Genomic DNA, 57,671 nt, shown 5'->3' on the forward strand with positions numbered 1-57,671 from the left:
CACTCCCGGACCGGTCACACCATACGAATCAGCGACCCGCGAAGTACGGGTCTAGGTCACCGTAGCGGGCCGGCAAGGGGGCGGAGCCTGGATCAACCGATCCGGAGCGACAACCTTCTCGACGGCATCCAGCTCGGCGGGACGCAGGCCCGTGAGGATCTGGATGGCGGCCTCAGGGAGGGCACGTGCAGCAGCTCCGCTGAAACTCCGGAGGAACGATGAGCATCAGGCCCGAGACGGGACCGGAGCTGGCCGACACCGTCCGCACCCCCGTCGACCGCAACCGCTGCGCTTTGTTTGGGGTTGGACCGGCATGAGCAACGACACCAGCACCACCGCCAGGCGTTGTGGCCGGTGGCGGGACCATCGGCAGGTGATCGACGGGATTCTGCACCGGGTGCGGACCGGTGTACCGGCGTGACCCGCCAGAGCGGTTCGGGCCGTGGAAGACGGTCTACGAATGCCACCGGCGGTGGTCGGCCGACGGGACCTGGCAGCGCCTGCTCCAGCGGGTCCCGGCGGAAGCGGATGCTGTCAGCGACATCGACTGGGACATCTCGGTCGACTCCACGATCGTGCGGGCCCACCAGCACGCGGCTGGCGCTCGTACCGACCCGCCACCGGCCCTCGGCCCCAAGGGGACGGGCCAGGAGAACACCAGGACGAGACGCCCTGGCAGAGCCTCGGCGCCCGCCTGGCGGAGGTGGTGCTGGAGGCGAGGGCCTGGGCCGATCGCGCGGCGGCTTCACCACAAGGGTCCACCTGAGCGCGGACGGCCGCTGCCGCCCGCTGCCCCTGATCGTCACCGCCAGGGGCAGCGGGCCGACTGCACCCAGTTCGAGCCCGTCCTAGTGCCGCATCAGGCAACGTTCGCCCTGTTTGAGCGGTGAACGGGCAAGGTGGTTCACGTTGGTTGGCCAGGGACATCTGCTTCTATCCTCTGGTGTGGCCGATGACACGGAGATAGAGACATACCGTCATGAGACGGTCGAGATGACCGTCGGGCAACTACGCGACGCCCTCAACGGATTGCCCGACGAGGCGCCGTTGCGTGTTGACGTGCCACGGCGCCCGAGATCGGGGGAAATGCGTGAGTCGCTCGACTCGGGGGCCAGCCACTTCGTCCTAAGCGGAGTTGTGCTTCATGACGCCGACTACCTTGTGCGGGATGAAGTGGTCCTTCAGGCTGATTTCTGCTCCGAGTGGTACGTACGTCCCGTCGGTTCGAGTGACGAAGGGTGACCTGGGTATCGCCGAAAGGCAGCTCAGGCGACGTTCGCCCTGCTGACGACCTCGCGTAGGCGCTCGCCCTGGGCGTGCTTGTTCCGCCAGATGACGTAGCGGCGGATCATGCTGCCCTGGGCCTTGTGGCTGGCGTGGTCGGTGCCGTCGAGGGCGAAGTAGCGCAGGGCGGTGAACTGGGCCTCGATTCGGTTGAGCCAGGAGCTGTTGGTCGGGGTGTAGGCGATCTCGACATTGTTCGCCGCCGCCCACGTCCCGACCCGCCGGCACCGCTTCGTCGTCAGGTGCGGCGAGTAGTTGTCGCAGATGATCGCGATGCGCACGTCCGCCGGGTGAAGAGAGCGCAGGTAGCGGCAGAACTCCAGGAACTTGGACCGGTTCTTGGTCTTCTTGATGTGGCCGTAGAGCTGGTCCTTGGCGAGGTCGTAGGCGGCGAACAGGTGCCTGACACCGTGCGGGCGGGTGTAGGGCCGGGGTCCGCGGTCGGGGTCCTTGCCCTTGCCGCCGCGCTCCGCCCACTGCCGGCCGGGGTGGGGTTGGAGGTTGAGTGGCCCGAACCCGTCCATGCAGAAGACGACTTCGGGCTCACCTTCCTCGGGTATGACCTCGCCGTCGGCGATCGCGTAGAGGTGTTCGACGCGGGCCTTCTTGGTGGCGTAGTCGGGGTCGCGGGCGGTCTTCCAGGTCTTCACGCGTTGAAACGAAACGCCCTCCTCGCGGAGCAGGACCCGAAGGCCCTCGTGGCTGATGTCGTCGACCACCTCCTCGGCGACCAGGAAGTCGGCCGGCTTGGCCAGGCTCCAGGTCGAGAAGGGCAGGCCGTGTTCGGCCGGCCTTGACTTGGCGATCTTCTTGATCTCCCGGCGCTCGGGCAGCGTGAAGGTCCTCGGCCGGCCGCCCTTGTACTTGGGGTAGAGCGAGTCGAAGCCGTCGGCGTTGAAGTTGTGGATCACGTCCCGGACCCGGTCCGCGCTGGTGAACGTGACCTCGGCGATCCTCGCCACCGGCATGCGTTGGGCGGAGAGCAACACCATCTGGGCACGCCGCCAGGTCACCACCGACCCGGTGCCCCGGCGGATGATCCGCAGCAGCCGTCTGCCCTCATCGTCATCGATCCCACGGACCTGCACGCGTTCAGCCACGTGATCATTCTGACCGTCCGATGCCGCCCGGCACAGCAACCGGGCGGCACGTCGTGACGGGGCGAACGTTGTCTGATACGGCACTAGAGAAGATCCGCATCCCGCGGATCGGATCTGGCCGCCCCCGAAAAACGCCCGCCAGCGTGGCCACCGACAGGGCCTACAACAACGGGCCGTGCCGCGACTACCTGCGCAGGCGCGGCATCCGGCACACCATCCCCGAGAAGACCGACAGCCAGGCCGCCCGCCTACGCAAAGGCTCGCGCGGCGGGCGGCCACCCGGTTTCGACGAGGACCGGTACAAGAATCGCAACACCGTCGAACGGGCCATCAACAAACTCAGACACGCCCGAGCCGTCGCAACCCGTTACGACAAACGCGGATACGTCTATCTCGGCACCGTGACCGCGGCAACCCTCGTCATCTGACTCCGCTCGTGATCGGCCGGACAGCTCCAGGTGCTACGGCGTCAGGTGCAGTGGATCTTGCCGCAGTTCGGCGTGGAGATGCGGTGCTGGGTGCCCACCCCCCACTCCCGGCGCGGGATCATGTTGGCAATCGTGATCACCAGGTCCAGCACGCTGCCCCCGAGGCCCGCCCCGGGGCGGCCGGCCCGTGCCCGGGCGCTCTGGAACTCGTTGTCGTCGACCCACCAGATCGTCAGCGTGCCACTGCGGTTGATCTCCAGCCAGGCGTTCTGGTAGCCGTTCGTGCCGGAGGACCAGCAGCTCCGGTTGCCGTCGCCGTAGACGACGAAGTTGCCGTCCGTCTGCATGGTGGCCATGCGTCCGCACCCGGCGCTGCCGGGGGCGGTCCAGCTGACGTTCGAGACCGGCCGGCCGGTGGTCTCGCTGAACCAGCTGTAGACGAGTTCGAGCGCGCCGTCGTCCCGCATCCGCAGGGTGGTCGTCTGCTCGGTGTCGCCCGTGGAGATCTCGGTGCCGCGGCAGATGCTCCAGCCCTTCCAGATCCAGCCGCCCCGGTGTTCGGCCGTCGGCTCCTGGAACCCGCAGCCACCCGGCTCCGAGCCGTTGCCGCCGCCGCTTCCTCCGCCGCCGATGCCGCCGTCCCAGCCGCCACCGCCACCGCCACCGCCGCCGGTGTTACCGCCGCCGGAACCGGCGCCCGGGGTCGGGCCGGTCTGGACGTTGTCCAGGCGCCAGCGCTGTTTGTCGGAGCCGTCGCAGCGCCAGACGCCGAGCTGCTCGCCCGCGTTGTTCGCGGTCAGGCAGCCGCCGTCGGTGCCGCTGACGAGCCAGTACCAACCGTTCCCGGCATCACGGAACGACCACCGCTGGTTGGCGTTGCCGGACTGGTTCTGGGTCAGGTGGGTCCGGTGCGGGCCCGGGTTGTGGTCCATCACCATGCCCTGGCCCGGGGCGGCCTTGCCGTCCGTGAGCAGGGTCTCGACGATCCAGTTGCCGTTGCCGGCGTCCCAGAACGCCCACCGCTGGGCGGGGTTGCCGTTGCCGCCGAGCGCCTTGATCGAGGTGCCGGAGGCGGTGCTGCCTCCGTCGAGGTCGGCGACCAGGCCGTTGTTGTTCGACCGCAGGGTCGCGACCTGGCTGTTGCCCACGGCCGGCCGGACGACCGGACCGGAGCCACCTGAGCCGCCGCCACCCGGCTGGGGCTGCTGCGGGGCCGCCGGCCCGTCCGCGACGTTGTCCAACCGCCACTTCTGCCGGTCGCTGCCGTCACAGGCGGAGACGGCCAGCGCCTCACCCGGGTTGTTGGCCGTCAGGCAGTTGTTGTCGGTGTCACTGGTGATCCAGAACCAGCCGCCGCCCGCGTCCCGGAAGGCCCAGTGCTGATTGGCGTTGCCGTCCATGGTGCGGATCAGGTGGGTGCGGTGGTTGCCGGGGTCGTGATCCATCACCATGCCCTGACCCGCCGCCGCCTTCCCGTCCGTGAGCAGCGTCTCCAGGATCCACCGGCCGTTGCCGGCGTCCCAGAACGCCCACTTCTGCGCGTCGTTGCCGTTGGCGCCGAGCGCCTTGATCGACGTGCCGGAGTTGGTCGTCCCACCGTCGAGGTCGGCGACCATGCCGTTGTTCGCGGAGCGCAGCGTGGCGACACGGTTGTTCGCCACCCCGGGGTTGACGACCGCGCCGGTGGCCGGGTTCGGCGGGTTCGGGCCCTGGGTCAGGCCGTCGAGCCGCCACTTCTGGCGGTCGGTGCCGTCGCAGGCGGAGACGGCGAGCGCCTCGCCCGGGTTGTTGGCCGTCAGGCAGCCGTTGTCGGTGTCACTGGTCACCCAGAACCAGCCGCCACCCGCGTCCCGGAACGCCCAGTGCTGATTGGCGTTCCCGTCCATGGTGCGGATCAGGTGCGTCCGGTGGTTGCCGGGGTCGTGGTCCATGACCATGCCCTGACCGGCCGCCGCCTTCCCGTCGGTCAGCAGCGTCTCCAGGATCCACCGGCCGTTGCCGGCGTCCCAGAACGCCCACTTCTGCGCGTCGCCGCCGTTCGGAGCGAGCGCCTTGATCGAGGTGCCGGAGGCGGTACTCGACCGGTCCAGGTCCGCCACCATCCCGTTGTTGGCCGAACGCAACACCGCCACCTGGTTGTTGCGGACGCCGCCGGGCGTGACCGCCGGGTTGGTGGCCGGGTCCGGCCGGTTCGGCTGACCGGGCTGGCCGGGCTGCGCCGGGCCGTTGGTCACGTCCCCGAGCCGCCACTTCTGGCGGTCGGTGCCGTCGCAGGCGGAGACGGCGAGCGCCTCGCCCGGGTTGCTGGCCGTCAGGCAGCCGTTGTCGGTGTCACTGGTGATCCAGAACCAGCCGCCACCCGCGTCGCGGAACGCCCAGTGCTGATTGGCGTTCCCGTCCATCGTCCGGATCAGGTGGGTGCGGTGCGGGCCCGGGTCGTGGTCCATGACCATGCCCTGGCCGGCCACCGCCTTCCCGTCCGTGAGCAGCGTCTCCAGGATCCACCGGCCGTTCGCGGTGGTCCAGAACGCCCAACGCTGCGCGTCGTTACCATTCGGAGCGAGCGCCTTGATGGACGTGCCGGAGGCGGTGCTCGACCGGTCCAGGTCCGCCACCAGCCCGTTGTTGGCGGAGACGAGGGTGGAGACCTGCGAGGTGCCGACGCCGGGGTTGACCACCGGTCCGGTGCCCGGCGGCGGGGTCGGGGTCGGGGTCACCGGCGCGCGCGGCGGGACGGTGCCCAGGCCCCAGCGCTGGGAGTCGGTGGCGTTGCAGTCCCAGATCTGCAGGACGGTCCCGTTGACGGAGACGCCGCCGGTCACGTCCAGGCACAGGCCGGAGTTCGGGTTGACCAGCGAGGAGTCCGGACCCTGCTGCCAGCGCTGGGCGGGCGAGTCGTTGCAGGCGTAGAGGCCGACCCGGGTGCCGTGCGCCGTCCCGGAGCCCGCGACGTCCAGGCACTTGCCGAACGCCTTCAGGGCGAACACACCGCTGCTCGCGGACGCCGTCCAGCGCTGGGCCTCGCCGCCGGTGCAGTCGTAGAGGTCGATCGGGGTGCGGTCGGCGGTGTTGCCGCCGGTGACGTCCGCGCACTTGCCGGGGAAGGCCGAGTACAGGGGGGCGCCGCCGGCGTTGCCGTCCCCGCCGGCCACCACGCCGTTGAGCCGCCACTTCTGACCGTCGGAGCCGTCGCAGGGGGCGACGGTCAGCGGCCGGCCCTTGGCGGCGAGCGTCAGACAGCCGTTGCCGTTGGAGACGGTCGTCCGGCCGTCACCTGCGTCGGCGAACCGCCACTGCTGCTCGGTGCGGTTGGCGGCAACGGGCTGGAGCGCGGTGCGGTGCGAGCCTGTGTCGTGGGCGAGGACGAGCCGGGCGCCCGGGTCGCCGCCGCCGTAGGTCAGCCGCGTCTCGATCAGCCAGTTGCCGTCGCCACGGTCCCAGAACGCCCACTTCTGCGAGTCGGTCCCGTTCGGCGTCCACGCCTGCACGGCCGTCCCGGCGGCGGGCACCCCGCCGGTGACGTCGGGCACCAGCTGCGGATCCGCCGCCGACACCAGACCGACACCCTGCACCGGATCGGGCTTCTGCCCGTCCGAGGGCCCACCGGGACTACTGGGCCCGCCCGGCCCGCTCCCGAACCGCCAGCCCCACGGCGGCAGCAGGGGGAGGGAGGGGAAGCTGGGCAGCCCGATCCCGGGGAGGGGAGGCACGGGCTTGCTGGGGGTACCGGTGCTGGGGTCGGTGGGGTTGGTACCCGGGTCGGTCGGGTTGGTACCGGGGTCGGTCGGGTTGGTACCCGGGTCGGTCGGCAGCTTGCAGACGGTCGGCACCGACGGCGTCCTCGGCACCTCGGGGAAGCCGGAGGCCGCGGGCCACGGCGCCCGTCCCAGATCCGGCAGCGACGGCCACGGCACATTCGGGAAGCCCGGGATCGACGGCCAGGTCCAGTTCGGGAACCCCGGCAGCGACGGCCGGTCGGTCGGCAGGGCCGGCGCGTCCGGCCACGGGACGGCGGGCATGTCCGGGTGGCCCGGCCACGGAACGTCCGGGGATCCCGGCACCGACGGCCACCGGACGTCCGGGAAGCCGGGCACGGTGGGCCACGTCAGCTCCGGATGACCGGCGACTTTCGGCGCCTCCGGCACGGGCCGACCGGGCACGACGATTCCGGTACCGGCGTCGGGACCGGTCCCGGGCACGACCGGCAGCGGCAGGATCGGCCAGGGGACGTTCTTGGTCCCCGGCATGATCGGCCAGTTCACCTCGGGGAAGCCCGGAACCTTCGGCCACGGCAGCCGCCCCGCCTGCGTCGGCCAGGACACCTTCGGCAGCGCGGGCGCGCCCGGCCAGTCGACCACCGGCAGATCGGGTCGGCCCGGCATCGGGACCTCGGGGCTGCCCGGCACCGCGGGCCACGGCACCCCGGGAGCGCCGGGCACCGAAGGCCAGGTCAGCTCCGGGTGGCCCTTGACGGTCGGCCACTTCAGCGCGGGGTACCCGGGCACCGTGCGGCCGGTCGCGGGCAGCGAGGCCGGGTCGGTCGGCACGCACGGCACGGACAGGGTCCACTTCTGGGCCGGGCCGCCGTCGCACGGCTTGACGCTCAGGCCGACGGACTCCTGCCCGGCCATCGTGAGGCACCTCTGGTCGGCGGCGCTGACCAGGCTGTACGCCCCGTCACCGGCGTCCTTGACGGTCCACTGCTGGTTGGGCGTGCCCTGCGAGCGGCCCTGGTCGTCACGCTGCAGCGGCCAGACCACGGTGTTGTGGCTGTAGAGGTCCTGCTGCAGGACCATGCCCGGGGCGAGCGCGCTCTCCAGGACGAAGCGGCCGTCCGATGCCGCGCGCAGCCGCCAGTTCTGCGAGGCGGTGCAGTTGCGCGGGTACGCCTGGACGGTCGTCCCGTTGGCGCTCACCCCGCCCCGTACGTCCAGGTTGTAGGTCGGACCGTTCGCCGACCCCGCCGCCCTGAACTGGTACATCGCCCCGTCGAACGGCGACGGCGCGGGCGGGGCGGTGGACACCGGCTCCGTCACGGCCGCCGTGGCGAGCGCGACGCTCCGCACCCCGGTCGGTGTCACCCTGGCGGTAGTGGCGGGCGGAGTACCGGGCTCACTGAGGCAGTCGTCGTCATCCCATGAGTCCTCGACCTCCTCGCACTTCGCACGATTCGCAGGGACCGGTGCGTAGATGCCCACCCGCGGCAGACTCTGCGGGTTCCAGCCGTACGCCGTGAGGTTCGGCAGCGAGGTCAGGTCCGGCTCCCGGAACCGGTCGTTGACGACCGGGTCCTCGACCGCCCGGGTCCCGTCGAGAACCGGAACTCCTCCGGCGGTGACCCGGAAGGTCGACCTCATCTTCACGGCCGATTTGATACTCGACCCAGGAATGGCACCGACCGCCGCCCACTCCTCCTCGCCGTGGGACGCCACGGGGGCGCCCGCCGCCGAATACTGATTCGGCACAAAGACGTACCGCCGGTCGGGCACGATCGTGAAGACCCAGCCCTCCTTGAAGTACGCGAAAGTAGTCTCGTCCCGGCCGGAGAAGCCCGTGTGCACCGAGGCGAAACTCTCGGCCACGGTCTCCTTCTGACTCGTGCTGACGTAGCCGGATACCGGGGTGCTGTGACCGCCGGCGCCTCCATTGACGTGGCTGGTCAGCGAGAACTCGGTCCCCCTGGCCCGGAATCCGTCCCTGAAGACCGTGGCGAGGTCGACACCCTCGGCGGGCGGCCCGATTTCCAGGCGGTTTTCGTCGTCATCGACCTCACGATTGAATCCCACTCCCCGGTAGACCAGTTGGGGGGCCCTGTCCCGAGTGTCGAAACACGGGTGCAGGTACGGCTCTGCCTCCGCCGCGTGGGCGGCGGGTGACACGGCGCCCACGAGGGGGGCCGCCATCACCGCCGCGATCATCGCGGCCACCAGGGGCCGCGGCTTGCTTCTGAGGGAATCCCGGCGCATGGGCGTCGGCTACCTCGCCTTCCTACGGAGTGTTGCGTGCCCGCCGAAACGTAGGTGGGGCGCGTACACAGCTCGTATACGCTGGCTGGACGTGGGCCGGCCCGGGGGGCCGGCGCCCCCGGGCCGGCTCCGACGCAGGAGTACCCGACCGACGACCGCGTCACCACGGAAAGCTGGTCCGCAATGATCGAGCTCGATTTCGACGACAGCGGCTTCCGCCGCAACGGCGCGCCGCACCGGATCGTCTCCGGCGCGCTGCACTACTTCCGGGTCCACCCCGATCTGTGGGACGACCGGTTGGCCCGCCTGCGCGCCCTGGGGGTCAACACCGTCGACACCTATGTCCCCTGGAACTTCCACGAGCTCCCGACCGGCGAGGTGGATTTCACCGGCTGGCGGGATGTCGCCCGGTTCGTCCGGTTGGCCGGGGAGCACGGGTTGGACGTCATTCTCCGTCCGGGGCCGTACATCTGCGCCGAGTGGGAGTTCGGCGGTCTGCCGGCCCGGCTGCTCGCCTCGGACGGGATAGGGCTGCGCAGTTCGGACCCGGCGTTCCTGGCCGAGGTGGACGGCTGGTTCGACGCCGTGGTGCCGCAGGTGCTGCCGCTGCTGGGGAGCCGGGGCGGGCCGGTGGTGGCGGTGCAGGTGGAGAACGAGTACGGCAGCTACGGCGACGACGCCGTGTACCTGGCGCATCTGCGGGACGCCCTGGTGGCGCGCGGTGTGGACTGTCTGCTGTTCACCACCGACGGGTCCGAGGACTTCATGCAGCAGTCCGGGGCGATCCCGGGCCTGCTGGCCACCGGTACGTTCGGGTCGCGGGCGCCCGAGCGCTTCGAGGTGCTGCGTCGGCAGCAGCCGAAGGGGCCGCTGGCGGCGATGGAGTTCTGGATCGGCTGGTTCGACCGGATCGGCGAGCCGCACCATGTGCGGGACGCGGAGGAGACGGCGGCCTCGCTCGACGAGTTGCTCGCCACCGGCGCCTCGGTGAACCTCTACATGGCGCACGGCGGCACCAACTTCGGTTTCTGGGCGGGCGCCAACCATTCCGGCACCGGGCCCGACACGGCCGGCTTCGAGCCGACCGTGACCAGCTACGACTACGACGCGCCGATCGGCGAGGCGGGCGAGCTGACCGAGAAGTTCCACGCCCTGCGGTCCGTGATCGGCAAGTACGTGCCGCTCCCCGAGGGCGAACTCCCGGCCCGGCCGCCGCGGTTGGATCCCCGCCGGCTGGAGCGGGCGACCGGCCGGGTGCGGCTGCTGGACTCCCTGGACGCGCTGTCGACGCCGGTCCGCCGGCCCACCACGGAGCCGATGGAGCGGCTCGGCCAGTCGCTCGGGCTGATCCACTACCGCACGCATGTCTCCGGGCCGCGCCCCGAGATGCCCCTGCGGATCGACGGCATCGGCGACCGCGCGCAGGTCTTCGTGGACGGCCGTCCGCTCGGGGTGCTGGACCGCAACGCCCCGGGCGCGACCCTGCCGCTGGCCACCGGCCCGGCCGGGGTCACGCTGGACATCCTGGTCGAGGCCCTCGGCCGCACCAACTACGGGCCGCAGCTGGACGATCGCAAGGGTATCCGGCGCGGCGTCTCGCACGAGCGCCAGCGCCTGCTCGACTGGGAGATCCGGCCACTGCCGCTCACCGACCTCTCGGCCCTCGCGTTCGCCGATTCCGCCGTGGACGCCGGCGCCGCCGACGGCGATCCGGCCTTCCACCGCTTCGAGACCGAGGTCGACGCGCCGGCCGACGCCTTCGTCGCCCTCCCGGGCTGGGGCCGGGGGCTGCTCTGGCTGAACGGCTTCCTGCTCGGCCGCTACACCGCGGAGGGCCCGCAGCGCACCCTCTACGCCCCGGCCCCGCTCTGGCAGCCGGGCCGCAACACCCTGGTCGTCCTCGAACTGGACCGCCACGCCGAGGCGTTGGAGGTCCGCGACGAGCCGGACCTCGGCCCCACCACCCGCGCGCCCAGCGCGGACTACTGACCCGAAGGCGTCGCAACACCGGTGGGGCCGGGAGGAGTTCGCCACTCCCCCCGGCCCCACCGACCGCAACGGCCCCGCCGCCACAACGGCCCCACCGACCGCAACGGCCGCCGGACTACTCGACGGTGACGCTCTTGGCGAGGTTGCGCGGCTTGTCGACGTCGCGCTTCAGAGCGACCGCCGCGTGGTAGGCGAGCAGCTGGAGCGGGATGTTGAGGAGCAGCGGGTCCAGCTCGGGCTCGCTCTTGGGCACCAGGATGGAGTGGTCGGCGAGCTTGGCCTCGGGGCGGCGGTGGGCGACGGCGAGGACGCGGCCGGAGCGGGCCTTGATCTCGCCGAGCGTGGTGAGGTTCTTGTCGAGCAGCTCGTCGTCCGGGACGAGGGCGACGGTGGGCAGCTCGGGGCTGATCAGCGCCAGCGGGCCGTGCTTCAGCTCGCTCGCCGGGTAGGCCTCGGCGTGCACGTAGGAGATCTCCTTGAGCTTCTGCGCGCCCTCGCGGGCGACGGGGTAGCCGCGGACCCGCCCGATGAACATCATGCCGTCGGCGTCCGCGTACTCGGCGGCGAGTTCGGCGATCTCGTCGCTCTGGGCGAGGATCTCGCGGATCTGGTCGGGCAGCGCCTTGAGGGCGGAGACGATCCGGCGGCCGTCGGCGGGCGAGAGGTCGTGGATCCGGCCGAAGTGCAGGGCGATCAGCGCGAAGGCGACGACCGTGGAGGTGAACGCCTTGGTGGAGGCGACCGAGATCTCCGGTCCGGCGTGCAGGTAGATGCCGCCGTCGCACTCGCGCGCGATGGCGCTGCCGACGGTGTTGACGACGCCGAGCACCCGGCCGCCCTTGCGCTTGACCTCCTGGACGGCGGCGAGCGTGTCGTAGGTCTCGCCGGACTGGCTGACCGCGATGTAGAGGGTGTCGGCCTCGATGACCGGGTTGCGGTAGCGGAACTCGGAGGCGGGCTCGCTGTGCGCGGGGATCCGGGCCAGCTCCTCGATCAGCTGGGCGCCCATCTCGCCGGCGTAGTAGGCGGAGCCGCAGCCGAGAATCTTGACCCGGCGGATCTCGCGCAGCTCGCGGGCGTCCAGGTTGAGGCCGCCGAGGTGGGCGGTGGCGAACCGCTCGTCGAGGCGGCCGCTGAGGGTGCGCTCGACCGAGCCGGGCTGCTCGTGGATCTCCTTGAGCAGGAAGTGCTCGTAGCCGCCGGTGTCGTAGGAGTCGATCTCCCAGTCGACGGTGGACGGCTGGCGGTGGGTGGTGCGGGCGTCCTCGGTGAAGGTGCGGAAGCCGTCGGCGCGGACGGTGGCCAGCTCGCCGTCCTCCAGGTGGACGACCTGGCGGGTGTAGCGGACCAGGGCGGAGACGTCGGAGGCGGCGAACATCTCCTTCTCGCCGATGCCGAGCACGATCGGGCTGCCGTTGCGGGCGACCACGATGCGGTCGGGCTGCTCGGCGTCGAGGACGGCGATGCCGTAGGTGCCGACGATCTTGCCGAGGGCGGCGCGCACGGCGTCCTCCAGCTCGACGCCCTCGGTGGCGTGGGCGGCGATGAGGTGGGCGAGCACCTCGGTGTCGGTCTCGGAGCGGAAGACGGCGCCGTCGGCGGTGAGCCGGGCGCGCAGTTCGTCGGCGTTCTCGATGATGCCGTTGTGGACGACCGCGATCCTCTCGGCGTTGTCCAGGTGCGGGTGGGCGTTGGCGTCGCTGGGGACGCCGTGGGTGGCCCAGCGGGTGTGGCCGATGCCGGTGGTGCCCTTGAAACGGGCGGGGACGGCGGCGGCGAGGTCGGCGACCCGGCCCTTGACCTTGCGGACCTTGATGCCGCCGGTGCGTCCGGCGACGGCGACGCCGGCCGAGTCGTAGCCGCGGTACTCCAGGCGGGCCAGACCCTCCAGCAGGAAGGGGGTCGCGTCCTTGGGGCCGATGTAGGCCACGATTCCGCACATGGTGGACTCCTTGTTTCCTTGGTTCCGGGGCTGACGACGACGGCCGGTCAGCCGTAGACGATCCGGCGCAGCTGACGGGCCGAGAGCTCGGGGGCCGCGACGCGGCGGGCCGGCAGCTCCTCGGCGAGCCGGGCGAAGATCTTCTCGTTGGTCAGGCCGCGCGTCTGCAGCTCGCCGTGGCGGCGGCGGACGTACTCCTCGGTGGTCTCGGAGAAGTACGCCAGCACCTCCGCCACCACGCGCGCCGCCTCGCGGGGCCCGAGCGGGCTGGTCCGGGCGAGGTGGGCGATGAGGTCTTCGTGAGGGTGCGAGGGGCCTGTCGAGCTGGACACAAGGGGGGAGCCTAGGCGGCCCGTACGGCAAAGATCAAAGATCCTGCCCGAAATCGGGCAGGATCATGCGGCATTCGAGGTAAGAACCGGGGGGTCTTGTAGGCGCTCGGGCCACCACGTAGCGTGATGACTTGCTCACACACCGGGGGGAACGGGCTGGGGGACGGGCCGGGGAGCGACCCGGGAGCCGCCCGGGGGACCTCGGGCGGGAGCGTCGGAAGAGTGTCGGAAGAACCGGAGGCTTGCTGATGTGCGGGATCACCGGCTGGGTCGCCTACGACCGCGACCTGACCCTCGAACGTGCCGTGCTCGACGCCATGACCACCACCCAGCTCTGCCGCGGCCCGGACGACGGCGGCGTCCATCTGGAGCGGCACGCCGCCCTCGGCCACCGGCGCCTCGCCGTACTCGACCCCGAAGGCGGCGTCCAGCCGATGGCGGCCGGGCACGGCGGCCGGCCGCCGGCCGTCCTCGGCTACAACGGCGAGGTGTACAACCACCGCGAGCTGCGCGCCGAGCTGGAGGCGGCCGGCCACCGCTTCCGCACCCGCAGCGACACCGAGGTGGTCCTGCGCGGCTACCTGGAGTGGGGCGAGCAGGTGGCCGAGCGGCTCAACGGCATGTTCGCCTTCGCCGTCTGGGACACCCGCACCGAGGAGCTGCTGCTGGTCCGCGACCGGATGGGCGTCAAGCCGCTGCACTACCGCGCCACCCCGGACGGCGTGGTCTTCGGCTCCGAGCCCAAGGCCCTGCTCGCCCACCCCGCCGTACGCCCGGTGGTCGACCTGGACGGGCTGCGCGAGCTGGTCTCGATGACCCGCACCCCGGGCCTCACCCCGTACCGGGGCATCGCCGAGGTCCGGCCCGGCCACCTGGTCAGGGTGCGGCGCACGGGCGTCTCGGTCCGCCGCTACTGGGCGCTGGAGGCCCGCCGGCACACCCAGGACCTCGCCACCACGATCACCACCGTGCGGGCGCTGCTGGAGGACATCGTCCACCGCCAGCTGGAGGCGGACGTGCCGCTCTGCTCGCTGCTCTCCGGCGGCCTCGACTCCAGCGCCGTCACCGCCCTGGCCGCCCGCACCCTGCGCGCGGCGGGCGCCGGACCGGTCCGCTCCTTCGCGGTCGACTTCACCGGGCAGCGCGAGCACTTCCACCCGGACGCGGTGCGCACCACCCCGGACGGGCCGTACGCGGAGCTGCTCGCCCGGCACGTGGGCGCCGACCACCGGGTGATCGAGCTGGACAGCGCCGCCCTCAGCGGCCCGGTGCAGCGGCTCGCCACCCTGCGGGCCCGGGACCTGCCGGGCGGCGTCGGCGACATGGACACCTCGCTGCTGCTGCTCTTCCGCGGGGTGCGCGAGCACTCGACGGTCGCCCTGTCCGGCGAGTCCGCGGACGAGCTGTTCGGCGGCTACCGCTGGTTCCACGACCCGAAGGCCGTCAACGCCGACGACTTCCCGTGGGCGGCCGGCCTCAGCGGCCTGGGCGGGCAGGGCGCCGGCCCGCGCGAACAGCTGCTGGACCGGGGGCTGCTCGGCAAGCTCGACCTGCCCGGCTACCGGCACGCCCGCTACCGGGAGGCGCTCGCCGAGGTGCCGCACCTGCCGGACGCCGACCCGTTCGAACGGCGGATGCGGGAGGTGTCGTACCTCAACCTGACCCGCTTCGTCCCCCTCCTGCTGGACCGCAAGGACCGGATGAGCATGGCCAACGGGCTGGAGGTGCGGGTGCCGTTCTGCGACCACCGGCTGGTGCAGTACGTCTTCAACACGCCGTGGTCGATGAAGTCCTTCGACGGCCGGGAGAAGAGCCTGCTGCGCGCCGCCGTCCGGGACGTGCTGCCGGCCGAGATCGCCGACCGGATGAAGAGCCCCTACCCGGTGGTGCAGGACCCGCGCTACCCGGAGCTGCTCCGCCGCGAACTCGCCGAGCTGGCCGCCGACCCCGCCTCCCCGGCCCTCGCCCTGCTGGACCGGCGGTCGCTGGCCGACGCCCTCGCCCCGGGCACCGACCCGCAGACCGTCCGGCTGGCGGCCGATCTGGCCCTGGACCTCAACGCCTGGCTGACGGAGTACCAGGTGTCCCTGGAGCTTTAGGGCGTGTCTGAGCAATTCCCGCCGGTTGCGCCGCCCGGGGGACGGTGACCAGCCACCGGCCCGCCTCGTTGACCGGGCGCGGCGTGCGATAGCGTCGCCGACACCTCCCGAATGGCGGCCGAAAACGCGGAATCCGAGGCCCGTGCCGTCAGGATGGGTTGCGTCCCGTCCGTTCGATCCGCCGGGGGATCTCCGTCATGCAACCGCGAGCCTTCGCGTTTCTCACCGCTCTGCTGCTCGGGGTGCTGGGCCTGGGGTCGGTGGCCGTCACCGACTGGACGCCCGCGCCGGTCGACCGGGCGGCCGTCGGCGCGGTCACCCCCGGAGCGGCGGGCGCCACCGGCGCCGCGCCCGGCGGTACGGGACAGCCGGCCGCGGCGGCCACCGCGACCGCGGACCCGGCGGTGTGGACCCGCTCGACGCTGCGCAACAAGCTGATGGCCGAGATGGACGCCACCGACCCCGGCGTCGCCCTGGCCGACCTCGACCGGATCACCAAGCAGCTGCCGTACACCGTCCGGTTCTGCCACCCGATCGCCCATGAGCTCGGGCACGCGGCGGTCAAGCGGTTCAACGCCGACTTCCAGAAGGTCATCTCCTACCCGCACGAGACCTGCGCGGCCGGCTACCTGCACGGCGCGGTGGAGGAGATGCTCAACGCCTCCGCCCAGCCCGAGACCGACCTGGTCAAGCTCTGTGCGCCCAAGAACAGCGGCCCGTGCATCCACGGCGTCGGCCACGGCACGATGTTCGTCGCCAAGCAGGACGTCGCCAAGGCCCGCGAGCTGTGCAACAAGTTCACCACCGACCAGAACCGGATCCGCTGCTCCGAGGGCCTGTTCATGCAGCTCTTCGGCCCGGACGAGGAGGACGAGAAGGCGAAGGCCAACCTCCCCGCCGACAAGCTCGCCCAGGACCCGCTCTACCCGTGCAAGGAGCAGCCGGCGCTGTTCCAGTCCGCCTGCTTCTTCTACGCGCCGACCTTCTACCTCTCCTCGCACGACTACCCGAACCACCCCGAGGTGTACGCCGAGGCGCTCAAGTGGTGCCTCAACGGCAAGGCCTCCGGCGGGGCGGTGGACTGCAGCCGGGGCGTGGGCTCGCGCACCATGAAGTACAACCTGGACCGCGAGGACTGGGCCGCCCAGCAGTGCGCCACCGCCGCGGACGGCTGGCAGCGCAAGGCCTGCGCCGAGGGGCTGGTCAGCTACTACACGGTCAACTACACGGAGGCGGGCGCGGCCGGCCGGCTCTGCGCCAAGTTCACCGACAAGAAGATGCAGGGCTACTGCCGCTCGGCGAGCGGGCTCTCCGCCTCCCTGGACTGATCGCTGCCTCCCTGGACTGACGGCCCCGTCCCCGCACCGACCGCACCCGTCCCGGCTGTCGGGCCCGCGCCGCACGGCGCGGGCCCGTTTTCGTAGGATCACCGCGATCGGGTGCGCCGAGGACGCCGCGCCACCGGGCCCCGCACCACCTGGAGCCGCCGCATGACCGCCGCCGACGACTTCCGCAGCGCCGCGCACACCGCCGCCGACCTGGTCGCCGACCACCTCGCCGAGCTGCCCGCCCGCCCGGTCTGGCAGCCGATGGACGACGCCGCCCGCCGCACCCTGCTGGACGCCCCGCTGCCCGCCGCCGGCCGGCCGCTCGCCGAGCTGCTGGCGGCGGTCGGCCGGGACGTCCTGCCGTACCCGATGGGCAACGGCCACCCCCGCTTCTTCGGCTGGGTGAACTCCGCGCCCGCCCCGGCCGGCGTGCTCGCCACCCTGGCCGCCGCCGCGATGAACCCCAGCTCGGCCGGCGGCGACCACGCGGACGTCCACCTGGAGCGGGCCGTGGTCCGCTGGATCGCCGAGCTGGTCGGCTTCCCGCACCCGGCCGGCGGCGGGCTGCTCACCTCCGGCACCTCGATGGCGACCATCGTCTGCCTCGCCGCCGCCCGCAACCGGGCCGCGCGCGCCGCCGGGTGGGACGTCCGCGAGGACGGCCTGGCCGGGATGCCGCCGCTGGTCGGCTACGTCACCGGCGAGACCCACTCCTGCGTCCGCAAGGCCGCCGAGCTGCTGGGCCTCGGCAGCAGGCACCTGCGTACCGTGGCCACCGGCCCGGACGGGCACCTCGACCTCGCCGACCTGCGCGCCGCGATCGCCCGCGACCGGGCGGCCGGGCTGCTGCCGTTCCTGGTGGTGGCCTCGGCCGGCACGGTCGGCACCGGCGCGGTGGACGCCTTCGACCCGATCGCCGACCTCTGCGCCGAGGAGCGGCTCTGGCTGCACGTGGACGGCGCGTACGGGGCGTTCGGGGTGCTCGACCCGGTGATCGCGCACCGCTACGCCGGGCTGGGCCGCGCCGACTCGCTCGCCCTCGACCCGCACAAGTGGCTCGGCGTCCCGGTCGACTGCGGCTGCGCCCTGGTCCGCGACACGGCCGAACTGCGCGCCACCTTCAGCCTGGTCCCCTCCTACCTGCGCGACGAGGCGGCCGGCGAGCTCGGCTGGTTCTCCGAGTACGGCACCGAGCAGACCCGCCCGTTCCGCGCCCTCAAGGTGTGGGCCACCATCGCCCACCGCGGCCGTGACGGCCTCGCCGCGGACATCGCCCGGACCACCGCGCTGGCCCGCCGGCTCGGCGAACTCGTCACCGCCGACCCCGAGTTCGAGCTGCTGGCCGAGGTGCAGACCTCCATCGTGGCGTTCCGCCTGCGCCCCGCCGGCCTGACCGAGGGCGCCGTCGACGCCCTCAACCGCGACCTCCCCGCCGCCGTCCAGCGCCGCGGCCGCGCCTTCCTCACCGGCGCCCTGTTGCACGGTCACGAGATGCTCCGCGCCTGCCTCCTCAACCCCGCCACCACCGAGGCCGACCTCGCCCTGCTCCTCGCCGAGGTGAAGGCCGCCGCCCGCGAGACGGCCGGAGAACGGCCGCACTGATCCAGTCCCGGCGACATTAACCGCGGGGTCACGGAGGATTCGTGATCGTGAAACACGGACACGGCACATTGATGGCATGGAGCACCCGGAGCACCCGACGACCACGATCGATCCGACCACGACCCACTCCCGTGCCCAGCGCCGCGGTGGCCGCCTCCACCGATGGCGGCGCGACGCGGTGGAGCTCTCCGCCGTCTTCTTCTCGGTGACCGCCGCCGACCTGGTGGCCAAGCTCGTCGTGCACGGGCCGGACGGGCCGGTGCTGCTGGCCGCGTCCGCCGCCGCGCTGCTCGCCATCGCGCTGTTCCACACCTGGTGGGCACACCGCCACCAGCTGCACGGGCCACCGGTCCCCGACGCGCCCGCGCCGCCGGGAGCGGCGGCGGCGCCGGAGGCCGAGCCGCTGCGCGGGCCGCTGGACGACTTCGAGGGCAGCGCGCTGTGGCGGGTCCGCACCACCGTGCAGGACTCCCCCGGCAGCCTGGCCCGGGTCTGCGCGGCCTTCGCCGAGCGGCAGGTGAACATCGTCTCCATGCAGTCCCACCCGCTGCCGACCGGCGCCGTGGACGAGTTCTTCGTCCGCACGCCGCAGTCGCTCACCCGGGCCGACCTGACCGCGCTGGTGGCGGGGGCCGGCGGGCACGACATCTGGATCGGCCCGGCGGACGCGCACGACCTGGTGGACGTGCCCACCCACGTGCTGGCGCTCGCCACCCGGACGGCGCTGGACGCCGCCGAGCTGCCGATCGCGCTGCGGCAGCTCTTCGGGCAGTGCAGCATCCGGCAGTACCCGGGCGCGGCCGGGCGGGGCACCGCCGGGGTGGACGGCCATGTGCTGCGGCTGCCCCTGCCCTCCGGTGACCTCATCGAGCTCACCCGCCCGCAGCTGCCGTTCACCCCGACCGAGTTCGCCCGGGCGCAGGCCCTGGTCGAGCTGGACACCCTGCTCGGCCCCCGGGTGCCGGACGTCCGGGCCCGGCTGACCGTGCCGGCCGGCGCCGAGCTGACCGTGCGGCGCGCGGACGCGGACGACAAGGCGGCCGCCCTGGCGATGCACGGGCGGTGCTCCCCCGACACCCTGCGCAAGCGCTACCACGGGCCGGTCCGGGACGCCGACCGCTATCTGGACCACCTGCTGGACGCCCGGCACGGGCAGACCCTGGCGGTGGAGGCGGCCGACGGGCGGATCGTCGCCCTCGGGCACCTGATGTGGGACGACGACGGCGCCGAGGTGGCGGTGCTGGTCGAGGACGCCTGGCAGCGGCGCGGACTGGGCCTGGACCTCATGCGGCGGATGTCCGCGCTGGCCCTGGAGGCCGGGGTGAACACGGTGTACGCGGTCACCCAGTCGTCCAACTCGGGGCTGATCGCGACCATGCGCCGGCTGGCGGCGCCGCTGGACTACCTGGTGGAGGAGGGCACCCTGGTGATCACCGCCCACCTGACGGAGGCCACCGAGGAGCTCCCGGTGCCCTGGCAGACCCGCCCCGGCCGGTGACCGTCCGCGGCCCACGGGATCGGTAGACGGACCGGTGAACAACCGACGAACAGACCGGTGAACGGGGCCTCCGGGCACTGCGGCAGGACAGCGACGGTGGCCCGGACGGACAGATCCGGTAATCATCCGGTCATTTCTTCACCACACCCTCACCAAGAACCCCACCGGCCCCGGGCCGGGCGGCCCCGTGCCGCCCGGCCCGGGGCGCGTGTGCAACCGCCGCGCCCCGGTTGCGCGTCCCCGACGGGGAACGGCCCGTCCGTACACCGCCGATCCTGACGCCACGTCAGACCCTCCTGGACGGCCCCGCCCCGGACGTCGCAGCAGGCGGCGCGGGGTCCGGGGCGTCGAGCCGGGCGGAGGAGTCGGTAGGCTGGCCCCGTCCCCGCCGTCCGACGGCCCGTAGTCCGGCCCCGGGCGGTGCCGCAGCAAGGAGGAACCACTGAGCATGGCAGGCACCGAATCGGAGCCCACAGGCGCACGCGACGCCTCGCTGCCGGCGCGCGCGAAGATCGCGGTGACCGCCGGCAAGGTGGCCGCGGCCGTGTCCCGCAAGGCCGGGCGCGGCAGCGGCTCGGTGATCGGCGGCAAGGTCGCGCTCAAGCTCGACCCCGACCTCCTCGCCACCCTCGCCGACCACCTGGACGTGGTGCTGGTCAGCGCCACCAACGGCAAGACCACGACCACCCGCCTGATCGCCGAGGCGCTGCGCGCCGCCGGCCCGGTGGTCTCCAACGCCCTCGGCGCCAACATGCCGGCCGGCATCACCTCCGCCCTGGCCGGCGGCTCGGAGTCGCGCTTCGGCGTCATCGAGGTCGACGAGAAGTACCTGGCCGGCGTCGCCCGGGACACCCACCCCAAGGCGATCGCCCTGCTCAACCTCTCCCGCGACCAGCTCGACCGCGCCGCCGAGACCCGGATGATGGCGGAGAAGTGGCGCGAGGGCCTCCAGGACACCGAGGCCGTGGTCATCGCCAACGCCGACGACCCGCTGGTGACCTGGGCCGCGTCCTCCTGCAAGAAGGTGGTCTGGGTGGCCGCCGGACAGGCGTGGAAGGAGGACGCCTGGTCCTGCCCCGCCTGCGGCGGTGTGATGCAGCGCCCCGGCGACGACTGGTTCTGCCAGGAGTGCGGCTTCCGGCGCCCCAACCCGCACTGGGCGCTCCAGGGCACCCACGTGATCGACCCGCAGCGCGGCGCCTGGCCGATCCAGCTCCAGCTGCCCGGCCGGGCCAACCTGGCCAACGCCACCAGCTCGGCCGCCGTCGCCGCCGTGTTCGGCGTCTCCCCGCAGGTCGCCCTGGAGCGGATGCGCGCCGTCACCGCGGTGGCCGGCCGCTACGACGTGGTGCAGTACCAGGGCCGTGACATCAGGCTGCTGCTGGCCAAGAACCCGGCCGGCTGGCTGGAGACCTTCTCGCTGATCGACGGCCCGCCCACCCCGGTGGTGCTCTCGGTCAACGCGCTCGACGCGGACGGCACCGACACCTCCTGGCTGTGGGACGTCGACTACGAGCGGCTGGCCGGGCACCCGGTCTTCGTGCTGGGCCAGCGCAAGCTGGACCTGGCGGTGCGCCTGGAGGTCGCCGGGCTGCAGTTCCACGTCGTGGACTCGCTGGAGCAGGCCGTCCGGATGGCCCCGCCCGGCCGGATCGAGGCGATCGCCAACTACACCGCCTTCCAGCAGCTGCGGAAGGCCGTGGCCGGCTGATGCCGGAGCGGCACCCGCAGCCCCCAGCAGCCCACCGCACGTACGTCATGGAAGGCCTTCGAGGATGAGTGAGAGCAGCCTGCGCGTGGTCTGGGTCTACCCCGACCTGCTCAGCACCTACGGCGACCGGGGCAACGCCCTGGTCGTGGAGCGCCGGGCCCGCCAGCGCCATCTCAACGTGACCCGGATCGACGTCCGCTCCGACCAGTCGGTGCCCACCAGCGGGGACATCTACCTGATCGGCGGCGGCGAGGACCGCCCGCAGCGGCTGGCCGCCGAGCGGCTGCGCAACGACTCCGGGCTGGTCCGGGCGTCCGAGAACGGCGCGATCATCTTCGCGGTGTGCGCCGGCTACCAGATCCTCGGCCACGAGTTCATCAACGACCTCGGCCAGCGCGAGCCCGGCCTGGGCCTGCTCGACGTGTGGACCACCCGCGGCGAGGGCGAGCGCTGCGTCGGCGACGTGCTGGCCGACGTGGACCCGCGGCTCTCCCTGCCGCAGCTGACCGGTTTCGAGAACCACCAGGGCGTGACCCACCTCGGCCAGGGCGTCAGCCCGCTGGCCCGGGTCACCGCCGGCCGGGGCAACGGCACCGGCGACGGCACCGAGGGCGCCTGGCGGGACACCGTCTTCGGCACCTACCTGCACGGCCCGGTGATGGCGCGCAACCCCGCCGTCGCGGACATGCTGCTCAAGCTGGCGCTGGACGTGAACGCCCTGCCGCCGGCTGACACCACCTGGTACGACGCCCTGCGCGCCGAGCGCATCGCCGCCACTTCCCGCCCCGCGTAGTCCGCCCCCGGTCCGCCCGCCCGGTGCCCGCGATACGGTCATCGGCCCCACGGGCGGGCCGGGACGTACGACAATGGGGCTGCCCCGCTCCGGGGCGGCCGGCTGCACACCCTCAGGCAGCAGGCTGTACTTCCACGTGGGGGCGTCGACGACGCCGCTCCCGCGTCGGCTCCTGCCCGGCCGGACGCAGGCGCCGTATGCTCGACTCCACGGCCGGTCGCGGGTGTTCTGTCCGAACCGGCCGGTCCTTCACCCAACGGTCACCTCCACGCCAACCCGGCGTGGCAACAGCTCGTTACGGTGGTGGTCCGTCGTCCCAGCCTGTAGTCCGGCCGTTCCTCGGTTCTGCTCGGGAGTTGCAAAGCAATGCGTATTGGAGTGCTGACCAGCGGCGGTGACTGCCCCGGCCTGAACGCGGTGATCCGGTCCGTGGTCCACCGCGGGGTGGTCGACCACGGCGACGAGATCATCGGGTTCGAGGACGGCTGGCGCGGTTTCCTGGAAGGACACCACCGGCCGCTGACCCTCGACTCGGTGGGCGGCATCCTCGCCCAGGGCGGCACGATCCTCGGGTCCTCCCGGGTCCAGCCCAGCCATCTGCGGGACGGCGTCGAGCGCGCCAAGCGGTACTGCGCGGAGCTCGGCCTGGACGCGGTGATCCCGATCGGCGGCGAGGGCACCCTGAAGGCCGCCAAGCTGATGAGCGACGCGGGCCTGCCGATCATCGGCGTGCCGAAGACCATCGACAACGACATCGCCTGCACCGATGTCACCTTCGGCTTCGACACCGCCGTGTCGGTCGCCACCGAGGCGCTGGACCGGCTGAAGACCACCGCCGAGTCGCACCAGCGCGTCATGGTCGTCGAGGTCATGGGCCGGAACACCGGCTGGATCGCCCTGAACGCGGGCATGGCCGCGGGCGCGCACGCGATCGTCGTGCCGGAGCGCCCGTTCCACATCGAGAAGCTCACCGCCGTCGTCCGGGAGCGCTTCGACCGCCAGAAGAAGTTCGCCATCGTGGTCTGCGCCGAGGGCGCCAAGCCCGAGCCCGGCTCCATGCACTGGGAGGAGGGCAGCCGGGACATCTACGGCCACGAGCGGTTCACCGGCATCGCCACCCAGCTCTCCCGCGAGCTGGAGCACCGGCTCGGCAAGGAGGCCCGCCCGGTGATCCTCGGCCACACCCAGCGCGGCGGCACCCCGACCGCCTACGACCGGGTGCTCGCCACCCGCTTCGGCTGGCACGCCGTGGAGGCCGTGCACAAGGGCGCCTTCGGGCACATCACCGCCCTGCAGGGCACCAACATCAACCTGGTGCCGCTGGGCGAGGCGGTGGCCGAGCTGAAGACCGTACCGGCCGACCGCTACCTGGAGGCCGAGACGGTCATCTGACCGCCCGCCCCCCTGACAGCCCGGAGCCCCGGCCCCCGAGAGCGCAAGCCTCGGGGCCCGGAGCCGTTCACGGCGGCTGCCCCACCGGGAACGGACCGGCAGGGGGGCGGGGCGGGGCCCGGGGTAAAGCCCGCCTAGGCTGTACGACGAAGCAAAACGGGCGAACCGGACCCCTCCGGGGACCGCGAGGACGGAAAGCAGGACCCGCCGATGGGCGACGGAATGTCAGGCATGCACCACCACGGCGGGATGACCGAACTAGGCCCCTTCTCGCTCTCGAACGTGCTCACCTGGTCCCCCGACTGGGTGTTCCTGATCGGCAGCCTGATCGGGCTCGCGCTGTACGTCGCCGGCGTGGTCCGGCTGCGGCGGCGCGGCGACGGCTGGCCGGTCGGGCGCACGGTGGGCTGGGTGCTGGGCATCGGCTCGGTGATCCTGGTCACCTGCACCGGGCTGAACGACTACGGCATGGTGCTGTTCAGCGCGCACATGATGCAGCACATGGTGCTCTCCATGCTGTCGCCGATCCTGCTGCTGCTCGGCGGGCCGATCACCCTGGCGCTGCGCGCGCTGCGGCCGGCCGGCAAGGGGCGCCCGCGCGGGCCGCGCGAGCTGCTGGTGGCGCTGCTGCACTCCACCTTCGTCAAGGTGGTCTCGCACCCGGGGTTCACCATCCCGCTGTTCATCGCGAGCCTGTACGGCGTCTACTTCACCCCGCTGTTCGACTTCCTCATGCAGTACCGGCTCGGGCACATCTTCATGATGGTGCACTTCCTGGCGGCCGGTCTGGCGTTCTTCTGGCCGATCATGGGCGTCGACCCGGGCCCGCACCGGCCGGGCCATGTGATGCGGATCATCGAGCTGTTCATGGGGATGCCGTTCCACGCCTTCTTCGGCGTCGCGGTGATGATGGCCAACCACCAGCTGGTCAAGACCTTCACCACCGAGAGCGCACCGCCCGGGACCGACCTGCTGGCCGACCAGAAGCTGGCCGGCGGCATCACCTGGGCGTTCGGCGAGATCCCGACCGCGATCGTGCTGATCGCGCTGGTCTTCCAGTGGATGCGCTCGGAGGAGCGGCTCTCCCGCCGCCGGGACCGCGCCGAGGACCGCAGCGGTGACGCCGAGCTGGCGGCGTACAACGCGTACCTGGCCTCGCTGGACCAGCGCAACCGGCGCCCGGCCGCCGACGCCGGCTGACCCACACACAGGAGCCCCCGTCCGATCGCGGACGGGGGCTCCGTCGTTCCCGGGGCCACGCCCGGGAAGGCCGGGAGGCCCCGGGGTCCGTCGGACGGACCCCGGGGCCTCCGGGTACTGCGGTACTGCTACGGGCGGATCAGCCCAGGTTGGCGAGCGCCTCGTTGAGGGTCTTCGACGGACGCATCACGGCCGCGGCCTTGGCCGGGTCGGGCTGGTAGTAGCCGCCGAGGTCCACCGCGGAGCCCTGCACGGCGCCGAGCTCCGCGACGATGGCCTGCTCCTGCTCGGCCAGCGTCTTGGCCAGGCCCTCGAAGGCCTGGGCCAGGGCGGCGTCCTCGGTCTGGCCAGCCAGCTCCTGGGCCCAGTACATGGCCAGGTAGAAGTGGCTGCCGCGGTTGTCGATGCCACCGAGGCGGCGGCTCGGCGACTTGTCCTCGTTGAGGAAGGTGCCGGTGGCGCGGTCCAGGGTGTCGGCCAGCACCTGGGCGCCGGCGTTCCCGGTGGTCCGGGCCAGGTGCTCGAAGCTGGCGGCCAGCGCGAAGAACTCGCCCAGGCTGTCCCAGCGCAGGTAGTTCTCCTTGACCAGCTGCTGGACGTGCTTCGGGGCGGAGCCGCCGGCGCCGGTCTCGAACAGGCCGCCGCCGTTGATCAGCGGCACCACCGACAGCATCTTGGCGCTGGTGCCCAGCTCCAGGATCGGGAACAGGTCGGTCAGGTAGTCGCGCAGCACGTTGCCGGTCACCGAGATGGTGTCCTCGCCGCGGCGGATGCGCTCCAGCGAGAACGCGGTGGCCTCGACCGGGGCCAGGATCTCGATCTGCAGACCGGTGGTGTCGTGCTCCGGCAGGTACGCCTTGACCTTCTCGATCAGCACGGCGTCGTGGGCGCGGGTCTCGTCCAGCCAGAAGACGGCCGGGTCGCCGGTGACACTGGCGCGGGTGACGGCCAGCTTCACCCAGTCGCGGATCGGCAGGTCCTTGGTCTGGCAGGAGCGGAAGATGTCGCCCGGCTGGACGGCCTGCTCCAGGACGGCCTCGCCGGTGGCGGTGTCGACCAGGCGGACGGTGCCGGCGGCGGCGATCTCGAAGGTCTTGTCGTGGCTGCCGTACTCCTCGGCGGCCTGGGCCATCAGGCCGACGTTCGGGACCGAGCCGATGGTGGCCGGGTCCAGGGCGCCGTTGGCGCGGCAGTCGTCGAGGACGGCCTGGTAGACGCCGGCGTAGCTGCTGTCCGGCAGCACGGCCAGGGTGTCGGCCTCCTGGCCGTCCGGGCCCCACATGTGGCCGGAGGTGCGGATCATGGCCGGCATCGAGGCGTCGACGATGACGTCGCTCGGCACGTGCAGGTTGGTGATGCCCTTGTCCGAGTCGACCATGGCGAGGGCCGGGCCCGCGGCCAGCTCGGCCTCGAAGGAGGCCTTGATCTCCTCGCCCAGGTGCGGCAGGGTCTCCAGGCCGGCCAGGATGCCGCCGAGGCCGTTGTTCGGGTTCAGACCGGCGGCGACGAGCACCTCGCCGTACTTGGCGAAGGTCTGCGGGAAGAACGCGCGGACCACGTGGCCGAAGATGATCGGGTCGGAGACCTTCATCATGGTGGCCTTCAGGTGGACCGAGAACAGCACGCCCTCGGCCTTGGCGCGGGCGACCTGCGCGGCCAGGAACTCGTTCAGCGCGGCGGCGCGCATGACCGAGGCGTCCACGACCTCGCCGGCCAGCACCGGGACCGACTCGCGCAGCACGGTGGTGGTGCCGTCCTCGGCGACCAGCTCGATGCGCAGGGTGCCGTCCTCGGCGATCACGGTCGACTTCTCGGTGGAGCGGAAGTCGTTCTCGCCCATGGTGGCGACATTGGTCTTGGAGTCGGCCGACCAGGCGCCCATGCGGTGCGGGTGGGTCTTGGCGTAGTTCTTGACCGACGCGGGGGCGCGGCGGTCCGAGTTGCCCTCGCGCAGGACCGGGTTGACGGCGCTGCCCTTGACCTTGTCGTAGCGGGCGCGGACGTCCTTGTCCTCGTCGGTCTGCGGGTCGTCCGGGTAGTCCGGCAGCGCGTAGCCCTGCGCCTGCAGCTCGGCGACGGCGGCCTTGAGCTGCGGGATGGAGGCCGAGATGTTCGGCAGCTTGATGATGTTGGCACCCGGGGTCTTGGCGAGGGCGCCCAGCTCGGCGAGCGCGTCGCCGATCCGCTGGTCCTCGGTCAGACGCTCCGGGAAGCTCGCGATGATCCGCCCGGCGAGGGAGATGTCGCGCGTCTCCACCTTCACGCCCGCGGTCGAGGCATACGCCTGCACCACCGGCAGGAACGAGTACGTTGCCAGGGCAGGCGCCTCGTCGGTGTGCGTGTAGATGATGGTCGAGTCAGTCATCGGTGCTCCGCTTCACGTCTCCAACGTCTTGACGTCAAGATATCTCGTAACCGCCCCTTCGCTCCACCTCACCCCCGCACGGATCGTCTCCACCGTCGACCCGGCGCGGCCGCGGGGCAAGCGGAGCAGGTCAGGAGGACACCCGGGGAGCGCCGTTCCGGGCGGCGGTCAGCGCGGCGAGTCGGGCGTCGAACTCGGCCTCGTCGGCGAGGAACCAGAGCTGGCGGCCCCGGTTGCCCTCCCGGACGAAGTCGCGCAGCGCGCCGCTGGCCACGGTGTACGCGGAGATGTCGCCGACCACGGCGAGGCCGACCCGGTACTGGACGAACTTCTGGGTGACCTCCCCGGCGATCCGGGTGCTCAGGGTGAAGAACTCCGCCCCGAACCGGGCGGCGGGCACCACCAGCCATTCGGCGTCGTGGGCGAAGGCCTCGCCGAGCAGGTCCAGGCCGTCGCGCGGGTCGCGGACCACCGGGCCCTCGGCGGGCAGCCGCACCACCACGGGAGCGGGGGCGGGTGTGGGGGTCGGCTCAGACATGGCGGTTCTCCGTCGTCAGGGAGTGGATGAGGAGCAACAGCTCGGCGGCGTCGGCCGGGGCGCCGAGGATGATCACCTTGAGGGTCGAGCGCTCCTCGTTGTGCAGCGTCTCGATGCGCAGCGGCACGCCGCCCCCGCGCGGGCCGGAGACCATCGCGACCAGGGTGTTCGACAGCCGGGCGGCCTCCCGGACGCCGATCGCGTCGATCTGCACCACGGTGGACGCCTCGGCGTGCAGCGGGGCCGGGGGTCCGGGCGGCGGCGGCGCGTCGGCCGCGCCCGCAGCCTCGGAACCGGCGCCGGTGAAGGCCTCGAAGTCCCGGCGGGCGATCCGGTACTGCTTGCCGATCCTGGTCGCCCGCAGCCGTCCGTCCCGGACGTAGCCGCGGACCGTCCGGACGTGCAGGCCGAGCAGTTCGGCAACCTGCTCGACCGAGAAGTACTCCGGGCGGTGCTCCGGCATCGGCCGTCTCCCTCACACTGTCGCTTGATGACGCAAACTACCATGACACAGGGAGCGATAGGGAAGGATAGGGAAGGCCGTCCGGTGAGCGGTGCAGCCGACCGTCAGGACTTCGTCAACGCGGCGCTGCATTCGGTCAACGCTGCGTCAGGACGGTTCTCCGCCCACCCGGGACGGTCCTAGCGTCGGAGGAGCAGTTCCGGCAGGCCCCTCTCCACCACTCGGGAGCACCCGCATGGCCCGCTTCGCCGTCTGGCACGTCCCGGTCACCGTCATCGGACGGACCACCTCGCTCCGCCTCTTCCGCCTGCGCGACGGGCGCCGCTGCGCCGTCGGCTTCAGCTCCGCGGACGCGCTCGCCGAACTGCTCGGCCCCGAGCAGGCCGCCGTCGAGCTCGGCGAACCGGCGCTGCGGGCGCTCACCGCGCCGCTCGGCGTCGAGGAAATCGTCCTGGACCCGCGACTGGTCGCCCCGCCGGTCGCCGGACCGGCCGAACGCCCCGGCGCCACCCGTCCCGGCAATGAGCGCCCGGGAGCCGGACGCCCCTCCGCCCGCTCCGACGCCCGGCTCCAACGCCGGTGAGCGCACTCCAGCTGGTCCCCGGGGCGCGCGAGCCGGAGCCCGCCCGGCCGCTCCAGGCCCTCGCCCGGGTGAGCTTCGGGCCCGTCCCGCTCGACTTCGACCGGCTGGCCGCCGAACTGCCCGCGGTGCAGAGCGGGTTGGCCCTGGCCGGCGACGCCGACCTCGAACTCCGGCTCGCCTGCACCGGCCCGGAGGAGTTACGCGCCGTCTCCGCCGCGCTGCTGCGCGCCGGCGCGGCGCACGTCCACGTCGACCTGGTGCTCCGCACCCTCGTCCCGACCCGACCGGCGGTATCTCTATGCGATCCAGCCGATTTCTATGACCCCGCAGCCCCTCCATTCTGCACGAGTACGGAGCAAGGCTCAATTCGCGCTCAAATATCGGAACTACCTGTCGTTCACGTAACGGGCACATGAACACAGGACCTCCTACCTGCGGGAATATCCCGCGAAGTAGGTAACCATTCAGCAATGAACTCTGTGCAGAGGTCTATGAATACGCCTAGGGTGTGGCAACTCTCCGCGCTCCGCAGGCCGGAGCCCCCTCAGCACAGAGAGATTGCGCATGGCCTCCCTCAACCAGCTCACCCCACCCGGATCGAGCACCGGTACCACCGGCACCACCGCCCACCGGTCGCTCCGCCGCGAGGTCGGTCTGATCGGCCTCATGTGGGCCTCGGTCGGCTCGATCATCGGCTCGGGGTGGCTCTACGGCGCCAAGAACGCCGTCGTCGTCGCCGGCCCGGCGGCGCTCATCTCCTGGGGCATCGGCGCGGTCGCCATCGTCCTGCTCGCCTTCGTGCACGCCGAGCTCGGCGGGATGTTCCCCGTCGCCGGCGGCACGGCGCGCTACCCGCACTACGCCTTCGGCGGCCTGGCCGGCATGTCGTTCGGCTGGTTCTCCTGGCTCCAGGCCGCCACCGTCGCCCCGATCGAGGTCGAGGCGATGATCGGCTACGCGGGGCACTGGGAGTTCGCGAAGAGCCTGCTCAACGAGAACGGCACCCTCACCCCGAGCGGCTTCGTGGTCGCCGTCCTGCTGATGGGCCTGTTCGTCTCGGTCAACTTCCTCGGCGTCCGGGTGCTCGCCCGCACCAACAGCGCCACCACCTGGCTGAAGATCTTCGTCCCGCTGTTCGCGATCTTCGTGCTCGCCGTGACCAACTTCCACGGCTCCAACTTCACCTCGCACGGCTTCGCCCCCTTCGGCATCAAGGGCGTGCTCACCGCGGTCAGCGCCAGCGGCATCATCTTCGCCCTGCTCGGCTTCGAGCAGGCGATCCAGCTGGCCGGCGAGAGCAAGAACCCCAAGCGCGACATCCCCCGCGCCGTGCTCGGCTCGGTCGCCATCGGCACCGTCATCTACGTGCTGCTCCAGGTCGTCTTCATCGCCGCGCTGCCCGCCACCTCCTTCGCCAACGGCTGGGACAAGCTGGACTTCCCCGGCATCGACGGCCCGTTCGCCGGCCTCGCCACCGTGGTCGGCCTCGGCTGGCTGGCCTGGGTGCTGTACTTCGACGCCATCGTCTCCCCCGGCGGCACCGGCCTCATCTACACCACCTCCACCTCGCGCATCGCGTACGGCCTGAGCAAGAACGGCTACGCGCCGCAGCTCTTCGAGCGCGTCGACAAGCGCGGCACCCCGTGGTTCGGCCTGGTCATGTCGTTCGTCACCGGTGTCATCTGCTTCCTGCCCTTCCCGAGCTGGCAGGAGCTGGTCGGCTTCATCGTCTCCGCCAGCGTGCTGATGTACGCCGGCGCCCCGCTGGCCTTCGGCGCGCTGCGCCGCCGCCTGCCGCACCGCGAGCGCTCGTACCGCCTGCCCGGCGGCGCGGTCATCGCCCCGGCGTCGTTCGTGGTCTCCAGCCTGATCATCTACTGGTCCGGCTGGCACACCCTGTCCCGCCTGGGCATCGCGATCGTCGTCGGCTACGTCCTGCTCGGCGGCTACGCGGTCTACGCCACCCGCAAGGGCCTGCCGAACGCCCCCCGGCTGGACCTGCGGGCCGCCCAGTGGCTGCCGGTCTACCTGCTCGGCCTCGGCCTGATCTCCTGGCAGGGCGGCTTCGGCGAGGGCACCGGCCGGATCCCGATGTGGTGGGACATGGCGGGCGTCGCCGCGTTCTCCCTGGCGATCTACTACTGGGCGATCCGGGTCGCGCTGCCCTCCGAGGTCATCGAGCAGAACATCGAGGACGTCGAGGTGGTCGACGCGGGCGGTCACTGACCCCCGCCACCGCTCCACACTCCACGGGACGGGCCCGCCGGTGCGCACTGCACCGGCGGGCCCGTCCCGTTGTCGCGGCGGTCCCTGGGGCGGGACGCGCGAGCTCCTCAGAGCGAGAGCACCTCAGAGCGAGAGCACCTCGCGCAGGGCGCGCCCGACGGTCTCCGCCGGATCCTCGACGGGGCCCTCGGAGCGCCAGGCGACGAAGCCGTCCGGCCGGACCAGCAGGGCGCCGCCGGGCTGGATGCCGTGCACGGCGGCGAAGTCCGCGCCCGGCTCGGGGGCCAGGTCGTCCTCCGCGCCGTCGCCGATCCGGTAGGCGTCCAGCGGGACGGCCAGCCGGTCCGCCGCCCGACGGGCGCCTTCCTGCCAGGCGGCGCCCTCCGAACCGGTCAGCAGCACCATCGTCTGCTCATACAGGTCGAGGGTGGAGAGCCGGACCCCGGCCCGCAGCAGCCACTGGTGCGGCGCCCGGCTGCCCGGCTCGCCGGCCGACTCGAAGGCCTCCGGCACCACCGGGCCCGCCGGGTCGGCGCCCGCCACCGCGCCGCGCGGGTAGCGGTAGCCGAGCGCCACCGCCAGCACCCCGGCCTGCCGGCCGACGCCCGGCACCACCGCGTAGCCCGGGTGGCTGTGCTCCGCCGAGCGGGCCGAGGCGCGCTCGCCGGTCACCTGGGCCACCGGGCGGCGCTCCTGCTCGTAGGTCGCCAGCAGACCCGGGCCGCCCCAGCCGCACAGCACCGCGGCGAGCTTCCAGGCCAGGTTGTGCGCGTCCTGGATCCCGGTGTTCGAGCCGAACGCGCCGGTCGGGGACATCTCGTGCGCCGAGTCCCCGGCCAGGAACACCCGCCCGCCCGAGTAGCGCTCGGCCACCCGCTCGGCGGCGTGCCACGGCGCCTTCCCGGTCACCTCGACGTCGAGCTCGGGCATCCCGACGGCGGCCCGGATGTGCCGGGCGCAGCGCTCGTCGCTGAACGCCTCCAGCGGCTCGCCGTGCTCCGGGTGCCACGGCGCGTGGAACACCCACTCCTCGCGGTTGTCCACCGGCAGCAGCGCGCCGTCCGCCTGCGGGTTGGTCAGGTAGCAGGCGATGAAGTGGCGGTCGCCGACCACCTCGGCCAGCCGCTTCGCCCGGAAGGTGATGCTGACGTTGTGGAACAGCTCGCCCTTCCCGGTCTGGCCGATGCCCAGCTCGGTGCGGGCGGGGCTGCGCGGGCCGTCCGCCGCGATCAGGTACTGCGCCCGGACGACCCGCTCCTCCCCGGTCTCCCGGCTGCGCAGCAGCGCCGTCACCCCCTCGGGGTCCTGCTCGAAGGAGAGCAGCTCGGTGCCGAAGCGGATGTCCGCGCCCAGCTCCCGGGCGGCGCGGCGCAGCACCGGCTCCAGGTCGTTCTGGCTGCACAGGCACCAGGAGCTGGGGCTGAACCGGGCCAGCCGCCCGCCCGGGTCGATCTCGCGGAACAGCCACTCCTGCTCCTCGCCGGTCAGCGAGGGGGCCTGCAGGATGCCGTGGTTCGGCGCCAGGACGGACGCCGCCTCGCGGATCGCCGCCTCGATCCCGGCCACCCGGTACAGCTCCATCGTCCGGACGTTGTTGCCTCGGCCGCGCGGGTGGTGCGAGGTGTCGGCGTGCTTCTCGACCAGCAGGTGCCTGACACCCAGTCGGCCCAGGAAGAGTGCCGCCGACAGCCCGACCAGCGAGCCGCCGACGATCAGGACCGGTACCCGGTCGTCAACCTTCGGATTCATCAATTGCTCCAGCCTGTACGGGAGTTCTGGGCCGAATGCGGGGCGCGGCGCGACCCTCGCCGGGGTGCGCGGACACGACGGCCCGGTCCTACCGTCCCCCGCGCCGAGGCGGTTCTGCCGTTTCGTCGCCCGGATGGCCCGCATATCTCGCGCCACCCGGGAGCGCCGCGCACGATCGACCTCAGGCCTGGTGGCCGACCGCCACCTCAGCACCCCTCCCCGCCGGAGGGCGCCCGGCCCCCTCCGGCACCGGAGCCGCCGCACGCGGCCCCCGACGCGTGCGGCCCAGAAGCAGAAAGTGGATCATGACGACTCTGTCCGAACCGCCCGCGCGGCAGCACTCCCCCTCCGAGACCCGCCTGCGGGTGGTGCTGATGCTGGAGATCCAGGACGGCGCCCAGCAGCGCTTCATGGACGTCTACGAGAACCTCCGCCACCAGGTCGCCTCCGTGCCCGGCCACGTCAGCGACCAGCTCTGCCAGTCCATCAACGACCCCCGGCAGTGGCTCATCACCAGCGAGTGGGCGGACCAGGAGACCTTCCTGGAGTGGGTGGACAGCCCGGCCCACCGCGAGATGGTCAAGCCGATGCACGGCTGCGTCAGCGACACCTTCCGCTCGCTGCGCTACATCGTGCTGCGCGACACCTCCGCGGCCGGCGCCACCGGCACCCGGGCGCCGCTGGAGGTGCCGTCCGATCTGCCGCGCACCGCCCCGGCCGGGCAGGCCGGCCCGCCCAAGGCCGACCCCGGCCCGGACGGCGTGGTCCGGCACGCGCTGACCTTCACCGTCAAGCCCGGCACCGAGCCCGAGGTGGCCCGGGTCCTGTCCGGCTACACCTCCCCCAAGGCCGCGGTCGACGACACCACCCGGCTGCGCCGCACCTCCCTGTTCATGCACGGCAACCGGGTGGTCCGCGCCGTGGAGGTGATCGGCAGCCTCGGCGACGCGCTGCGGCACGTCGCCATGCAGCCCGAGGTCCGGGCCGTCGAGGAGGCGATCAACCCGCACCTGGAGGAGGCCCGCCAGCTGGGCGACCCGCAGTCGGCGCGCGCCTTCTTCGCCCGGGCCGCGCTGCCCGCCGAGCACCAGGCCCTGGCCGGCTCCCCGGCCGCCGGGCGCCCGCACCGGCACGCCGTGCTGTACCCGGTGAAGCCCGGCAACGGGCAGGCGGTCACCGACCTGCTCGCCGAGTACGACGAGTTCGCCACCGTCGACCCGACCGGCCCGGTCGCGGGCAGCACCGTCTTCCACCGGGACGACGTCGTCGTCCGGCTGGTGGACCTGCGGGTGCCGCCGGAGGCGGACCCGGCGGCGGCGCTCGGCATCGCCGGCGAACGGGAGGCCAACGTCCTGGGCCGGCTGCTCGACCTCGGCCCCGAGGTCGACCTGCGGACCGACGCCGGACTGCGCGCCTTCCTCGCGGCCCGCGCCATGAACCCGATCACCGACCGCACCTCGCAGGAGTCCTGACCCGGCGACGGTCCCACCCGGTCCGGGCCGCCCGCGTCGGCGGCCCCGGGCCGGCACTCCGGAAGAACCAGGAAGTACGCGGCAGAACCCGGCAGCAGAACTCGGCAAGAAGGAAGAAACCATGTCCACGCAGTACCCACGGATCGTGCACGTCTCCGAGGCTCCGGAGAACCGCCGGCGCGGCGGCGACCTGCGCGCCATGCTCACCCCGACCACCTGCGGCGCCACCAGCGGGTTCATGGGGCTGGCCATCGTGCAGCCCGGCGAGCGGATCGGCGAGCACTACCACCCGTACTCCGAGGAGTTCGTCTTCGTCGTCACCGGCGACCTGGAGGTGGACCTGGACGGCGCGACCCGGATCCTCAAGCCCGAGCAGGGCCTGATGATCCCGATCAACATGCGCCACCGGTTCCGCAACGTCGGCGACACCGTGGCCAAGATGGTCTTCCACCTCGGGCCGCTGGCCCCGCGCCCCGAACTCGGCCACGTGGACACCGAGGAGACCGAGCCGGCGGTCGACGCCGGCCCGCCGGAACACGCCAAGGTGGCCTCGTGAGCCGGCGACGGGTCGCCGTCACCGGAATCGGCGTGGTCGCGCCCGGCGGGGTCGGAGTCCCGGCGTTCTGGGACCTCCTCACCACCGGGCGGACGGCGACCCGGGGCATCACGCTCTTCGACCCCGCCGGGTTCCGGTCCCGGATCGCCGCCGAGTGCGACTTCGACCCGGCGGCCCACGGGCTCGACCCGGACGACGTCCGACGGTCCGACCGCTACGTCCAGTTCGCCATGGTGGCGGCCGACGAGGCGATCGCCGACGCCGGGCTCGACCTGGCCGCCGAGGACCCGTGGCGGATCGCCGTCTCGCTCGGCACCGCCGTCGGCGGCACCACCCGACTGGAGCACGACTACGCCCTGGTCAGCGCCGGCGGCGCCCGCTGGGACGTCGACCACCGGCTCGCCGAGCCGCAGCTGCACCGGGCCTTCGCGCCCAGCACGCTCGCCTCGGCGGTCGCCGAACGGACCGGGGCGCACGGCCCGGTGCAGACCGTCTCCACCGGCTGCACCTCCGGCCTGGACGCCATCGGGTACGCCTTCCAGACGGTCGAGGACGGACGCGCCGACATCTGCATCGCCGGCGCGTCCGACTCGCCGATCTCCCCGATCACCGTCGCCTGCTTCGACGCCATCAAGGCCACCAGCGAACGCAACGACGACCCGGCCCACGCCTCCCGGCCGTTCGACGCCCACCGGGACGGCTTCGTGCTCGGCGAGGGCGGCGCCGTCCTGGTCCTGGAGGAGTTGGAGCACGCCCGGCGGCGCGGCGCCCGGATCTACGGCGAGATCGGCGGCTTCGCCACCTTCGGCAACGCCTACCACATGACCGGCCTCACCCAGGAGGGGCTGGAGATGTCCCGGGCGATCGACCACGCGCTCGCCCACGCCCGGGTCGACCGCACCGACGTCGACTACGTCAACGCGCACGGTTCGGGCACCAAGCAGAACGACCGGCACGAGACGGCCGCCGTCAAGCGCTCGCTCGGCGAGCACGCGTACCGGACGCCGATGAGCTCGATCAAGTCGATGGTCGGGCACTCGCTCGGCGCGATCGGCGCGATCGAGGTGGTCGCCTGCACCCTCGCGCTGGACCGCGGCGTGGTGCCGCCGACCGCCAACTACGAGACACCCGACCCGGAGTGCGACCTGGACTACGTGCCGCGCACCGCCCGGGAGATGCCGCTGCGCCACATCCTCTCGGTCGGCAGCGGATTCGGCGGATTCCAGTCCGCCGTCGTGCTCACGAGAACGGGGTGAGATCCATGACGTCACGTCAGCAGGTCCGCCGGGCGGTGATCACCGGCCTGGGTGTGGTGGCGCCGAACGGCGTGGGGGCCGACGCCTTCTGGAAGGCCACCCGGCAGGGCGTGAGCGTCCTCGACCGGATATCCCGCGAGGGGTGCGCGGACCTCCCCCTGCGCATCGCGGGCCAGGTGCGGGACTTCGACCCGCAGGCCGTCATCGACAGCCGCCACCTGGTGCAGACCGACCGGTTCACGCACTACGCGATGGCCGCCGCCGACCAGGCGGTGGCGGACGCCGGCTTCGTGCCCGACCCCGAACACCCGTACGCGGTGGGCGTGGTGACCGCGGCCGGCTCCGGCGGCGGCGAGTTCGGCCAGGGCGAGCTCCAGCAACTCTGGGGCAAGGGACCGCAGTTCGTCGGCCCCTACCAGTCCATCGCCTGGTTCTACGCCGCCAGCACCGGCCAGGTGTCGATCCGCGGCGGCTACAAGGGCCCGTGCGCGGTGGTGGCCAGCGACGAGGCCGGCGGCCTGGACGCGATCGCGCACGCCGCCCGGTCCGTCGAGCACGGCACCGACGCGGTGGTGGTCGGCGCCGCCGAGGCCCCGCTCGCGCCGTACTCGATGGTCTGCCAGCTCGGCTACCCCGAACTGAGCCTCGCCGACCGGCCCGACCGGGCCTATCTGCCGTTCTCCCCCGACGCGGCCGGCTTCGCCCCCGCCGAGGGCGGCGCGATGCTGCTGCTGGAGGACGAGGAGACCGCCCGCCGGCGCGGGGCCGCCGTCCGGGCGTACGTCGCCGGGCACGGCGCCACCTTCACCGGCGCCTCCCGCTGGGCGGAGTCCCGCGAGGGGCTGGCCGCGGCCGTCCGGATCGCCCTCGACCGGGCCCGGATCTCCCCCGAGGAGGTCGACGTGGTCTTCGCCGACGCCCTCGGGATCCCGGCCGCCGACCGGGCCGAGGCGCTCGCCCTGGCCGACGCGCTCGGCCCGTACGCCGAGCGGGTCCCGGTCACCGCCCCCAAGTCCGGTACCGGGCGGGCCTACTGCGGCGCGCCGGCACTGGACGCGGCCGCCGCCGTGCTCGCCATGGAGGACGGCGTGCTGCCGCCCACCCCGAACGTCACCGAGGTCGCCCACGACCTCGCCCTGGTGACCGGCCGCGCCCGGCCGGCCGAACTGCGCACCGCCCTGGTGCTCAGCCGCGGGCTGATGGGCTCCAACTCGGCGCTGGTGCTCCGGCGCGGCGAACCGGCCTGACCGGCTCGGCCGCAGCTTGTTCCACCGGCTCGCGTTCCACTGTTCAACCACTCGCTCGCAACGAAGGGACACCCCGTGAGCAACACCCTCAACTATCCCGAACTCGCGGCGCTCATCCAGGCCCGGGCCGGCGTCGTGATCGACCCGATCGAACTGGAACGGCCCGGCGCGGCCTTCGACGAGTTCGGCGTGGACTCCCTCGGCCTGCTCGGCGTGGTCGGCGAGCTGGAGAACCGGCACGGCGTGAAGGTCACCAACGGCGCGGAGTCGGCGAAGACCCCGTCCGAGTTCCTGCAGCTGGTCAACTCGGCGGTCACCGCGAAGGCGGGTGCCTGAGATGCCCGGACACACGGACAACGAGATCGTCATCGCGGCCCCGATCGACCTGGTCTGGGAGATCACCAACGATCTGGAGAACTGGCCGCAGCTGTTCAGCGAGTACGCCTCCGTCGAGGTGCTGGAGCGCGACGGAGACCGGGTGACCTTCCGGCTGACCATGCACCCCGACGAGGACGGCAAGGTGTGGAGCTGGGTCTCCGAGCGCACCACCGACCGCCCCTCGCTCGCGGTGAAGGCCCGGCGCGTCGAACCCGGCCCGTTCGAGTTCATGGACATCCGCTGGGAGTACTCGGAGGTGCCGGCCGGCACCCGGATGCGCTGGGTGCAGGACTTCGCGATGAAGCCCACCGCGCCCGTCGACGACGACGGCATGGTCAACCACATCAACCGCAACTCCCGGGTCCAGCTGCAGCTGATCCGCGAGAAGGTCGAGAAGAAGGCCGCGGAGCTCTGACATGGCCTCCCCCGCGACCGAGCGCCTGACCGCGCAGACCCACCGTGCCCTGATCGTCGCCCGGATGAAGCCCGACGCGGCCACCGGCATCGCCGAGGTCTTCGCCGACTCCGACAACCGGGGCGAACTGCCCCACCTGATCGGCGTTACCGGGCGGAGCCTGTTCCAGTTCGGCGATGTGTACCTGCACCTCATCGAGGCGGACCGCCCGCCCGGCCCGGCCGTCGCCCAGGTGGTCGGCCACCCCGAGTTCCGGGCGGTCAGCGACGCGCTCACCGCGTACGTCCAGGCGTACGACCCGGCCACCTGGCGGGGGCCGAAGGACGCGATGGCGCGCGAGTTCTACCGCTGGGAGCGCCGCGGCTGAACGCGACCCGGCACATCCGAGCGGACACCCCGTGGGCCTCGGCCCCGGGGTGTCCGCTTTAGTGTCCGTCTTCAGAGCGTCCCGGCCGGCCGCCCGGTCATCGTGGCGAGCACGGCGCGCCAGTCTTCGCCGGGCTCCGGGCGCAGCGGTCCGGCGAGCGCGTCGGACCGGTAGCGCCAGGGGCGCAGCAGCTCGGGGTCGGCGTCCGGGCCGTGCGTGACGGTGCTCGACGAGCCGAGCAGCCGGACCAGTTCGGCGGTGAACTCGGTCCAGGAGACGTGGCCGCTCACCGCGTTGACGATCCGGCCGGGCGCGTGGTCGAGGCTCGCCGTGACGGCCCGGGCGAGGGCGGCGGAGTGCACCCAGGCGGCGCCGGACCAATCGGCACCGGCGTCCGTACCGGCTCCGGCCTCGGGGAGGAGGATCGGGCGGCCGGCCAGCGCGGCCTGGTAGAGCGCGCCGGTGGCGGCCCAGCGGAGCTGGTCGCGCAGTCGCCGGTGCGGGCCCCAGACGAGCGGCGAGCGGACCACGGCGACCGGGCCGCGGGCCCGCGGGGCGGCGTCCAGCAGGATCCGCTCGCAGTCGAGCTTGGCCCGCCCGTACGGGGTGAGCGGCCCGGCCGAGGGGCCGCCCTCGGGGACCTCGCCGGGCGCGGGGCGGCCGTAGGCGTCGATGCTGCTGACGAAGACGAAGCCGCCCGTGCCGCGCCAGCCCTCGACCAGGGTCCGCAGCGCGGCGACGTCGACGGCGTGCTCGGTGAAGGTGCAGGCGGCGTGGATCACGGTGTCCGCGCCCTCGACGGCCCGGCGCAGGCTGTCCGGGTCGGCGAGGTCGCCCTCGGCGACCTCCACCCCGGTGCCGGCCACCAGGTGGGCCGACTCGGGGCGGACCAGGGCGCGCACGGGGCGGCCCTGGGCGACGAGTTCCTGGAGGAGGGCGGCGCCGACGCCGCCGCTGGCGCCGGTGAGCAGGACCGTCCCGGCGCGCGTGGCGCGGGTTTCGGTGGTGGCGGTGGCGGTGGCGGTGGCGAGGCGTTCGGCGGCCCGGCCGGCCAGCAGGGCGGCCAGGGCGCGCGGGGTGCGCTGCTCCAGCACGTCCAGGCCGGTCAGCGGGAGCCCCAGCCGTGAGCGGAGCCGCTCGGCCAGCTGCACCGCCACCAGGGAGTGGCCGCCCAGGCCGAAGAAGTCGCCCTCGGCGGCCGGCCGGGTGCCGAGCAGCTCGGCGAATACGTCGAGCACGGCGTCCAGGTGGGGGGTGGGGAGGCCGGGGAGGCGGGCGGGGTCGAGGGTGCCGTCGGGCCGGCGCGGGATGCGGTCCAGCAGGGTGACGGCGAGCGGGAGGCGTCCGGGCTCCGTCAGCCGGTCGCGGAGGGCGGCGCGCAGTTCGGCGCCGCTGGGGGCGACCGGGCCCCGGACGGTCGCGAAGGCGAGGGCGGGGCCGTGCGCGGCGAGGTGCAGGGCGGCGTCGGTGACCCGGGGGTCGGCGAGCAGGGCGGCGACGGCGGGGTGCTGGTCCGTGCGGTGGTCGTCGGCGCGGTCCGGCGGTGCGGGCGGGTCGAGGCGTGCGCCGGGGAGCCGGGAGAGCGGGCGGTCGGCGTCGGCGGCGACGGCCGTCAGCAGCTCGGCGAAGGCGGCGTGCAGCCGGCGGGCGGTGGGCTCGTCCAGGACCGCCGGGTCGTGCTGGAGCAGGCAGCGCGGCCGAGGCCCGTCCTCGACCAGCAGGGTCAGGCCGAACTTGGCGAGCCCGAGCTCGACCTCGACCGCCTCGGCGGTGAGGCCGGGCAGCGCCAGCGGGTCCGCCGGGTGGACGAGGTCGCAGCTCACGGCGAGCAGCGGGGTGCCGTCCGCGCCCCGGGCGGCGGGGCCGAGGTGTTCGAGGACCAGGTCGAACGGCACGTCGTGGTGGTCCTGGGCGTCCAGCAGCGCGGTGCGGACGGTGGCCAGCACGGCGGTGAAGGCCGGATCGCCGTCGGGCTCGGGCAGTTCGGCGCGGACCGGCAGGGTGTTGACCTGGAGGCCGATCAGCCGCCGCAGTTCGGGCCTGGCGCGGTGGCCGCCGGCGCAGCCGAGCACCAGGTCGGAGCTGCCGGTGGCGGCGCGCAGGGCGGCGAAGGCGGCGGCCAGCACGACGGTGAACGGGGTCGCGCCGTGCCGGGCACCGAGTCGGCGCAGGCCGTCCAGGGTGTCGGTGCTGAGCGGGGCGGTGTGCAGGACGGCGCGGCGCTCGGGGGCGCCGGGCGGGGCGGGCCGCAGCAGCGGCAGCGGGCGGGCGCCGGTGAGCCGGCCGGCCCGGTCGGCGGCCGCGGCGGCGAGCCGGTCGTCGCGGGAGCGTTCCCAGCGGGCGTAGTCGGCGTACTGGAGCTCGGGCTGCGGCAGGCCGGCCGGGCGGCCCTCGGCGGCGGCCGCGTACAGGGCGCCGAGCTCCTCGGCGAGGACGGGCAGGGAGCCGCCGTCGACCGCGATGTGATGGATCGTCAGCAGCAGGGTGTGGTCGTCCGGGGCGTGCCGCAGGAGCAGGGCGCGCAGGGCCGGGCCGGTGGCGAGGTCGAACGGGCGGGCCGCCTCGGCGCGCAGCAGGGCGGGGGCGTCGTCGGGGGTGGCGTCCCGGACGGGGAGCGGGACCGCGGCGGGCGGGGCGACCTCCTGGTGGGTCCGGTCCTCGTGCCGGCCGTAGCGGGTGCGCAGCACGTGGTGGCGGGCGGTGAGGGTGGTCAGGGCGGTGGCGAGGGCGCCGCGGTCCAGCGGGCCGCGCAGCCGGGTGGCGAGCGGGACGTGGTAGCGGGGGCCGCCCTGGCCGAGGTGGTCCATCAGCCACATCCGCTGCTGGGCGTGGGAGAGCGGGGCCGGGCCGGGGCCGGTGCCGGTCCCGATTGCGGGCGCGGGCGTCGAGCTGCGGCGGCGGGCCCGGCGGAGCAGTTCGGCCTGGTCGAGCGGGGCGGTCATCGGGCGGACTCCTGGAGCTGTGCGCCGGCGGCCACGAGGCCCGGACCGGCGGACTCCGCCGCGAGCAGGGCGCGTTCGATCAGGGCGGCCTGGCCGGCCACGGTGGGGCGGCCCAGGAACTCGCCGAGCGGCAGCTCGACGCCGAGGTCCTCGCGGAGGTCGTCGACCACCCACATGGCGAGCAGCGAGTGGCCGCCGAGGGCGAAGAACTCGACGTCGGGGCGGGTCACTTCGGTCTCCAGGGCGCGCGACCAGGCGGCCGCGACGACCTGCTCGATCGGGCCGAGGGCGGCGTCCTGCAGGGAGTCGGCGGGCAGGGCCTGGGCAGCGGCGGGCTCCGCCGGTTCGTCCTCGGCGGCCAGCGCGCGCCGGTCCACCTTGCCGCTGCCGGTGAGCGGCAGGGCGTCCAGCACCGTCCAGGCGGTCGGCACCAGATGGGCGGGGAGCCGCTCGGCGAGCTGCCGGCGGAGCGACTCGGGCGTCGGGCGGACGCCCTCGGCGGGGACCACGGCGGCGGTCAGCGCGGCGTCCTCGCGGCCGGCCCGGCGGACCACGACCGCCGCCTCGGCGACCTCGGGCAGGCTCCGCAGCACGTGCTCGACCTCGCCGGGCTCGATCCGGAAGCCGCGCACCTTCACCTGGTCGTCCAGCCGGCCGTGGAAGTCGAGCGTGCCGTCCGGCCGCCGGGAGACGAGGTCGCCGGTGCGGTAGGCGCGGCCGAGGCCGGGGAGCTCGACGAACCGCTCGGCCGTCAGCTCCGGCCGGCCCAGGTAGCCGAGCGCCAGCCGGCCGGTGAGCCAGAGTTCGCCGCGGGTGCCGTCCGGGACGGGCCGGCGGTCCTCGTCGAGGACGGCGGCGCCGGTGCCGCCGAACGGGAGGCCGATCGGCACCGGGCCCGCGCAGTCGGCGGGGCGGACGCGGTGCAGGGTGGCGAAGGTGGTGGCCTCGGTCGGGCCGTAGCCGTTGACCAGTTCGAGCCAGGGGAAGCTCCGCAGCACGGTGCCCGCGTGCTCGGCGGCGAGCGCCTCGCCGCCGACGACGACCTGCCGCAGCACGCCGAAGATCCGCGAGCCGCGGGCGGCGAGCTGGTGGAACAGCGCGGTCGCCAGGACGGCGTGGGTGGCGCCGAACCGTTCGACATCGCGGGCGAGTTCCTCGGCGCTGGGGCGGTCGGCGGGCGAGACGGCGAGCGCGGCGCCGTTCGCCAGCGGGCCCCACAGCTCCAGGGTGGTGAGGTCGAAGCCGGCGGAGGTGCGGGCCAGCATCCGGTCACCGGGCCGGAGCGTGATCCCGTCGGGGGCGGTGACCAGCTCGGTGACGGCGTGGTGCGGCACCAGTACGCCCTTCGGGCGGCCGGTGGAGCCGGAGGTGAAGTAGACGACGGCGGGGGTGGCCGGGTCCGGGTCCACGGGCTCGGGGTCGTCGCCCGTCCCGGTGGGGCCGACGGGGCCGGTGGGGCCGGTCTCGGTGAGCACCAGGGTGCGGTCCTCGGGCAGCTCGATGTCGGCGAGCAGCGCCTTGTCGCCGAGGGTGAGCCGGACGGCGGCGTCGTCGAGCATGGCGGTCAGGCGGGCGGCCGGGTAGGTCGGGTCGAGCGGCACCACATGGCCGCCGGCCCACCAGACGGCGAGGTGGGCGACGACCGCCCGGCTCGCACGGGTGCAGAGCACACCCACCGCGGCGCCGGGGGTGATCCCGCGGTCGGCCAGTTCGGCGGCCAGCCGGCGGGCGTTGACGACGAGTTCGCGGTAGGTCAGGGCGGTGGTGCCGTCGGTGACGGCGAGCGCGTCGGGGTGCGCGGCGGCCTGCCGGGCGACCAGCACCGGGACGGTGGCCCGAACGGCTTGAGCGGTGGTGGCGACGGAAGAGGTCATGGGAGGTCAGCCTTCCGGGCGCCCCGGTGGTGGGCCGGGGCGCCGTACGACGGTGGGCGGGCGAGGAGGGCGGCCGGTCAGCCGGCGGCGGCGCCCGGACGGCGCTCGTCGATCAGCCGGGCCACCGCGCGCAGGTCGGGCTGGCGCAGCAGCATCGGGGCCCGCAGCCGGACCCCGCACTCCTCCTCAAAGGCGGCGAGCAGCCGGGCGGCGGTGACCGAAGTCCCTCCCGCGTCCAGGAAGTTCTCCGAGGGCGCGAGGTCGGCGCGGCCGAGCAGGTCGGCGCAGATCCGGAGCACCGTCCGCTCGGTGGGCGTGGCGGCCGTGTCGGGACCGGGCGCGGCGGTCCGCTCGACGCCCTGCTGCGCCTCGGCCTCCGCCGCCTTGAGCAGCGCGGCCCGGTCGATCTTGCCGTTGGCGTCCAGCGGGAAGCCGTCGACCAGTCGCAGGACGCCCGGCACCGCCTGCCCGGGCAGCCAGGGCCGCACCGCCTCCAGCAGTTCGGCACCGGTCACCCCGGCGCTCCCCACCCCTTCGGCGAGCTGGGCGAAGGCCAGCAGTTGGGCGCCGCCCACCGGGGCCGGGCGGGCGACCACGGCGGCGCGCCGCACCCGGGGGTCGCGTTCGAGGGCGGCCTCGACCTCGGCCGGTTCGATCCGCACGCCGCTGACCTTGACCTGGTCGTCCAGCCGGCCGAGGAACTCCAGCACCCCGTCAGCACGCATCAGCACCCGGTCGCCGGTGCGGTAGACCCGGTCGGTGCCGTCGAGGTCGTCGGGCGCGGAGACGAAGCGCTCGGCGGTCAGCCCGGCGTCGAGGTAGCCGATGGCCAGGCCCTGGCCGCCGATCCGCAGTTCGCCGGCCTCGCCGCGCGGAAGCGGCCGGCCGCTCTCGTCGGTGACCAGGACGATCGCGCCGGGGATCGGGCGGCCGATCGGCGGCGCGTCGGTGCCGTGGTCGGCGCCCGGGGCCATGCTGTGCACCGTGGTGGTCACGGTGGCCTCGGCCGGGCCGTAGGCGTTGTGGACGACGGCGGTGACGTCCGGGCCCGGGCCGCGGCGCAGCCGGTCGCCGCCGACCGTGAGGTGGCGCAGCACCAGGCCGGCCGGCCAGGGGCGGTCCAGGACGGGCTCGGCGAGCGGGGTGGGCAGCACGCCGACGGTGATGCCGGTGGTGCGCCACCAGTCGGTGAGCGCGGCCGGGTCCCAGCGGACGGCGTCGGGGGCGACGCAGAGCGCCGCGCCGGAGGTGAGGCCGGCCCACAGCTCCATCAGGTGCGGGTCGAAGGAGACGCCGATGAGCAGGCTGTGCCGGTCGCCGGGGCCGAGGCCGGTCAGGTCGCGGTACCAGGCGAGCAGGGCGCCGAGCGCGGTCTGGCCGACGGCCACGGCCTTCGGCAGGCCGGTGGAGCCGGAGGTGAGCACGGTGTACTGGGTGCCCTTGGGGGCCCGGACGGCTCGCGGGCGGTCGGTTCGCAGGCTGTTGGCGCCCGGGCCGTCGGAACCCGGACCGTCGGCGCCCGCGTCCTTCGCGAAGGCGGCCACGACGCCGGTCGCGCCCGGGGCGGTGATCGGGAGGTGGGTGCCGTCCCGGTGGGCGGGCGGCAGCAGCGCCGGGTCGCCGATCAGGCAGGCGGGGCGCAGCTGTTCGGCGACGGCCCGCAGCCGCCGCTCGCCGGGGCGCGGTCCGAGCGGCAGGTGGACGGCGCCGAGTCTGGCGACGGCCACGGTGGCGGCGACCAGGGCGGCGGAGTGGTCGAGGCAGAGGCCGACCAGGTCGCCGGGGCGGACGTGCCCGGCCAGCCGCGCGGCCAGGTCGTCGGCGAGGCGGTCGAGTTCGCCGTAGCTCAGGATCAGCTCGCCGTCGATCAGCGCGGGCGCGTGCGGGGCCCGGCGGGCCCAGCTGGTGAACAGGTCGAGTACGGCGCCGTCGCGGGCCGGGCGGCCGTAGGAGACGGAGAGGCCGGGCAGGAATCCGGGCACGGGCCGGGTCGGGGCGGTGGTCATGAGGGGTCCTCCGGACGTCGATGGATGGTCGGTGCGGGTCAGCCCAGGCCCATGGCCCGGGCCACGATCACCTTCTGGACCTCGGAGGTCCCCTCGATGATGGTGGTCATCCGGACGTAGCGGTAGAGGTACTCCAGCGGGTGGCCGCGCACCCAGCCGGTGGCACCGTGCACCTGGAGCGCGCGGTCGACGGCCCGGACGGCGGTCTCGGAGGAGGTGAGCTTGGCGAGCGCCGCGTTCTCGGGGGCCTCGGTGCCCTCGTCGACCAGCCGGGCGCAGGCGAGGGTGAGCAGCTTGGCCGCCTCGACCTCGGCGCGGGTGCGCACCAGGTGCTCCTGGACGTGCTGGTAGTCGCCGATCGGGTGCCCGAAGGCGCGCCGTTCGCGGGCGTACTCGACGCCGAGCCGCAGCGCGTACTCGGCGATGCCGTCGCACATCGCGGCGACCACCAGGCGGCCCCGGGAGAGGCTGTCCATGGCGAGCCCGGTGGCGGCGCCGATGCCGTCCTCGCCGCCGATCACCGAGGACGCCGGGGCGTGCAGCTGGTCGAGCGTCAACTCGAACAGCGGCTCCCCGGACATGCCCTCGTAGCGCTGGCCGATCCGCAGCCCGGGGTGGTCCATGGGCAGGACGAAGGCGGTGGCGCCGGCGGTCGGCCCGGCGCCGTCGCCGAGGTCGGTGGCGGCGACCACGAGCGCGAGGTCGGCGCGGTCCGCGTTGCTGACGAAGGTCTTCCGACCGTTCAGCAGCCAGCCGTCGCCGTCGCGGACGGCGGTGGTGGTGAGCCGGAAGGCGTCGGAGCCGGCCTGGGGCTCGGTGAGCGCCAGGCAGCGGGTGCGCTCGCCGCGGACCAGCGGGACCAGGTGGCGTTCGATCTGCTCCGGGGTGCCGTGCCGCAGCAGCGGGCTGGGCCCGTCGGAGCCGGCCAGCGCGTAGGGGGCGAGCGGGCAGCCGCTGCGCCCGGCGGCGTGGTGGAGCAGCACCACGGCGGTGAACGGCATGTCGGAGCCGCCGAGTTCCTCCGGGTAGTCGCCGGCGTAGAAGCCGAGGGCGGCGGAGCGCTTGCGCACGTAGGCCCGCAGGTCGGCCGGCGGCTGCTCGGCGGACTCCGCCAACTCGGCGGCGAGCGGTTCTAGTTCGCGGCAGACGAAGCTCTCGAAGGCGGCCACCAGCTCGCGGTGCTCGGCCTCCAGGACGGCGGACGGCGCGGAGAGGCCGGCCGTGGTGGCGGGGCCGGGGGTGGTCGCGGGGCCGGGCGCGGCGGGGTTCACTGCTGGACTCCGGTCAGGGCGCGGGCCTGGTCGGCCAGGACGGGGTGCCGGAAGAGGGTGCGCAGCGGGGGCCGGCTGCCGAGGCGCGGCTCCAGCCAGGCGGCGAGCCGGGCGGCGAGCAGCGAGTGGCCGCCGACCTCGAAGAAGTGCGAGTCCGCGGCGAACCGGTCGTGGCCGAGCACCTCGCGCCAGGCCTCGGCGATCAGCAGCTGACCGGGGTCGGTGAAGGCCGGCGGGGCCTCCTCCGGGGTGCTCTCGGGCGCCTCGGCGGCCAGCCGGGCGAGGGCCGCCCGGTCGGGCTTGCCCCCCGGCAGCAGCGGCATGGTGTCGAGCGCCGTCCAGTTCGCCGGGACGAGCCCGGCGGGCAGCCGACGGGCCAGGGCGGCGTGCAGGGCGGCCTGGTCGGGCTGCGGGCCGCCGTCCAGGAAGCCGAGCAGGCGCGGGCCGGCGTGCTCGTCCCGGTGCAGCAGGACGGCGCAGGAGCGGCCGCCGAGTTCGGCGGAGGCGGCGGCCTCGATCTCCTCCAGCTCGATCCGGAAGCCGCGCAGCTTGACCTGGTTGTCCTGGCGGCCGAGGAAGCGCAGCCGGCCGTCGAGGTCGCGGTAGCCGCGGTCGCCGGTGCGGTAGACGCGTGCGCCGCCGAGCGCCGGGACGGTGGCGAAGTGGGCCGCGGTGACCTCCGGCAGGCCGAGGTAGCCGTCGGCCAACGCCACTCCCCCGACGGCGAGTTCGCCGACGGCGCCGGGCGGCAGCGGCTGGCCGCCGGTGTCCAGGACGTGCATCCGGACGCCGGGCAGCTCGGTGCCGAGCGGGATCTCCGCGGCGTCCTCGGCGCCGTCCTGCACCCCATCGGTACCGGGCGCCAGGTCGGCCGCGGTGAGCTCGTGCACGGTGGAGGTGACGGTGGCCTCGGTGACCCCGTAGGCGTTGAGGACGGTGACGGCGGTGCCGTCGGTCAGACCGCGCAGGGCGCGGGCCGGCAGCCGCTCGCCGCCGAGCACCAGCAGCCGCGGCGACCAGCGGCCGTCCGCCAGCGCCTCGCGCAGCTCGGCGCGGACGGCGAGGGCGTAGCTGGTCGGCAGGTTGGCGACGGTGACGCTGCGGGCGGCCAGCACGGCGACCAGCTCGGGCCCGGTCGGGACCTCGCGCTGCGGCAGCACCAAGGCGGCGCCGGCCACCAGCGAGGGCAGCACCTCCTCTAGGGCCACGTCGAAGGACGGCCGGGCGAACAGCAGCACCCGGTCGGCCGGGCCCAGCCCGTAGCGGTCGGCGATCGCGGTGACGTACCGGGCGAGCGCGGCGCGGCCGACCAGCACCGGCTTGGGCACGCCAGTCGAGCCGGAGGTGTGGATCAGGTAGGCGGCGCCGTCGAGCACCGCCGCCGGCTCGGCCTTGGGGAACGGCGGGCCGTCCAGCAGCGCCGGGGTGATGCCGCCGGGCAGGGCGAGGGCGCTCTGCCGGGTGGCCAGTACGAGGGCGGGGGTGAGCCGCTCCAGCAGCAGGGCGAGCCGGGCCTGCGGGTCCTCGGCGGAGACCGGCGCGTACACCGCGCCGTGGCGCAGGCAGGCGAGCAGGGCGACGACGCTGTCGACGCCGCGCGGCAGGACGGTGGCGACCGGCTGCCCGGGGGTCACCCCCGCGGCGCGCAGGCGCTCGACGAGTTCGCCGACCCGGCGGTCGAGGTCGCCGTAGCTCAGCCGCTCGGAGCCGGCGAGCAGGCCGAGCGCGGTGGGGTCGTGGGCGGCGGCGGGGTCGAGGTCGGCCGGCTCGGGGAGCGCCCCGGCCGTCGGCTCCGCCCCGGCCGTCGGCGCCGCCCCGGCGGGCGTCACCGCCCCGGTGGCTGTCACCGCGAGGTCGGCGAGCCGGGCGGCCGGGCCGTCGAGGTAGCCGCGCAGCAGGTCGAGCAGCCGCCCGGCGAGCAGGGTCGCGACCTCCTCGCCGAACAGGTCCTCGTCGTAGTCCCAGACCAGGGTCATCCCCGCCGCGCCGTGCTTCTCGCCGACCACCCGGCGGTCGTCGGGCAGCAGGACGAGGTCGAGGTCGAAGCGGGTGGTGCCGGTGTTGAACCCCTCGTAGAGCGAGACCTCCAGGCCGGGCGCCTGGACGTCCGGCAGCGGCGCGTCGTGCGCGCTGAACATCACGCTGAACAGCGGGTTGTCGGCGCCGCTGGTGTGCCGGCCGAGTGCGCGCGTCAACTCCTGGACGGGGACGTCCTGGTGGGGCAGCGCGCGGAACAGCACGTCGGTCACCTCGTCCACCGCCTCGGTGCCGGGCGCGGCCGGGTCGAGCCGCAGGCGCAGCGGCACGGTGTTCACGAACATGCCGACGGTGCCCTCGAAGCCGGGCGGACGGTTGCCGACGGCGGTGCCCACCATCAGTTCGCGGTGGCCGCTGTGGCGGCGCAGCAGTTCGGCGAAGAGGGTGAGCAGGGTGGAGAAGGGGGTGTGGCCGTCGGCCTTGGCGCGCTCGCGCAGCCGCTCGGCGAGGTCGGCGCCGATCGACTGGCGCAGTTGCCCGCCGCGGTGGCGGCGGCGCGCGCCGGGGCGGGCCAGGCCGGGCAGCGTGAGATCGAGCGGGGCGTCCGCCAACTCACGCTTCCAGAAGGCGAGTCCGCGCTCCCGGCCGGCGTCCCGGACGGCCTCGGCGGCGCGCACGTGCTCCTCGTAGGAGGGGGCGGCGGGCAGGGTGACGGTGTCGGCCGTGCCGAAGACGTGCGCGCGGTAGACGGTGAAGAGGTCGCGCAGCAGGATCGCGAACGAGTGGCCGTCGTGCACGAGGTGGTGCTCGATGTGGATCAGCCGGTGGTGGTCGGCGCCGATCCGGACGAGGTGCCAGCGCAGCAGCGGGGCCTCGGTGGTGTCCAGCGGCTCCTCGGCCTCGGCGGCCAGCAGGGTCCGGAACGCGGCCTCGGGGTCGGTCTCGGCACTCAGGTCGCTGGTGCGCAGACGCGGTTCGGTCCGGGTGCCGACCCGCTGGAGCAGCAACCCCTCGGCGCGGGCGACCAGTTCGAGCCGCAGGCCGGGGTGGTGGGCGAGCACGGCGGTGAGCCCGGCCCGCAGGGCGTCGGTGTCGAGCGGGCCCCAGAGGTCCAGGGCGGCGGTGAAGTTGTAGGCACGACTGCCGGGCAGCATCTGCTCGTGCAGCCAGACGATCTCCTGCGAAGAGGAGAGTGCGAACATGGGCAACTCCCTGACGGTATCGGGTGGTTCTTCGGGTTCGACGGATCGGGGGCGGGCAGCGCTGGGGCCCGCCCGGACCGGACCCGCCGGGGGTGGTGGCGGGCCCGGTCGGGGTGGTCGGGGTGGCCGGGGTGGCCTGGTGGGGCTTCGGAGCGTTTCGCGGCGGATCAGGCCGGCGCGCCGAGGTGGTGGCGCAGGGTGGTGAGCAGCACCGCGAAGGCCTCCCGGGCCACGGCGTCGGAGTAGCGCTCGCGGTCCCAGGCGAGCCGGAGCAGCAGGTCCTCGCCGTGCGAGGCGGAGACCGCGAGCGGCGCGGCGAGCGGGCGGCCCGCGAGGTGGACCTCCCGCCCGGCGACCCCGCCGAGCACCAGCGGCGGGCGGCGGTGCAGGTCCTCGAAGGTGAGCAGCCCGTCGAGCCCGCCCGACCAGCTCGCCCCGGCCGACCGGGCGGCGCGCACCACCTCGTCGTACGGGGTGTCGGCGTGGTCGAGGTCGTCCCACCAGGCGCCGCCAAGGGCGTCGAGGTCGCGGGGCGGGCCGGGCGGCGCGGGGTGGACGAGGGTGTTGAGGAAGCAGCCGAGCACCGGGGCCGCGTCGGCCGGGCGGCCGCCCCACGGGTAGCCGAGCGCGAGCACCCGGCGGCCGCCGTCCAGCCGGTGCGCCGCGGTGGCGACGGCGTCCAGCAGCGCGGGGAAGACGCCGCCGCGGGCGGCCCCGGTCACCGCGGGCAGCCGCTCGACGGCCATGCCGGTCGAGCGGGCCGACCCGGCCGGCCGTGCCTCCTCCGGGGCGTCGGCGAGGGCGCCGAGCCGGGTGGCCCAGTGGGCGTGGGCGGCCTCGCTCGCGGCCTTCGCCTCGGCGGCCAACTGTCCCTCCACGGCGGCCCGGTAGGCCTCGACGGCGGTGGCGGCCTCGGCGTCGGCGTCGGTGCTACCGGGGGCGGCGTACTCGGTGGCGAGCCCCTCGGTGACCAGACCGAGCGACTGCTCGTCGCAGGCGGCGTGGTCCAGGGCGACGGCGAGCAGTTCCTCCTCGTCCCCCGGCCCGGCCGCCAGCAGCAGGCGCAGCACCGGCCCGTCGGTCGGCCAGTCCAGCAGCGCCCGGAGCAGCGCCGCCCGCGCGGGCCCGTCCGACGGGCCGTCCGGCGGACCGGCGGGGCCCGGCGGGTCGACCGGCACCCGGGCCAGCTCGACGGACGGCTCGCCGAGCCGCAGCACCGGCGTACCGCGCAGCACCGTGAACGCGCCGCGCAGCGCCGGGTGCCGGTCCGCCAGGCGGAGCGTGGCACGGCGCAGCCGGTCCAGGTCGACGGTGCCGCGCGGGAAGGCGAAGAACAGCGGGACGATGTCCGTCCGGGCGTCCCGGTCGCGGTGGCGGGTGATCAGGAAGCGGCGCTGCGCACCGGTGAGCGGGAGCAGCACCTCGGGGGCGGCGGCCGCCTCGGCGGCGGAGGCGAGGGACCGGTAGCGGGTGAGGTAGGCGGCCGTGATGCTGGAGTGCACGGGAGGTTCTCCGCTTTCCGTTCAGGGCGTCGGTGGGTCGGGATGGATCGGGCGCGGTCGGGCGGCGCTCAGCGGGCCGGTCTCGCCTCGGCGGCATCGTCACGGGCCAGGTCGGCCTCGGTCGCGCCCCCGTCCGCCGCCGGTCCGTCCTCCGGTGGCGCGGACGGCAGGTCCCGCAGGCCGCGCAGCGGCGAGAACAGCAGCGGCACCGGCACGACCAGGAAGCCCGCCGCGCAGAGCCAGAGCGCGGTGCGCGGACCGGCCGCGTCGGCGACCGCACCGCCGAGCAGGGCGCCGAGCGGCAGGGTCCCCCAGACCAGGAACCGCATGGTGGCGTTCATCCGGCCGAGCAGCCGGGGCGGGCAGAGGCTCTGCCGGAAGCTCACCTGGGCGACGTTGTAGACCACCGCGCCGAACAGCACCGCCACGCCGCCGATCGCGAACAGCACCGCCCCTGCGCCCCCGTCGGCCAGTGGCCAGAGCAGCGCGAACGGGCCGGTGACCAGCGGGGCGAGCCAGATCAGCCGGGCCTGCCCGATCCGCGCGGCGAGCCGGCCGGCGCACAGCGCACCGGCGAGACCACCGATCGCCGTGACCGAGAGCAGTACCCCGATCGCGGCCGGCGAGAGGTCCAGCACCCGCACCCAGAAGACGGTCTGCACGGCCATCAGCACCGCGCCGAACAGATTGGACGCCGCCGTGGTGGCGGCGATCACCCGCAGCAGCGGGTTCCCCAGCACGAACCGCAGGCCCTCGGCGACCTCGGCGCGCAGCGAGCGTCCGGGCTCGGGCGGCGGCGGCTTCTCCTCGGCGCGGATCCGGCCGAGCAGCACCGCCGAGGCGAGGAAGCCGAGCGCGTCGGCGACGATCGCCAGCGGCGCGCCGAGCAGTTGGACCAGCCCGCCGCCCAGCCCCGGTCCGGCGATCTGCGCGGAGGAACGGACCGTCTCGATCGCGCCGTTGCCGGCCACCAGGCGCTCGCGCGGCAGCAGCACCGGGAGGAACGACTGGTGGGCGACGTCGAAGAAGACCGTCGCCACCCCGGTGACCAGGGCCACCAGGTAGAGCTGGAGCAGGCTGAGCACGTCCAGCGCGGCGGCCACCGGGATCGACCCGACGGCGAGGCAGCGCAGCACGTCGGCGCGGACCAGGACCGGCAGTTTGCGCATCCGGTCCAGCCAGGCACCGGCGGGCAGGCCGACCAGCAGGAAGGCGGCGGACTCGGCGGCGGTCAGCAGGCCGATCTGGAAGGGCGTGGCGTCGAGTTCCACCACCGCCACCAGCGGCAGCGCGACCAGGGTGACCTGACTGCCCGCCTGCGCCGCGACCGCTCCCGAGAGCAGGAGCCGGAAGTCGCGACGGGCCGACGGGTCGGTGGGAGGCAGGCGAGGCGTTTCGTTCATCAGTCCGACCCTCGGTTACCGATTTGCTACGGGGCAACCGGCTGGCCGGATTCCGGCCCCCGGCCGAATCGACCGGATGCCGACGCTTCCTCAGCCTTCCCTCACCTGCGCCTTACGCGGTCGCCGACGGTGCGGAACCGGTCCTTCCGAGCGCGACCAGCGGCGTCGCGCCGAGCGGTCTGCCCGTTCGGGATGTCCACGAAGATGTCCGCTATCCGGACTGCCGATTTCGCGCCAACGGACGCCCGTCCTCAACTTGGCCTGAACCTGTGGAGTGCTGACTTTCCGTCATCTGGCGGTGGTTCGGGCGTGATAACCGCACGCGCGCGGCCCCCGCCCGGGAGTCCGGGCGGGGGCCGCGAGGCGTGCGCGCAACGGGCGCTGGGCCAGGTGTCAGGCCGGGCGTCAGGCCGGGTCGAGGCCGGCGTCCGGGGTGCGGCCCGCCTGGGCCTGCTCGATCCGCTTGACCAGCATCGCGGCGAGCCGCCGGGTGCCCGCCGGGTCCACCGGGCCGCCCTCGGTGGTGACGGTCGCGACCACCGTGCCGGCCCGCAGGACGACGGCCACGCCGTCCCGGCCCGCGAGCTGCCCCTGGAACGCGCGGCTCTCCGTGCCCAGCAGGCCGATGTCGGCCGGGCTGTACCCGGTGCCGTCGGCGTAGGCGCCGTACGCCGCCTTGAGGCGGTCCTGGGCCTGCGCCCGGCCGGGCAGGGTGTCGACGCCGAACCGCACGATCACCTCGCCGGCGCCGAACCGGGCGGTGCCGCTCAGCGGCTTGCCGGTGCAGGGCGCGGCGGCCGTGCAGGTGGTGACGTGGTCGGCGGTGTCGACCCGCCGCTTCTCCTCCTCCCAGCCGGTCATCGCCTTCTGGTCGGGCAGGAGCAGCGCCACCAGCGCGGAGTCGAGCAGCGCGGTCTCCGAGTCCGGCCCGGTGGCCGGCTGCCCGGCCCCGCCGCCGGAAGTCCCGGAGGCCCCGCCGGTCGTCGCACCGGCGGTCGTCGCACCGGCGCCGGCCGTCGCCGCCGGAGTGGTCGCACCGGGCGCCGTCGCCCGGGCCGCCGGGGTGCCGGCGGCCCCCGCGCCACCACCGGCGGCGGCGCCCGAAGGCGTGGCGGTCCCGGAAGCGGCCGCCGCCCGGGGCGCGGCGGTACCGATGGCGGACGCGTCCACCGTCGCCCCCGGGCTCACCGGAGCCCCCGCCGTGCCCTTCGCCGCGCTCTCGGAGCTCGTCGAGCTCCCGGAGCCGCAGGCCGCCAACGCCGCCAGCAGCGCACCCGTCGCCGCCGCGGCGGCCACCTTCCGACCGGCCGTCCCCATGTGCGCCCCTCTCGTGTCCGTGGCCCCTCAAGATAGACGCGGCCCCGGCCGACCGGTCCCCCGGGGCCCCGGGCAGCACGGGCCACGGCACACAGGCTGGACGGACCGGGGCGAGCGGCCACCAGGAGCCGGGCCGGAGGGGCGGTTCAGCCGAGCCCCGCCGGAGCGCCGCCGGGGGTGCCCGGGGGCATCGGCTCGACGCCGACCACCCGGCTGACCCTCGTCGGCTCGATCAGCACCACCACCCGGCGCTCCCCCGGAATGCCCCAGCCGTATCGCTCGACGCCGAGGTAGGTGCGGGCCAGCCCGTCCATGTTCCGCCCCGCCTCCTCCCCCTCGACGAACCGCACCGCCCGCCCCCGGATCTGCACCCGGTCGTACGGGTCCCCGGGGTCGGCGAGCGAGAGGCAGACCCGCGGGTCGCGCCGCAGGTTCCGCTCCTTGACCCGCCCGACGGAGGTGTTGATCAGCAGCAGGTCCCCCTCCGTCCCCACCCACATCGGGCTCACATGCGGCGACCCGTCAGCGTTGACCGTGCCGACGTACCAGATGTGCCCCGCCTCGATCCGCTCACGGACGTCCTTCGAGATCTCGACCATGCGCCGAGTCTGCCCGCCCGCCCGACGGCCATTCCGGCCCCGCGTACACGCACATCACCCGGATCGCCCAGGGCACTCGGGTGAACACGCCCGGGAGTCCACCCGAAGGGGTCACCGGCCCGGCCGCCGGTGCCGCCCTCCGGTGGCAGCGGTCGCCCCGGTGGTTGACGGTGGATCAGGCGCCAGCCCCGCGTTCCCCCGCCCGACGATGTGTCGGCGACCGCGGCACCGCGCCGGAAGGATCATCATCATGCGTTCTGCACGCACTCTGCTCGCCGGGGCGGCCGTCGCCGCCGCCCTCACCGTCGGCGCCCCGCTCGCCTACGCCGACGGCGCCGCCGACCAGGGCAAGAACCTGACCTGGCAGGAGAAGCAGGAGAAGGCCGCCACCACCGACGGCCAGAAGACCTGGGAGGAGAAGCAGAAGAGCGCCTCCGGCACCGAGGAGAGCAAGGCCCCCGACAGCAAGGCCCCCGAGAGCAAGGCCCCCGAGAGCAAGGGCTCCGAGGGCAAGGGCGAGGAGAAGACCCCGCACGGCGGCGTGCACACCGGCGGCGGCGGTCTGGCGCTCTCCGGCGGCGGCCTCGCCTCCGGCGCGGTCCTGCTGCTCGGCGGCCTCGGGGCGGGCGCGCTCGCCCTGCGCCGCGGCCGTCGGACCGCCGACGCCGCCGTCTGATCCCGCGCCGTTCCCGTCGCCTCCCCGTCGTGGCCCGCGCCCCGCGCGCCGGTCACGGCGGGGGCGCACACGGGGCGGCGCTTCGCCGTGTCGGGCCCGCGGCAGCAGGAGCGCGGGCCACTGAGAGGAGTGCGAGCGACGATGGCCGGTGTGATCCCCGGTACGTCCCGGCTGCTGCGCGCGGGGATGGGCGCGGCGGCGGTCGGTCTGCTGCTGATCTACAACTCGGTGGACGCCGTCCCGGTGGACGAGTCGGCGCCCGGTCAGGCCGCTCCCCCGGCCGCCGCCCGGCCCGCCGCCCCGGGAGCGCCCGGAGCGCCCAGGGCCTCCGGTTCGGCCGCGCCGCCCGGTGCCGCCGCCCAGGCGCCCGCCGCACCCGCACCGGCCGCCTCCGCCGCGCCGGTCAAGGCGGCGCCGCCGCTGAAGCGGTCCAACCCGACCAGGCTGCGGATCCCCCAGCTCAATGTGGACGCCCCGTTCACCGAACTCACCCTGAGCCCCGCCGGGCAGCTCAACGCCCCGCCGCCGGAGGACAAGAACCTGGTCGGCTGGTACCGCGACGGCGTCACCCCAGGCGAGCGCGGGGCCGCGGTGGTCGCCGGGCACGTCGACACCACCAAGGGGCCGGCGGTGTTCCTGCTGCTCAGTCTGATGCTGCCGGGCAACAAGGTGGAGGTCCAGCGGGCGGACGGCACGGTCGCCGTCTTCTCGGTGGACGCCGTCGAGACCTTCGCCAAGAACGCCTTCCCCGACCAGAAGGTCTACGGGAAGACGCCCGACGCCCAGCTGCGGCTGATCACCTGCGGCGGCACGTACGACAAGAAGCGCCGCGACTACCTGGACAACGTGGTCGTCTTCGCGCACCTGGAGTCCACCCGCAAGGCCTGAGCCGGGCCCCGGGTACGACGCGACCGCCGGTCCCCCTCGGAAGGGGACCGGCGGTCGCGTCGTACCCGGGGGGAGCCGGTCAGCCGCGCACCACGGCCTCGAAGGCGTGCAGGTACGGGTTGACCGGGCGGACCTCCCGGACGTCCAGGCCGGCCTCGGTCATCAGCCGCACCATGCTCGCCTCGGAGTGCTTGGCGCCGCCGACGTTGAGCATCAGCATGAGGTCCATGGCGGTGGTGAAGCGCATCGAGGGGCTGTCGTCGACGAGGTTCTCGACCACCACCACCCGGGCGCCCGGGCGGGCCGCCGCGACCACGTTCGCCAGCGTCCGGCGGGTGCTCGCGTCGTCCCACTCCAGGATGTTCTTGATGATGTAGAGGTCGGCGACGACCGGGATGGCCACCCGGCAGTCCCCGGGGACCAGCCGGGCCCGGTCGGCGAAGGCGCCGCCCGGGTGCAGCCGGGAGTCGGCGCCGGCGACCACCTTGGGCAGGTCGAGCAGGGTGCCGTGCAGCGCCGGGTGCTTCTCCAGCAGGCTGGCGAGGACGTGGCCCTGGCCGCCGCCGATGTCGACCACCGAGTCGATCCCGGTGAGGTCGAGGTAGCCGGCGAAGTCGGCGGCGGACTGCCGGCTGGAGGTGGTCATCGCCTTGTCGAAGACCTTCGCGGACTCGCCCGCGTCGCTGTGCAGGTAGTCGAAGAACTCCTTGCCGAACAGTTCGGGGAAGACGTTGCGGCCGGAGCGCACCGCCTCGTCCAGCTTCGGCCAGGCCTCCCACGTCCACGGCTCGGTGCACCACAGGGAGATGTAGCGGAGGCTGTTCGGCGCGTCCTCGCGCAGCAGCCGGGACATGTCGGTGTGCGTGAAGCGGTCGTCGTCGAGCTCCTCGAAGATGCCGTAGCAGGTGAGGGCGCGCAGCAGGCGGCGCAACTGCCGGGGCTCGGTGCCGAGTTCGGCGGCGAGGTCGGTGACGGCGGCGGGGGTGTCGTCGAGCGCGTCGGCGACACCGAGCCGGGCCGCCGCGCGGACGGCGGCGGCGCAGGCGGCGCCGAAGACGAGTTCCCGCAGGCGCATGGCGGCCTGCGGGGTGGTGGCGGGTGCGGTGGTCATAGGGCCGTCTCTCTGTTTTCTGCGGACGCGGCGGGGTGCCGCAGTGGCTGGGGGGTGGCTCGGGGGCCGCGGGTGCGGTCCGGTCCGGTCGGGCCCGGTCCGGTCCGGTCGGGCCCGGTCCGGTCCGGTCAGGTCAGGTCAGGTCAGGTCAGGTCAGCAGTGGCCGGCCGGCTCGGAGACCGCGCAGTGGTTGCGGGCGAAGGCGTTGTCGGTGCCGGTGTCGCGGTCGGCGAGGTCGGCCGGCCCGTTGCCGAGCACGAGGTTGTCGGCGACGGTGTTGCGGGCGTTGGCCACGCCGACCACGCTGTGGACGAGCACGATGCCGCCGGAGAACGGCGAGGCGCCCACGTTGTCGCGGACGTCGTTCTCCGTCACCGTGGTCTCCTCGGCCCCGGTGAGCACGATCCCGGCGCCCTGGATGTGGTCGAGCCGGGGGTTGGGCGGGCAGTAGCGGTTGTTGGCGAGGACCTGGTTGCGGGTGACGGTGAGCGCGCCGGCCCGGGGCACGCCCTCGTCGCCGACGACGAAGACCCCGCCGCAGTTGCCGCGGATCCGGTTCTTCTCGACGCTCAGGTCGCGCAGCCGGCGGACGGTGACGCCGACCCGGTTGTCGGTGAGCAGGTT

General features: G+C 74.0%; 42 protein-coding genes and 1 pseudogene (1 of these 43 running past the window's edge). 24 read left to right on the forward strand and 19 right to left on the reverse strand.

Features of this window, described 5'->3' with window-relative positions; genetic code table 11:
* Positions 1-355: 355 nt before the first annotated feature.
* Both ACFP3U_RS14090 and ACFP3U_RS14095 read left to right on the forward strand, forming a co-directional pair.
* Positions 356-807 (forward strand): annotated as a pseudogene (locus ACFP3U_RS14090) (IS5 family transposase); the annotation flags it as partial.
* 138 nt (positions 808-945) lie between these two features.
* Positions 946-1,242 carry a DUF6225 family protein gene (locus ACFP3U_RS14095; protein ID WP_380225816.1) on the forward strand — a complete coding sequence of 99 codons (297 nt, stop codon included), beginning with the start codon at positions 946-948 and terminating at the stop codon, positions 1,240-1,242.
* A 23-nt stretch (positions 1,243-1,265) separates the two neighbouring features.
* On the opposite strand, the gene ACFP3U_RS14100 is transcribed toward ACFP3U_RS14095, so the two are convergent.
* Positions 1,266-2,384 (reverse strand): IS630 family transposase, encoded by a 1,119-nt coding sequence (locus tag ACFP3U_RS14100; protein WP_380225817.1) that lies wholly within the window; start codon positions 2,382-2,384, stop codon positions 1,266-1,268.
* A 143-nt stretch (positions 2,385-2,527) separates the two neighbouring features.
* On the opposite strand from ACFP3U_RS14100, the gene ACFP3U_RS14105 reads away from it, so the two are divergent.
* Positions 2,528-2,812 (forward strand): hypothetical protein, encoded by a 285-nt coding sequence (locus ACFP3U_RS14105; protein WP_380225818.1) that lies wholly within the window; start codon positions 2,528-2,530, stop codon positions 2,810-2,812.
* A gap of 41 nt (positions 2,813-2,853) precedes the next feature.
* Here the strand turns inward: ACFP3U_RS14105 and ACFP3U_RS14110 are convergent, their stop codons facing one another.
* Positions 2,854-8,169, reverse strand: coding sequence for an RICIN domain-containing protein (locus ACFP3U_RS14110; protein WP_380225924.1), 5,316 nt, complete (start codon positions 8,167-8,169; stop codon positions 2,854-2,856).
* Between the two features lie 792 nt (positions 8,170-8,961).
* On the opposite strand from ACFP3U_RS14110, the gene ACFP3U_RS14115 reads away from it, so the two are divergent.
* Positions 8,962-10,767: a glycoside hydrolase family 35 protein gene (locus ACFP3U_RS14115; RefSeq protein WP_380225819.1), complete on the forward strand. Its 1,806-nt coding sequence runs from the start codon at positions 8,962-8,964 to the stop codon at positions 10,765-10,767.
* 115 nt (positions 10,768-10,882) lie between these two features.
* Here the strand turns inward: ACFP3U_RS14115 and glmS are convergent, their stop codons facing one another.
* Together glmS and ACFP3U_RS14125 are read right to left on the reverse strand one after the other, a co-directional pair.
* Entirely contained in the window at positions 10,883-12,709 is a 1,827-nt protein-coding gene (gene glmS, locus ACFP3U_RS14120) for a glutamine--fructose-6-phosphate transaminase (isomerizing) (protein WP_380225820.1), read from the reverse strand.
* Between the two features lie 47 nt (positions 12,710-12,756).
* Positions 12,757-13,041: a hypothetical protein gene (locus ACFP3U_RS14125; protein WP_380225821.1), complete on the reverse strand. Its 285-nt coding sequence runs from the start codon at positions 13,039-13,041 to the stop codon at positions 12,757-12,759.
* A 248-nt stretch (positions 13,042-13,289) separates the two neighbouring features.
* On the opposite strand from ACFP3U_RS14125, the gene asnB reads away from it, so the two are divergent.
* From asnB to ACFP3U_RS14165, 8 genes are all read left to right on the forward strand, one after another.
* On the forward strand, positions 13,290-15,140 hold the full coding sequence (gene asnB, locus ACFP3U_RS14130; RefSeq protein ID WP_380225822.1) for an asparagine synthase (glutamine-hydrolyzing): 1,851 nt from the start codon (positions 13,290-13,292) through the stop codon (positions 15,138-15,140).
* A gap of 197 nt (positions 15,141-15,337) precedes the next feature.
* Positions 15,338-16,468 (forward strand): hypothetical protein, encoded by a 1,131-nt coding sequence (locus tag ACFP3U_RS14135; RefSeq protein ID WP_380225823.1) that lies wholly within the window; start codon positions 15,338-15,340, stop codon positions 16,466-16,468.
* Positions 16,469-16,630: 162 nt separating this feature from the next.
* Positions 16,631-18,070 (forward strand): pyridoxal phosphate-dependent decarboxylase family protein, encoded by a 1,440-nt coding sequence (locus ACFP3U_RS14140; RefSeq protein ID WP_380225824.1) that lies wholly within the window; start codon positions 16,631-16,633, stop codon positions 18,068-18,070.
* Positions 18,071-18,146: 76 nt separating this feature from the next.
* Positions 18,147-19,568, forward strand: coding sequence for a GNAT family N-acetyltransferase (locus tag ACFP3U_RS14145; protein WP_380225825.1), 1,422 nt, complete (start codon positions 18,147-18,149; stop codon positions 19,566-19,568).
* A gap of 448 nt (positions 19,569-20,016) precedes the next feature.
* Positions 20,017-21,279 (forward strand): MurT ligase domain-containing protein, encoded by a 1,263-nt coding sequence (locus ACFP3U_RS14150; protein ID WP_380225826.1) that lies wholly within the window; start codon positions 20,017-20,019, stop codon positions 21,277-21,279.
* A 64-nt stretch (positions 21,280-21,343) separates the two neighbouring features.
* Positions 21,344-22,072 (forward strand): type 1 glutamine amidotransferase, encoded by a 729-nt coding sequence (locus ACFP3U_RS14155; protein WP_380225827.1) that lies wholly within the window; start codon positions 21,344-21,346, stop codon positions 22,070-22,072.
* A 366-nt stretch (positions 22,073-22,438) separates the two neighbouring features.
* On the forward strand, positions 22,439-23,464 hold the full coding sequence (locus ACFP3U_RS14160; RefSeq protein WP_380225828.1) for a 6-phosphofructokinase: 1,026 nt from the start codon (positions 22,439-22,441) through the stop codon (positions 23,462-23,464).
* A gap of 231 nt (positions 23,465-23,695) precedes the next feature.
* Complete coding sequence (locus tag ACFP3U_RS14165; protein ID WP_380225925.1) at positions 23,696-24,664, forward strand: cytochrome c oxidase assembly protein; 969 nt, start codon at positions 23,696-23,698, stop codon at positions 24,662-24,664.
* 139 nt (positions 24,665-24,803) lie between these two features.
* Here the strand turns inward: ACFP3U_RS14165 and ACFP3U_RS14170 are convergent, their stop codons facing one another.
* The 3 genes from ACFP3U_RS14170 to ACFP3U_RS14180 form a co-directional block, all read right to left on the reverse strand.
* Positions 24,804-27,029 (reverse strand): NADP-dependent isocitrate dehydrogenase, encoded by a 2,226-nt coding sequence (locus tag ACFP3U_RS14170; RefSeq protein ID WP_380225829.1) that lies wholly within the window; start codon positions 27,027-27,029, stop codon positions 24,804-24,806.
* Positions 27,030-27,159: 130 nt separating this feature from the next.
* Positions 27,160-27,567 (reverse strand): DUF4180 domain-containing protein, encoded by a 408-nt coding sequence (locus tag ACFP3U_RS14175; RefSeq protein WP_380225830.1) that lies wholly within the window; start codon positions 27,565-27,567, stop codon positions 27,160-27,162.
* Positions 27,560-28,030 (reverse strand): helix-turn-helix domain-containing protein, encoded by a 471-nt coding sequence (locus tag ACFP3U_RS14180; RefSeq protein WP_380225831.1) that lies wholly within the window; start codon positions 28,028-28,030, stop codon positions 27,560-27,562. Before ACFP3U_RS14180 ends, ACFP3U_RS14175 begins: the two co-directional genes overlap by 8 nt.
* A gap of 235 nt (positions 28,031-28,265) precedes the next feature.
* On the opposite strand from ACFP3U_RS14180, the gene ACFP3U_RS14185 reads away from it, so the two are divergent.
* From ACFP3U_RS14185 to ACFP3U_RS14195, 3 genes are all read left to right on the forward strand, one after another.
* Entirely contained in the window at positions 28,266-28,613 is a 348-nt protein-coding gene (locus ACFP3U_RS14185) for an SAV_915 family protein (RefSeq protein ID WP_380225832.1), read from the forward strand.
* Positions 28,610-29,029, forward strand: a complete 420-nt coding sequence (locus ACFP3U_RS14190; protein WP_380225833.1) for a hypothetical protein — start codon at positions 28,610-28,612, stop codon at positions 29,027-29,029. The genes ACFP3U_RS14185 and ACFP3U_RS14190 overlap by 4 nt, the downstream gene beginning before the upstream one ends.
* Positions 29,030-29,177: 148 nt before the next feature.
* Positions 29,178-30,839 carry an APC family permease gene (locus tag ACFP3U_RS14195; protein WP_380225834.1) on the forward strand — a complete coding sequence of 554 codons (1,662 nt, stop codon included), beginning with the start codon at positions 29,178-29,180 and terminating at the stop codon, positions 30,837-30,839.
* 123 nt (positions 30,840-30,962) lie between these two features.
* Here the strand turns inward: ACFP3U_RS14195 and ACFP3U_RS14200 are convergent, their stop codons facing one another.
* On the reverse strand, positions 30,963-32,588 hold the full coding sequence (locus tag ACFP3U_RS14200; RefSeq protein WP_380225835.1) for an FAD-dependent oxidoreductase: 1,626 nt from the start codon (positions 32,586-32,588) through the stop codon (positions 30,963-30,965).
* Positions 32,589-32,893: 305 nt separating this feature from the next.
* Here ACFP3U_RS14200 and ACFP3U_RS14205 point away from each other — a divergent pair, with 305 nt between their 5' ends.
* The 7 genes from ACFP3U_RS14205 (at position 32,894) to ACFP3U_RS14235 (ending at position 38,279) form a co-directional block, all read left to right on the forward strand.
* On the forward strand, positions 32,894-34,060 hold the full coding sequence (locus ACFP3U_RS14205; protein WP_380225836.1) for a SchA/CurD-like domain-containing protein: 1,167 nt from the start codon (positions 32,894-32,896) through the stop codon (positions 34,058-34,060).
* Positions 34,061-34,181: 121 nt separating this feature from the next.
* Complete coding sequence (locus ACFP3U_RS14210; RefSeq protein ID WP_380225837.1) at positions 34,182-34,616, forward strand: cupin domain-containing protein; 435 nt, start codon at positions 34,182-34,184, stop codon at positions 34,614-34,616.
* Positions 34,613-35,872 (forward strand): beta-ketoacyl-[acyl-carrier-protein] synthase family protein, encoded by a 1,260-nt coding sequence (locus tag ACFP3U_RS14215; RefSeq protein ID WP_380225838.1) that lies wholly within the window; start codon positions 34,613-34,615, stop codon positions 35,870-35,872. The genes ACFP3U_RS14210 and ACFP3U_RS14215 overlap by 4 nt, the downstream gene beginning before the upstream one ends.
* A 5-nt stretch (positions 35,873-35,877) precedes the next feature.
* On the forward strand, positions 35,878-37,119 hold the full coding sequence (locus ACFP3U_RS14220) for a beta-ketoacyl synthase N-terminal-like domain-containing protein (protein WP_380225839.1): 1,242 nt from the start codon (positions 35,878-35,880) through the stop codon (positions 37,117-37,119).
* A gap of 75 nt (positions 37,120-37,194) precedes the next feature.
* Positions 37,195-37,455, forward strand: coding sequence for an acyl carrier protein (locus ACFP3U_RS14225; RefSeq protein ID WP_030303785.1), 261 nt, complete (start codon positions 37,195-37,197; stop codon positions 37,453-37,455).
* Position 37,456: 1 nt separating this feature from the next.
* Positions 37,457-37,912 (forward strand): SRPBCC family protein, encoded by a 456-nt coding sequence (locus ACFP3U_RS14230; RefSeq protein ID WP_380225840.1) that lies wholly within the window; start codon positions 37,457-37,459, stop codon positions 37,910-37,912.
* A 1-nt stretch (position 37,913) separates the two neighbouring features.
* Positions 37,914-38,279: a TcmI family type II polyketide cyclase gene (locus tag ACFP3U_RS14235; protein ID WP_380225841.1), complete on the forward strand. Its 366-nt coding sequence runs from the start codon at positions 37,914-37,916 to the stop codon at positions 38,277-38,279.
* Positions 38,280-38,350: 71 nt separating this feature from the next.
* On the opposite strand, the gene ACFP3U_RS14240 is transcribed toward ACFP3U_RS14235, so the two are convergent.
* From ACFP3U_RS14240 to ACFP3U_RS14280, 9 genes are all read right to left on the reverse strand, one after another.
* Positions 38,351-41,221 (reverse strand): condensation domain-containing protein, encoded by a 2,871-nt coding sequence (locus tag ACFP3U_RS14240; protein WP_380225842.1) that lies wholly within the window; start codon positions 41,219-41,221, stop codon positions 38,351-38,353.
* Positions 41,218-43,095, reverse strand: coding sequence for a non-ribosomal peptide synthetase (locus ACFP3U_RS14245; protein WP_380225843.1), 1,878 nt, complete (start codon positions 43,093-43,095; stop codon positions 41,218-41,220). The genes ACFP3U_RS14240 and ACFP3U_RS14245 overlap by 4 nt, the downstream gene beginning before the upstream one ends.
* A gap of 77 nt (positions 43,096-43,172) precedes the next feature.
* Positions 43,173-45,101, reverse strand: a complete 1,929-nt coding sequence (locus ACFP3U_RS14250; protein ID WP_380225844.1) for a non-ribosomal peptide synthetase — start codon at positions 45,099-45,101, stop codon at positions 43,173-43,175.
* A gap of 38 nt (positions 45,102-45,139) precedes the next feature.
* Entirely contained in the window at positions 45,140-46,372 is a 1,233-nt protein-coding gene (locus tag ACFP3U_RS14255) for an acyl-CoA dehydrogenase family protein (RefSeq protein WP_380225845.1), read from the reverse strand.
* A complete protein-coding gene (locus ACFP3U_RS14260; protein WP_380225846.1) occupies positions 46,369-49,551 on the reverse strand; it encodes a non-ribosomal peptide synthetase in 3,183 nt (1,060 codons plus the stop codon). Before ACFP3U_RS14260 ends, ACFP3U_RS14255 begins: the two co-directional genes overlap by 4 nt.
* Before the next feature lie 167 nt (positions 49,552-49,718).
* Positions 49,719-51,053, reverse strand: coding sequence for a non-ribosomal peptide synthetase (locus tag ACFP3U_RS14265; protein WP_380225847.1), 1,335 nt, complete (start codon positions 51,051-51,053; stop codon positions 49,719-49,721).
* A gap of 68 nt (positions 51,054-51,121) precedes the next feature.
* The gene (locus ACFP3U_RS14270) at positions 51,122-52,456 is read right to left on the reverse strand and encodes an MFS transporter (RefSeq protein WP_380225848.1); all 1,335 of its coding nucleotides are present in this window, start codon (positions 52,454-52,456) and stop codon (positions 51,122-51,124) included.
* A gap of 405 nt (positions 52,457-52,861) precedes the next feature.
* Entirely contained in the window at positions 52,862-53,773 is a 912-nt protein-coding gene (locus tag ACFP3U_RS14275; protein WP_380225849.1) for a hypothetical protein, read from the reverse strand.
* Between the two features lie 146 nt (positions 53,774-53,919).
* Positions 53,920-54,372 carry a PPOX class F420-dependent oxidoreductase gene (locus tag ACFP3U_RS14280; RefSeq protein WP_380225850.1) on the reverse strand — a complete coding sequence of 151 codons (453 nt, stop codon included), beginning with the start codon at positions 54,370-54,372 and terminating at the stop codon, positions 53,920-53,922.
* Positions 54,373-54,622: 250 nt separating this feature from the next.
* Here ACFP3U_RS14280 and ACFP3U_RS14285 point away from each other — a divergent pair, with 250 nt between their 5' ends.
* Entirely contained in the window at positions 54,623-55,048 is a 426-nt protein-coding gene (locus ACFP3U_RS14285) for a hypothetical protein (RefSeq protein ID WP_380225851.1), read from the forward strand.
* Between the two features lie 141 nt (positions 55,049-55,189).
* Positions 55,190-55,936, forward strand: a complete 747-nt coding sequence (locus tag ACFP3U_RS14290) for a class F sortase (protein WP_380225852.1) — start codon at positions 55,190-55,192, stop codon at positions 55,934-55,936.
* 79 nt (positions 55,937-56,015) lie between these two features.
* Here ACFP3U_RS14290 and ACFP3U_RS14295 read toward each other — a convergent pair whose 3' ends face one another.
* Together ACFP3U_RS14295 and ACFP3U_RS14300 are read right to left on the reverse strand one after the other, a co-directional pair.
* A complete protein-coding gene (locus tag ACFP3U_RS14295) occupies positions 56,016-57,047 on the reverse strand; it encodes a methyltransferase (protein ID WP_380225853.1) in 1,032 nt (343 codons plus the stop codon).
* Positions 57,048-57,200: 153 nt separating this feature from the next.
* Positions 57,201-57,671, reverse strand: partial view of a right-handed parallel beta-helix repeat-containing protein gene (locus tag ACFP3U_RS14300; protein WP_380225854.1) — the 3' portion only. The gene runs 618 nt beyond the window's last position; only the last 471 of its 1,089 coding nucleotides appear in the window; its start codon lies beyond the right edge, outside the window; the stop codon is at positions 57,201-57,203.

The organism is Kitasatospora misakiensis (assembly GCF_042656005.1).
Classification (GTDB): domain Bacteria; phylum Actinomycetota; class Actinomycetes; order Streptomycetales; family Streptomycetaceae; genus Kitasatospora; species Kitasatospora misakiensis.

Coding starts and splice junctions, on each gene's coding strand:
- ACFP3U_RS14110 (WP_380225924.1), bottom strand. CDS start 8,169: ATGAGGTCGACCTTCCGGGTCACCGCCGGAGGAGTTCCGGTTCTCGAC.
- ACFP3U_RS14115 (WP_380225819.1), top strand. CDS start 8,962: ATGATCGAGCTCGATTTCGACGACAGCGGCTTCCGCCGCAACGGCGCG.
- glmS (WP_380225820.1), bottom strand. CDS start 12,709: ATGTGCGGAATCGTGGCCTACATCGGCCCCAAGGACGCGACCCCCTTC.
- asnB (WP_380225822.1), top strand. CDS start 13,290: ATGTGCGGGATCACCGGCTGGGTCGCCTACGACCGCGACCTGACCCTC.
- ACFP3U_RS14135 (WP_380225823.1), top strand. CDS start 15,338: ATGCAACCGCGAGCCTTCGCGTTTCTCACCGCTCTGCTGCTCGGGGTG.
- ACFP3U_RS14140 (WP_380225824.1), top strand. CDS start 16,631: ATGACCGCCGCCGACGACTTCCGCAGCGCCGCGCACACCGCCGCCGAC.
- ACFP3U_RS14145 (WP_380225825.1), top strand. CDS start 18,147: ATGGAGCACCCGGAGCACCCGACGACCACGATCGATCCGACCACGACC.
- ACFP3U_RS14150 (WP_380225826.1), top strand. CDS start 20,017: ATGGCAGGCACCGAATCGGAGCCCACAGGCGCACGCGACGCCTCGCTG.
- ACFP3U_RS14155 (WP_380225827.1), top strand. CDS start 21,344: ATGAGTGAGAGCAGCCTGCGCGTGGTCTGGGTCTACCCCGACCTGCTC.
- ACFP3U_RS14160 (WP_380225828.1), top strand. CDS start 22,439: ATGCGTATTGGAGTGCTGACCAGCGGCGGTGACTGCCCCGGCCTGAAC.
- ACFP3U_RS14165 (WP_380225925.1), top strand. CDS start 23,696: ATGCACCACCACGGCGGGATGACCGAACTAGGCCCCTTCTCGCTCTCG.
- ACFP3U_RS14170 (WP_380225829.1), bottom strand. CDS start 27,029: ATGACTGACTCGACCATCATCTACACGCACACCGACGAGGCGCCTGCC.
- ACFP3U_RS14175 (WP_380225830.1), bottom strand. CDS start 27,567: ATGTCTGAGCCGACCCCCACACCCGCCCCCGCTCCCGTGGTGGTGCGG.
- ACFP3U_RS14180 (WP_380225831.1), bottom strand. CDS start 28,030: ATGCCGGAGCACCGCCCGGAGTACTTCTCGGTCGAGCAGGTTGCCGAA.
- ACFP3U_RS14185 (WP_380225832.1), top strand. CDS start 28,266: ATGGCCCGCTTCGCCGTCTGGCACGTCCCGGTCACCGTCATCGGACGG.
- ACFP3U_RS14195 (WP_380225834.1), top strand. CDS start 29,178: ATGGCCTCCCTCAACCAGCTCACCCCACCCGGATCGAGCACCGGTACC.
- ACFP3U_RS14200 (WP_380225835.1), bottom strand. CDS start 32,588: ATGAATCCGAAGGTTGACGACCGGGTACCGGTCCTGATCGTCGGCGGC.
- ACFP3U_RS14205 (WP_380225836.1), top strand. CDS start 32,894: ATGACGACTCTGTCCGAACCGCCCGCGCGGCAGCACTCCCCCTCCGAG.
- ACFP3U_RS14210 (WP_380225837.1), top strand. CDS start 34,182: ATGTCCACGCAGTACCCACGGATCGTGCACGTCTCCGAGGCTCCGGAG.
- ACFP3U_RS14220 (WP_380225839.1), top strand. CDS start 35,878: ATGACGTCACGTCAGCAGGTCCGCCGGGCGGTGATCACCGGCCTGGGT.
- ACFP3U_RS14230 (WP_380225840.1), top strand. CDS start 37,457: ATGCCCGGACACACGGACAACGAGATCGTCATCGCGGCCCCGATCGAC.
- ACFP3U_RS14235 (WP_380225841.1), top strand. CDS start 37,914: ATGGCCTCCCCCGCGACCGAGCGCCTGACCGCGCAGACCCACCGTGCC.
- ACFP3U_RS14240 (WP_380225842.1), bottom strand. CDS start 41,221: ATGACCGCCCCGCTCGACCAGGCCGAACTGCTCCGCCGGGCCCGCCGC.
- ACFP3U_RS14245 (WP_380225843.1), bottom strand. CDS start 43,095: ATGACCTCTTCCGTCGCCACCACCGCTCAAGCCGTTCGGGCCACCGTC.
- ACFP3U_RS14250 (WP_380225844.1), bottom strand. CDS start 45,101: ATGACCACCGCCCCGACCCGGCCCGTGCCCGGATTCCTGCCCGGCCTC.
- ACFP3U_RS14260 (WP_380225846.1), bottom strand. CDS start 49,551: ATGTTCGCACTCTCCTCTTCGCAGGAGATCGTCTGGCTGCACGAGCAG.
- ACFP3U_RS14270 (WP_380225848.1), bottom strand. CDS start 52,456: ATGAACGAAACGCCTCGCCTGCCTCCCACCGACCCGTCGGCCCGTCGC.
- ACFP3U_RS14275 (WP_380225849.1), bottom strand. CDS start 53,773: ATGGGGACGGCCGGTCGGAAGGTGGCCGCCGCGGCGGCGACGGGTGCG.
- ACFP3U_RS14280 (WP_380225850.1), bottom strand. CDS start 54,372: ATGGTCGAGATCTCGAAGGACGTCCGTGAGCGGATCGAGGCGGGGCAC.
- ACFP3U_RS14285 (WP_380225851.1), top strand. CDS start 54,623: ATGCGTTCTGCACGCACTCTGCTCGCCGGGGCGGCCGTCGCCGCCGCC.
- ACFP3U_RS14290 (WP_380225852.1), top strand. CDS start 55,190: ATGGCCGGTGTGATCCCCGGTACGTCCCGGCTGCTGCGCGCGGGGATG.
- ACFP3U_RS14295 (WP_380225853.1), bottom strand. CDS start 57,047: ATGACCACCGCACCCGCCACCACCCCGCAGGCCGCCATGCGCCTGCGG.